The organism is Hydrogenophaga sp. OTU3427, from assembly GCF_038440225.1.
Taxonomy (GTDB): Bacteria; Pseudomonadota; Gammaproteobacteria; order Burkholderiales; family Burkholderiaceae_C; genus Hydrogenophaga.
Genome location: NZ_JASATI010000008.1, coordinates 1 through 55996 on the forward strand (window position 1 = coordinate 1; position 55996 = coordinate 55996).

Genomic DNA, 55996 nt, shown 5'->3' on the forward strand with positions numbered 1-55996 from the left:
CCGGGCTTTTTTCACCTACACCCCCACCCCCGCGGGGGGGCGGGGGCCCCCGCCCCGCCCCGCGGCCGCCGCCTCCCAGCCCACCACCGATTGCGTGACAGCCACTCGCATCAGGTAAACACCGACAGGAAAGCTTCATTGAGCTTGCGGTCGTGGTAGAAAATCGCCGGCCCGAGTTCTTCCTCATGCCAGGTGATGGCCGGCTTGTCGGGGTAGTAGATGTAGCCGCCCGCGAACACCTCGTTGCGGTTGCCCGAGGGATCGAAGAAATAAATGGTTTCGCCGCGCGTGATGCCGTGGCGGGTGGGGCCAATGTCGATCGAGGTCTTGTTGCGCGACAGGATGTCTCCGGCGCGCAACACCTTCTCCCAACTGCCCAGCTCGAACGAGGCGTGGTGGAATTTTCCCTTGACCGGCTGGCGGATGAAGGCCACGTCGTGGGCCTTGTTCGAACAACTCAGAAAGGCACCGATCATGAAATCCTTGTCCGGGCCCGCCATCACCTGCTCGGCCAGACCGAAACCCAGCACCTCGGTGAACAGCCTGACCGTGCCGTCGAGGTCGTCCCCGTAGAGCAGGCAGTGGTCGAAACGGGAGGGCGCGATGCCCTTGAGCCCGTCGGGCCACGGGTTCGGGTTGATGTTGGGGCCGTCGGTGCCGCAGTCGTTGCCCAGTTGCTCCTTCTCGGCAAACAACTCCATCACATGCCCGGTCGGGATCGTGAAGCGGAAGCGTTCGCCCGTCTTGAGCTGTTCGCCTGCCGGCATCCACCGCAGATCGGTGCACAGGCCGGAGGCCTCGATGTCGGCGGCCAATCGCTTGAGCGTTGCCGGTGAATCGACCTTCCAGCCCATGGTCTCCATGCCGGCTTCGTCGGACGGCGTGAGCACCACGCTGTGGTGGTCGTGCTCGTCCCAGCCCTTGAAGAAAACACGGCCACGCGCGTCGCGCGCCGTCTCGACCAGTCCCAGGACCTCGCCGTAGTGCTTGACCGCCGCCGGCATGTCCAGCACCTTGATCACCACATGGCCGGGACGCAGTACGCCTGTCAGTGCCATTCAAGTCTCCTCAGTTGGTTGATTGCCTTTCGGTGCCGAGACACCGAAGTCGAATGAAAAATCGAAGCCAAACGACACGCCGCCGCGCCGAACCGGTGATTCCAGGGCTCGGGCCATCTTTCCGACCACCCGCAACTGCAGCTCACTGCGCGGATAGAGACGGCAGGCCAGCACCTGGTGCCTGGCCTCGTCTTCTTCGCTGACGACCGCGCGATTCATCTTGGCCGTCTCGTAGGCGCCGGCCAGCACCTCCACCTTGCAGACACCGCAGCCTCCGTTGCGGCAGCCCACTGGGATACCGCGGCAACGCAATTGCTCCATCGCGTGCAGGACCGACATGTCGGGCCGGGCGTTAAACCGTTCGCCGGTGTTGACGAGGCACATGACGTAGCGCGGCGCTGGTTCACCTGTCGGCAGCGGCATCGCACCAGACGCCATGTCAGTAGGCACCGGCACGGGCCGGGCTCTGGGTCACGGGATGTTTGCGGCTCAGGTCGGAGCGCCCGTGTTGCACCAGCGCAATGCTGATGGCCGCGACCGCTGCCGGAATGGCGATGGCCATGAAGTTCTGCTGCAGCGGCAGGGCCATGCCCACGATCACCCCGATCACGATGGGTGCGGCCATGGCGCCAGCGCGGCCGACGCCCAGCATCAGGCCCACGCCGCTGGAGCGGCAGGCGATCGGGTAGAACTGGCTGCAGTAGGCGCAGGTGACGATCTGGGTGCCGATGGTGGTGGCGCCGGCCACCCCGACCACCAGGAAGAGCAGGCCGGTGGACATGGGGTAACCCAGCAGGGTGATGGACACCGCGGCCAGGGCGAACATGGCCACCAGCACGTATTTGATGTGGAAACGGTCGGCCAGCCAGCCGCCGCCAATGGCTCCCAGCATGGCGCCGAAATTGAGCACCAGCACGAAGGTCAGGGCCGAACCCAGGCTGTAGCCGGCTCCGGCCATGAGTTTGGTCAGCCACGAGCTGAGTGCGTAGACCATGAACAAGCACATGAAGCAGGTGACCCAGAACATCAGCGTGCTCCAGGCCCGGCCGTGGGCAAACAGCTCGCCGAAGCCAGCGCCTCCGGCGTCACTTCCCTGCCCCGACTGCAGGACGTACTGGTCCGTCGGCTGGGGTCGGTAGCCGGGATCGAGCCGCGTGAGAATGGAGCGCAGCTCCTCTGTCCGCCCCTTCTTGATCAGGAACGCCATGGACTCGGGCATTTGGCGCCACATCAAGGGCAGCAGCACCACCGGCGCGGCGGCAGCGATGAACACCCCTTGCCAACCATAGCTTTCGATCAGCCCCTTGCCCAGCAAGGCCGCCAACATGCCGCCGACGGAATACCCGCTGAACATCAGGGTCACCAGGGTGGCGCGCATGCGCAGCGGCGCGTATTCGGTCATCTGCGCGATGACGTTGGGCATCACGCCGCCGATACCCACGCCGGCCAGGAAACGCATGGCACTGAAGCTCAACGGGTTGTCCGTGAAGCCGGCCGCGGCGGTGAACACGCTGAACATCACCACGCAGACGGCGATCACGGGACGGCGCCCGATCTTGTCGGCCAACGCGCCGAAGATGACGTTGCCGAACATCATGCCGAACAGGGCGGAACTCACCATGAAGCCCGCCTTCGTGGCGTCGACTCCCATCTCCTTCATGATCGACGGCAGGGCGATGCCCGCCACCGCGAGGTCGTAGCCATCAAAGATGATGACCATGGCACACCAGAACAGCACCACGCCATGGAAAGCGTTGAAGCTGGCCTTGTCTGTCATGGCCTGCACGTCTATCTTGGTCGCAGTGGACCGGTCTGCCGTCGTCGGGAGTGGGTTGGCGGGATTCATGTCGACCTGCTGGTGATGAAAATCAAAGAGGCCGCTCGGCAGGCCGGTGGCCGCAAGCGGCCAAGCCTCCCGAACGTGGGCGGGTGATCAGACGTGGTAAAAATCGAGCACCGAATCGATGGTGTCGTTGAGCAGCAGCACGTGCTTGCGCAGGATCACCCAGCTGTTGCCCGCCGGGCGCAGGCGGTAGTGGGCGTCGCCGAAGAACATCCCTGTCACGCCAAAACGGTAGAAGTGCGTCACCCACTTGGCCTTGACTTCGATCTGCGAGTCCGAGGCCTCATGGATGATCACGTTGCTCACCAGGTGCAAGGTGCGCGGCAGCGGAGTCGATGCGGCTGACTTGCCGGTGCGGATGCGGTAGACCCGGTCCTCGATGCCCGCCCGATTGCTGTAGAAGATCATCGACATGCCACGCTTGGGGTCGGTGGTGTAGCTGTGCTCGGACTCCCATTGCGGGATATGGAATTCCGACTGTTCATCAAACAGTTCGAGGTAGTCGTCCCAGGCCTGTCGATCGCAAAGTTCGGCCTTGCGGAAGAGAAACTGTTCGACGCTGTGTTGCAGGTTTTGCATGGGTGGCTCCGTGTCTGCTCAGGCAGCTTTTTTCTCAAGGCCGGCCAGCATCAGGTCGCGCCAGGCACTGTGCTGGTTGGAATACAGGCCTTCGTGGGTGAGTTCGTTGCCGGTCAGCACAGGCTGGATGCCCAGCACCTCGGCGTTGGGGGTGCTGCCAGTGATCCACTTCTCATGGCCACGCGAGATGTCGTTCCATTGCGCCAGACGCCCCTGGAAACCGCGCTGTGCCTCGCGGAACTCGACCAGGTCGTCGGGCGTGCCCATGCCGGACACATTGAAGAAGTCCTCGAACTGTCGGATGCGGTTCTCGCGGTCGGCGTCGGACTCGCCCTTGACACCGATGCACTGGCTGATGATCTCGGTCTTGTTCCAAGCAACCGGGCGGATGATGCGCAGCTGCGAGCTGATCTGATCCATGAAGAAGAGGCTCGGGTACACATTCAGGTTGCGCAGCCGGTTCATCATCCACTCGGCCTTCTTTTGGCCGTATTCCTGGATCAGGCGCGGCATGATGCTGGCGTAGCCCGGGCGAACCTCGGGGTTGGGCATCTCGCTGAACAGCACACTGTGGCCACCTGGAAAGGAGAACCAGCCATCGTCGGTTTCGGAATCACCGGCACCGAGCTTGCGGTAGTCCAGCGTGTTGGTGATGGCCGCGCCCTTCTTGGCGTTGAGCTCGTGGCGGTGCTGCACCGTGGCCACGTAGTTGTAGTGCACCGTGCTGACGTGGTAGCCATCAAGGCCGTTTTCGTTCTGCAGTTTCCAGTTGCCGGCAAAGGTGTAGTGCCCCTTGCCGGGCAGCACCTCCAATTCGCCGGTGGGCGACTGCGCCACCATCAGGTCCAGGAAGACCTTGGCGTCGCCCAGGTGCTCCTCCAGCGAGCGTGTGCCTTCGACATCCAAGCTGACAAAGACAAAGCCCTTGTAGCTCGCGATCCGCGCCTTCTTCAGGTTGCGCTCTGACAGGTCAAAGTTGTCCGGGTACTCGGACGGCGCCTTGACCTTGAGCAGCTTGCCGTCGGAGCGGAAGGTCCAGGCGTGGAACGAACAGGCAAAAGTGGACTGCCGGCCTTTGCTGACACGGGTGAGCGTGGCGCCGCGGTGGGCACAGGAGTTGATCAGCGCGTTGAGCTGGCCGTTGGCGTCGCGGGTGATGATCAGCGGCTGGCGGCCCGCCTGCATCGTGATGAAGTCGTTGGGCTGGGCGATTTCGCTCTCGTGGCAGGCATAGATCCAGGTTTTCTCGAAAATCAATTCCATTTCGAGATCAAACAGCTCGGGTTCAGTGAACATCCGCCGGGACACCCGGTACACACCATCGTCTGGGCGAAAATCAAGTGAAGATTGAACAAATTTCCGCCATTCGTTGACGGATTTTGAAACTGCCATGCTGCCTCCTGAATAATTCAACGCTGTTCGATCGAAAGACCCGCTTCCGAGCGGTTCTGATACATGTCCCGGCGGAACACCAACGGCGTGCCACCCGCATCCTGTTTTGAAATCCAAATCGACAAAGCCGAGTCAAGATAATCGGAATGCCCGGGAAACCAATCGAGCAAGGCCCGCAGCAAATCGCGACCTGAAGTGAATTGCCCCGCCGCCACTTCTGGGCAGATTGCATCGACCGATCGCATCACGGCCGCGTGCTCATCGATATGGCATTGGGCGGGCGGAAATTGGTAACGGACCATCAAGGCCTCTTCCATGGAGAAATGCGCCGCCAAATGCTGAACCAGCTCATCGAATGCCCGTTCGAATGCCGTGTCCGGCGCGTTCAGGGTCGCGGCGATACAAGCCAGAAATTCCCGGTGCATGCCATCGATGGCGGCATGCCCCACCAGATAGGCATCGCTCCAGCCGGCATCCGCGGCACAGGTGTCGGCCATGGTCAAACGGCGCTGGGCGCAAACTTTTCGTACAGAAAGGAGCTGGAAGTCAGCGCGTTGTCCTGCAAGTGTTTGGCCACCGCCTCCACCATGGGCGGGGGGCCACACAGGTAGATGTCCACGTTGCCGCCATGAAGCTGCTCGGGCAGCATGTGCTGCGTCACATAGCCTTTCCTGGGGTATTGGCTGCCTTTGTCGACCACACACACGTCGAAACTGAAGCCCGCCAGGCGCTGTGTGAAGGCCTGCAGGCGCTCGAACTCCACGACGTCGCCGTCGGTGTTGACGCCATAGATCAGATGGATCGGGTGGGACGCACCGCCTTGGGCCACCAGCTTGTCCAGCATGGCCAGGAACGGTGCCAGGCCAGTGCCACCCGCCAGCATCAGCACCGGCCGCTTCACGTCACGCAGGTAGAACCCCCCCAGCGGACCGGTGACACGCAAGGCATCGCCAGGCCGGGCCTCCTTGAGCAGGTAGGTGCTCATGCGGCCACCGGGCACGTTTCGGATCAGGAAAGAGATCTGGTCCGGGCGCCCCATCGAACTGAAGGAATAGGACCGGAACTCGTCGGTGCCCGGGATGTGCAACTTGGCGTATTGGCCGGGAAGAAACACCAACTGGGAAAGCCTGGGGCCGCTCAAGACCAGCGAAAAGGTGCTGTCCGACAGGGCCCGCACTTCCTCCACCACGGTCTCATAGGCCTCTTCCCGCGTATTGCAGGCGACAGATGACGCCGCCACCAACACCACACAATCGCCGGTCGGTCGCATCTGGCAGGCCAGGGCGTAACCCTGCTCGAATTCCGCGCGGCTGAGGGCATCCTCCACATAATCGCCCAATTTGAATTGGCCCGATTCGACGCGGCATTTGCAGGTTCCACAGGCACCCTCACGGCAATCGATGGGAATATTGACACCGCTGCGGTAAGCCGCATCGGCGACGGTTTCCATGCCCCTGCATTGAATGAATCGGGTGGCGCCATCCTCGAAATTCAAAGCCACGCTGTAGCTCATGTTGGTATGTCTCCTGCTGGTCGTCAGTTTAATGAGGGATGCGCCAGCGCGTTATCCAGCATTGGCGAATTGACCCACGCCAGCTGTCCGAGTTCGGCAATACAATGATTCAGGCAAAGATGGAATTGTTATATTCAGTCAAGCCCTCAGGAAAATGCACGGGTTTTCCCGCATGCGTGGTCAATTTCCGTTAAGTACCCTTGCGGGTGCAAAACACCGAATGTGATTCAGGCTGCACTTATCCGAATTTGGCAACTTGCAGCCTCAAATATCCGAATTCGGCATTTCTTGAACACACCCAGGGAGACACAGTGCATGAACCTGTCGCCGAAAGACAGCGCTTTTGGGGCGCTGTACAGCAACTGCCTGTTCCGTTCGGACACGCGCGCCGAGGCCCATGACCTGGTGGCACGGGAACTGGCCGAACACCACCTGCAGTGGAAACGCGGCCTCGCCGACGCGGCCATGTACATGCGGCAGCTGCGGCGCCTGAAGATCTATGTACTGCAGTACGGCGCGGAGGTAGAAGTCACGCCCAGGCCATTCGAAGGCTTTTCACTGGTCCACACCTCGCTCACCGGTGGCACCGAGATCGAGGCCGACGGTGAACGGGTGCACGTGGCGGAGGGACGCACGGCGATTCTGTCGCCCCAGCGCCGGATTGGCCTGCGCTGGCACCCTGGCACGGTGCAGCTGCTGCTGCGGGTGCCACACGACCTCGTGCACGAGGTTTTGGGTCGACCCCGGGACCTAGCCTTGCACCTTGCGCCCGCCGTGCTGGTGCCCACCCGCTGGGACGCCCAGTGGAGCTTGATCGCCCGCTCGATACTCAACGCCCTGACCATGCAGGACAGCACCCATGCCCACCTGGAGTGGGTGGATCACTTTGAGCGCAATGTGGTGTTGTTCCTGCTGGCCCAGCAACCACAGGGACACCACGAACTGCCGCTCACCGCGGCGGATGCGGACGCGGAAAACACCTCGGGACATCAGAACGCCGACCGGCGCATGCGGGCCATGATGGCCTACATGGAACCTCGTCTGTGTGCGCCGCTGTCGCTGGGCGACCTGGCCCGTGCCACCGGCGTCAGCCTGCGCACGCTGAACGACCTGTGCCACCACCACCATGGCATGAGTCCCATGGAGTTGCTGCGAGCCAAGCGGCTGGACGCGGTGCACAAGCACCTGTTGCTGCACCCCGAGGCCCAGGTCAGCGAGACCGCCATGGCTTTCGGGTTTGGCCACCTGGGCCGTTTCGCCAGCTACTACAAGGACCGGTTTGGAGAACTCCCCAGGCAGACGGTGGCCCAGGCGGGCGGGGGCCCACCCACCGAGGACCCCGTCAACCGCCCGTGACGGGCGGGAAAAACGCCACCTCGGCACCGTCCTGCAACAGCACCGACTCGTCGCCCATGGTCTGGTTGACCGCCACACGCACCGCCTTGCCGCGCGCCAACGCCTCGGCGAAAGCACCGCCCCGGGCGATGAGCTCGTCGCGCAAGGCTCCCACGGTGCCGGCTGTCGACTCGAACGACTCGCTGCCCTGCCCCAGGGCCTCGCGGATGGCCGCGAAATACTTGATGTGAAGCCTCATGCCAGCAGGTCCGCAAACGGAATGAAACGCACGGTGTCGCCGTGCGCGATGGATTGACCGGGCGGGTTGTCGACCAGGCCATCGGCCCAGACGGCCGAGGTCAGCACACCCGAGCTCTGGTTGGGAAACAGGTCCAGCCCCCCCTGGGCGTTGCGCCGCGCGCGCAGGAACTCACGGCGCTTGTCGCCCTTGGGCAGGTTGAAATGCGCCGGCAGCGCCAGCGGTGTGGGCAGGGCCGAATCGGGGTCCACAGGCACACCCTGCAGCTTGCGCAGGAAAGGCCGCACCAGCAGCAAAAACGTGACGAAGCTGGACACCGGGTTGCCCGGCAGACCGACAAAATGGGCCTGGCCCACGCGACCGTGGGCAAAGGGCTTGCCGGGCTTCATGCCGATCTGCCAGAGGTCCAGCGACCCGAGCTGCTGGACAGCGGGCTTGATATGGTCTTCCTCGCCCACCGACACACCACCGCTGGTGAGGATGAGGTCGTGCGTGGCGGCGGCGGCTCGCAACGCGGCCAGCGTGGCATCGCGCTGATCGGGCACGATGCCCAGGTCGCTCACCTCGCAGCCCAGGCGTTGCAGCAGGGCGCGCAGGAAGAAGCGGTTGGAGTTGTAGATGGCACCCGGCGGCAGGTCCTGCGGCGCCACGGTGCCGGGCATGACCAGCTCGTCGCCGGTGGACAACAGCGCCACCCGCACGCGGGGCACGACCGGCAGTGCGGCGAACCCTATGCTGGCGGCCAGGCCCAGTTCGGCCGGACCCAGGCGCGTGCCGGCAGCCAGCACCACGGAACCGGACGCCACGTCCTCACCCTGGCGGCGGATCCACTGGCCCGGCGAGGGCACGGTCTTGAAGGACACCGCGCCCTCGCCTGCCGCCTCGGCCTCTTCCTGCATCACGATGGCGTCGGCCCCCGCTGGCACGGGCGCACCGGTGAAGATGCGGGCCACGGTGCCGGCTTGCAGGACCGCCCCCACATGGCCGGCCGGGATGCGCTGCGACACCGGCAAGGCGCCGCCCTGCGCGGCAACCAGGTCGGCCACGCGCACGGCGTAGCCGTCCATGGACGAGTTGTCGTGGCCGGGCACGTCCAGCGCCGAGCGCAGGTCGGCGGCCAGCACGCGGCCGTCGGCGTCGAAGGTGGCCACCACCTCGTGGCCGGCCAGGGGCTGGGTGGCGCCCAGCAGGTCGGCCAGGGCATCGGCCAGTGGGCGCAAACCCGGGCGTGCGAGAGGGGTGGCGTTCATCGGCTCGGAGGGGTCAGGCGCAGTGGGCGGCGATGTAGGCCTTGACCTGCTCGGCATCGGCCGGCATGTCCTTCACGCGCTTGGGCAGGTCTTCGATGCCGACGAACTTGCCCGGGCGTTCGGGCTCGCGGCCCAGGGCCTCGACGATGGTGCCGGCGAACTTGATGGGCAAAGCCGTTTCCAGCACCACCATGGGCACGCCCGGCCGCAGGTGCTCGCGCGCCACCTTGACGCCGTCGGCGGTGTGGGTGTCGATCATCAGACCGTGGCGGCTCCAACAGTCGCGGATGGTGGCCAGGCGGTCGGCGTGGGTGCTCTTGCCACTGACGAAACCGTAGCGCGTCGCGGCCTCCGCAAAGGCCGGGTCGGTGCTGAGGTCGAAACGGCCGTTTTGCGCCAGCTGAGGCCCGAACAGCTCGGCGGTGCGCGCGCCATCGCGGCCCAGCAGGTCGAACACGAAGCGCTCGAAGTTGCTGGCCTTGCTGATGTCCATGGATGGGCTGGACGTCTCGTGGGTGTCGGCGCTGGCACGCACGCGGTAGACCCCGGTGCGGAAGAACTCATCGAGCACGTCGTTCTCGTTGGTGGCCACCACCAACTTGTCGATCGGCAGGCCCATCATGCGGGCCACATGGCCGGCGCAGACGTTGCCGAAGTTGCCCGAGGGCACGGTGAAGGACAGCTTCTGGCTGTCGTCCTGCGTGGCCTGGAAGTAGCCCGCAAAGTAGTACACCACCTGGGCCAGCAGGCGGGCCCAGTTGATGGAGTTGACGGTGCCGATCTTGTACTTGCGCTTGAACTCGAGGTCGTTGCTGACCGCCTTGACGATGTCCTGGCAGTCGTCGAACACGCCTTCGATGGCGATGTTGTGGATGTTCGCGTCCTGCAGACTGAACATCTGTGCCTGCTGGAAGGGGCTCATGCGGCCCTGTGGGCTGGTCATGAAGACGCGCACGCCCTGTTTGCCGCGCATGGCGTACTCGGCCGCGCTGCCGGTGTCGCCACTGGTGGCGCCCAGGATGTTGAGCTGCTCGCCCCGGCGCGCCAGTTCGTACTCGAACAGGTGGCCCAGCAGCTGCATGGCCATGTCCTTGAAGGCCAGGGTCGGGCCGTTGGACAGGGCTTCGAGCCAGAGGCCGTTTTCGACGTGGCGCAGCGGCACGATCTCGCCGGTGCCGAACACCTCGGCGGTGTAGGTCTTGTGGCAGATGGCCCGCAGATCGGCCGCCGGGATGTCGTCGATGTAGAGCGACAGCACCTCGAAGGCCAGGTCGGCGTAGCTCTGCTCGTGGTAGACCCGGCGCCAGCGCGCCAGCGTGGCGGCGTCCACCTGCGGGTAACGCTCGGGCAGGTACAGGCCGCCGTCCGGCGCCAGGCCTTCGAGCAGGATGTCGCAGAAGCGGCGCGGCGTGGTGTCACCGCGGGTGGAGAGGTAGTTCATCAGGCCAGTTCCTCTTTGCGGATGCGGGTGATGGGTGCCAGCACCGTGGGCAGGGCCTGCATGGTCGCCATGGCCTCGTTCATCGTGCCTTCGCGTGTGTCGTGGGTCAGGATGATGAGATCGGTGGAGGTCGCGCCCTCGCCGCCCACCTCGTCGGCCTCCCGCTGCAGCACCGCGTCGATGCTGATGCCGGCGTGGGCCAGGATGCCCGTGACCTGGGCCAGCACGCCGGCTTCGTCGGCCACGCGCAGGCGCAGGTAGTAACTGGTGACCACTTCGCTCATCGGCAGCACGATCTCGTCGCTGATGGCGCTGGGCTGGAAGGCCAGGTGGGGCACGCGGTGTTGCGGGTCGGCGGTGTGCAGGCGGGTGATGTCCACCAGGTCGGCCACCACCGCGCTGGCGGTGGGTTCGCTGCCGGCGCCCTTGCCGTAATAGAGGGTGGTGCCCACGGCGTCCCCGTTGACCACCACCGCGTTCATCGCGCCTTCCACATTGGCGAGCAGGCGCTTGGTCGGCACCAGGCTGGGGTGCACGCGCAGCTCCACACCCTTGGCCGTGCGCTTGGTGATGCCCAGCAGCTTGATGCGGTAGCCCAGTTGCTCGGCATAGCGGATGTCGGCGGCGGCCAGCTGGGTGATGCCCTCCACGTGGGCCTTGTCGAACTGCACCGGGATGCCGAAGGCGATGGCCGACATCAGCGTCACTTTGTGTGCGGCGTCCACGCCTTCGATGTCGAAGGTCGGGTCGGCCTCGGCGTAGCCCAGACGCTGCGCCTCCTTCAGCACGACGTCGAAGTCCAGGCCCTTGTCACGCATCTCGGACAGGATGAAGTTGGTGGTGCCGTTGATGATGCCGGCGATCCACTGGATGCGGTTGGCCGTCAGGCCTTCGCGCAGGGCCTTGATGATGGGGATGCCGCCGGCCACGGCCGCTTCGAAGGCGACGACCACGCCCTTGGCCGACGCAGCGGCAAATATTTCGGTGCCGTGTACGGCCAGCAAGGCCTTGTTGGCGGTGACCACGTGTTTGCCGGCGGCGATCGCGTCCAACACCAGCTTCTTGGCGATGCCGTAGCCACCGATCAGCTCGATGACCACATCGATGTCGGGGTTGGCGATCACGGCCGCCGCGTCGTTGACCACTTGCACGCCCTCGCCCACCACCGCCCTGGCGCGGGCCACATCGAGGTCGGCCACCATGGTGATTTCAATGCCACGGCCGGCACGGCGGGTGATCTCTTCCTGATTGCGCTTGAGCACGTTGAAGGTGCCACTGCCCACGGTGCCAATGCCCAGCAGGCCCACTTGAATCGGTTTCATCTCGGTTTTCCAGTCAACAACAATCAGGAGAAAGGGCCTGTATGACGCTCAGGCCGTGTGGCGTTTTCGGTACTGCTCGAGGAAACGCGCGATGCGTGCGACGGCCTCGCGCAAGTCGTCCTCGTGCGGCAGGAAGACAATGCGGAAATGCTGGTTGTCCGGGTAGTTGAAGCCCGAGCCCTGCACCAGCATCACCCGGGTTTCGCGCAGCACTTCCATGAAGAACTGGCGGTCGTCGGCAATCGGATAGACCTTGGGATCCAGGCGCGGGAACATGTAGAGCGCGGCCTGCGGCTTCACACACGTGACACCCGGAATGGCGGTGATCAGCTCGTAGGCCAGGTCGCGCTGGCGACGCAGGCGACCGCCCTCCTTCACCAGATCCTGGATGCTCTGGTAGCCGCCCAGCGCGGTCTGGATGGCCCACTGGCCCGGCACGTTGGAGCCCAGCTTCAGGTTGGCCAACATGTTGAGACCTTCGATGAAGTCCTGGGCGACGCCCTTGGGGCCGGACAGCACCATCCAGCCGGCCCGGTAACCACACGAGCGGTAGGCCTTGGACAGGGAGTTGAAGGTCAGCGTCAGCACGTCGGTGGACAGGCTGGCGATGGCGGTGTGCTTCACACCGTCGTACAACACCTTGTCGTAGACCTCGTCGGCCAGGACCACCAGGCCAAACTCGCGCGCCAGGTCCACGATGCCCTTGAGCAGCTCGTCGCTGTAGAGCACGCCGGTGGGGTTGTTGGGGTTGATCACCACGATGCCCTTGGTGCGCGGCGTGATCTTGGCGCGCATGTCGGCCAGATCGGGTTGCCAGCCATCCGCCTCGTCGCAGCGGTAATGCACCGGCGTGCCGCCCGACAGGCTGGTGGCGGCGGTCCACAGCGGGTAGTCGGGCGAGGGCACCAGCAGCTCGTCGCCGTTGTCCAGCAGGGCGTTGGCGGCCATCACGATCAGCTCGCTGGCGCCGTTGCCCAGGTAGATGTCGTCCAGGGTGACGCCGTGCACACCCTGCTGCTGGGTGTAGTGCATGACCGCCTTGCGGGCCGCGAAGATGCCCTTGCTGTCCGAGTACCCCGCCGAATTGGGCAGGTTGCGGATCATGTCCTGCTGGATCTCCTCGGGCGCATCAAAGCCGAACGGCGCCAGGTTGCCGATGTTGAGCTTGATGATCTTCTGCCCCTCGTCCTCCATCTGCTTGGCCGCGTCCACGATGGGGCCCCGGACGTCGTAAAGCACGTTGGCCAATTTGGCCGATTTGAGGATGGGGCGCTGGCTCATGGTGGGGCTGGGGATAGGGCGAAACCTATAATTTCACCATACTTTTCCGGCCTCCCCGCCCCACCACCGGCCCATTCACCCCATGAAACTGCAGCCTGATCGTTTTGACACCCTCGCCATCACGGGGCACGGTCCCGGCTGGGTGGCGGTGAATGGTGAGCAGGTGGCGCACAGCCTGGTGGTCAGCGCCCGGGGCGACCGTCTGGACTGGCACTGCGACCGCTTCGAGGCCCTGACGCCCGAACACTTCGAGCAATTGCTTGCTTTGCGCCCGGAACTGGTGGTGTTCGGCAGCGGCGAGCGCCTGCGTTTTCCGGCGCCGGCGCTGCTGCGCTCGCTCGTGGAGCATCACATCGGGGTGGAAACCATGGACACCCGCGCCGCCTGCCGCACCTACAACATCCTGGCGGGCGAAGGACGCCGCGTGGTGGTTGCCCTGCTGATAGAAGCCGAGACCGGCGGCCAAACCGGTTAAAATAGCAGATTGTTCCTGCTGACCGGCCTTGCGCTGGTCCAGGCGAGCGCCGGCGGTAGAGCGCACTGAGCCTGCCGCGAGGGCGCCGCCCAAGGGAATCCGACGAATCAAACCAACCTACCCAGGGGTCCCCACAGTATGGCCGTCGTTGTCAACAAACCCATTCCTGAATTCGAAGCCGTTGCCACTGGCGCCCTCAAGGTCAGCAACCAGAGTCACCTCGGCCAGACCGTGGTGCTGTATTTTTACCCCAAGGACAACACCCCGGGCTGCACCACCGAAGCCATGCAGTTCCGCGACAAGTACAAGGATTTTGTGAAGGCCGGTGCCCAGGTGTTTGGGGTGTCGCGCGACAACATGAAGTCGCACGACGAGTTCAAGACCAAGCTGGAACTGCCGTTTGAACTGATCGCCGACACCGAAGAAAAAATGTGCCACATGTTCGGCGTGGTCAAGAACAAGATCATGTACGGCAAGAAGGTCAAGGGCATTGAGCGCAGCACCTTCCTGATCGGCCCCGATGGCGTGCTGAAGGAAGAGTGGCGCGGCCTCAAGGTGCCTGGCCACGTGGAAGAAGTGCTCAAGGCCGTCAAGGCCCTCAAAAAGGCCGCCTGATGCCACCTGGGTCCCGTTGCACGGGGCCTTGTCGTTTAGAACCGACAGCGTCGCCAGCGCCACGGGCCCGCCACGGCGCTCGTGCATAATGAATTCATGCCCCCGAGATTTGAGCCGTCGGTTCCCCTCTCCCCCACACAAGCCGTCAGGTTGTCCTGACGGCTTTTTGTTTTTCAGGTCCTGACAAAACACCACGCCACATGCCACTGCCCCCCGCTCCCTCACGCAAAGCCGCCCTGCTGGCCTCCGACGCCTACAAGACCCATGCCACGGCCACCCTGGCCGACGAGCGTGACGACGAACTCAGCGACGACAGCTTCGCCGACCGGCAGCCCGCACCGCCCGCCCGCCAAGCCAGCGTCCCCGCGGACCCGGCGGCGCAACAGGCAAACCAGCGGTCGGCCGTGCCCGCCGCCCGTGGCAAACGCGGCGGCACCAAACCGGCACGCACCACCGCGGTGCCAGCAGAACCGGTGACCGGCACGCCCACCCCGGCGGCTCCCGAGCGGGTGGTCAGCCGCGTTGACGCCCCCCCGGTGGCGGCCCCTGCACCGGCCCCTCGGAGCAAGGCCCGCACCACGACCACCACCAAGCGCAACGGCAAGCCGCGCCTGTTCGTCCTCGACACCAACGTGCTGTTGCACGACCCGATGAGCCTGTTCCGCTTCGAGGAACACGACATCTTCTTGCCCATGATCGTGCTGGAAGAACTCGATGGCCACAAGAAGGGCATGACCGAGGTGGCCCGCAACGGCCGCCAGAGCAGCCGCACACTGGACGCCCTGGTGGCCCAGGACGGTGGCGACATGGTCAAGGGCATCTCGCTCTCGGGCACCGGTCACAACGGCGCCAAGGGCCGTCTGTTCTTCCAGACCGAGCCCCTGAACTACGCCCTGCCCGGCAGCCTGCCCCAGGGCAAGGCGGACAACCAGATCCTGGGCGTGGTCGAGGGTCTGCGCCAGCGCCACCCCGACCGCGAAGTCATCCTGGTGTCCAAGGACATCAACATGCGCGTCAAGGCCCGTGCCCTGGGCCTGGCCGCCGAGGACTACGAAAACGACAAGACCCTGGACGACGGCGAGTTGCTGTATTCGGGCGCCTTGGCGCTGCCCGGCGATTTCTGGACACTTCAGAGCAAAACGATCGAGAGCTGGCAGCAGGGCAGCCACACCTTCTACCGCGTCAGCGGCCCGACGGTGACGCAGTTCCACATCAACCAGTTCGTCTATTTCGAGGCCCCGGGCGAGCCACCGCTGTACGCCCGCGTCTGCGAGATCCGCGACAAGACCGCGGTGCTCAAGACGCTGAAAGACTACACCCACCTCAAGAACGCGGTGTGGGGCGTGAGCAGCCGCAACCGCGAGCAGAACTTCGCCCTCAACCTGCTGATGGACCCCGAGGTCGACTTCGTCACCCTGGCCGGCACCGCCGGCACCGGCAAGACGCTGATGGCCCTGGCCTCCGGCCTCACCCAGGTGCTGGACGACCGCCGCTACACCGAGATCATCATGACCCGCGCCACCGTGAGCGTGGGCGAGGACATCGGCTTCCTGCCGGGCACCGAGGAGGAAAAGATGGGCCCCTGGATGGGCGCGCTGGACGACAACCTGGAGTTCCTGGCCAAGGGCGACGGCGGTAACGCCGGCGAATGGGGCCGCGCGGCGACCAACGAGCTGATCCGCAGCCGCATCAAGGTCAAGAGCATGAACTTCATGCGTGGGCGCACCTTCATGAACAAGTACGTCATCATCGACGAGGCACAGAACCTCACGCCCAAGCAGATGAAGACCTTGATCACACGGGCCGGCCCCGGCACCAAGATCATCTGCATGGGCAACCTGGCACAGATCGACACGCCCTACCTCACCGAAGGTTCGTCCGGCCTGACCTACGCGGTCGACCGCTTCAAGGGCTGGCCCCACGGTGGCCACATCACGCTGGCGCGCGGCGAACGCTCGCGCCTGGCCGATTTCGCCAGCGACGTGCTCTGACTGCCACCCACCCCTCCTGAAACCCGGCCTGGCCGGGTTTTTTTGTTTCCAGTCAGCACAATTTCTGACAAATTGGCAATTCACCCTGTGGCACAGTTTTCAGAACCTATTTCACTGAGGAGAAACACATGAAAACATGGATCGCCAATCCACCTCGAACCCGCCATTGGGTGGCAATTGCCTCACTTGCTCTGCTGGCGGCCTGTGGCGGCGGCTCGGACGGTGGCGGTACCGGCACCATGCGCCTGGCACTGACCGATGCACCCGCCTGCGGCTACGACCAGGTCAACGTCACGGTCGACCGTGTGCGCGTCCACCAGAGTGCCACGGCCGGCGACAGCGCAGCCCAGTGGCAGGAAATCGTGTTGTCGCCCGCGCGCCGGGTCAACCTGCTGAACCTGACCAACGGCGTGCTGGAGGAACTGGGCAGCACCCCGCTGCCCGCCGGCACTTATTCCCAGCTGCGCCTGGTGCTCGCCAGCAACAGCGGCGGCGCACCGCTGGCCAATTCGGTCGTGCCCACCGGCGGCAGCGAAACCGCGCTGGACACCCCCAGCGCCCAGCAATCCGGTCTCAAGCTGCAAGTCCACATGACGGTGGCGGCCGGCCAGATCGCCGACTATGTGATCGATTTCGATGCCTGCAAATCGGTCGTGCCACGCGGCAACTCCGGGCGTTTCAACCTCAAACCGGTGGTGGCCGTGCTGCCTCGGGTCACGACCGGCCTGGCCGTGGTCGGGCAGTTGAGCAATGTCAGTGACAGCAGCGCCACCGCGGTGTCGCTGCAGCAGGCGGGGGTGGTGGTGCGCAGCACCGTGCCCACGGCACAAGGCGGTTTTGTGTTGTCGCCCGTGCCCGCGGGGACCTACGACCTGGTGGTCAGCGCGGCCAACCGTGCCACCATGGTGCTGACCGGCGTGCCGGTGAGCACCAGCGGCGTCACCACCGTGAGCACCAGCACCAGCCCCATCGTCCTGCTGTCCAGCGGCATGCGCCAGGTCAGCGGGCTGGTGGGCACCACCGGCAGTCCCGCCATACCCGACGCCATCGTCGCGCCGTGGCAGACCCTGCTGGGCACGACCATCGAATGGGGCGCGCGGCCGGTGGACGCAGACACGGGCGCCTATGCCTTCTCGCTGCCCACCCAGCCCGGGCTCAAGGCCACCTACGCGGCGCCGCCAGCCGCCCTGCTCTGGACACCCGACACCACCACGGCGGCGCGCTACACCGTCAATGCCTTCGTGACGGGCAAACCCACGCAAAGCGCGCCGGTCAACCTCGAAAGTGCCGACGCAGTGGTGAACTTCAGTTTCGCGCCCTGAAGCAGCAAACGGCGGCCCCGGACCGTGGCCGCTGTGGCTCAGAAGTCGCCGCCGCCGTAACCGGCCGCCAAGCTCTCGAAGCGCGTGAGGGCGTTCAGGAAGGCGAGCTTGACCGTGCCGGTGGGGCCGTTACGCTGTTTGCCGATGATGATTTCGGCCACGCCCGGTTCCTTGCAGGCCTCGCGGGTGTAGTACTCGTCCCGGTAGATGAACATGATGATGTCCGCGTCCTGCTCGATGGCACCCGATTCGCGCAGGTCGCTCATCATGGGGCGCTTGTCGGTGCGCTGCTCCACGCTTCGGTTGAGCTGCGACAGCGCGATCACCGGGCACTGCAACTCCTTGGCCAGCATCTTCAGGCCGCGCGAGATTTCACCCAGTTCGGTGGCGCGGTTGTCGCCCCCGGCCGAACTCGAACCGCTCATCAGCTGCAGGTAGTCCACCACGATCAGACCGAGCTTGCCACACTGGCGCGACAGCCGCCGCGCGTTGGCGCGCAGTTCGCTGGGGGTCAGGCCCGGTGTCTCGTCGATGTGCAGCGACACCGTGCGCAGCTTCTCGATCGCTTCGGTCAGTCGCGGCCACTCGTCGTCGGTCAGTTTGCCGGTGCGCAGATGGCCCTGGTTGATGCGGCCGATGGAGCCCACCACACGCACCGCCAGTTGCGAGGCGCCCATTTCCATGGAGAACACCGCCACCGGCAGGCCTTCGTTGAGGGCCACGTGTTCGGCGATGTTGATGGCGAACGCGGTCTTGCCCATGGAGGGCCGCGCCGCCAGCACCACGAGGTCGCCGGCCTGCAGGCCCGAGGTCATGCGGTCGAGGTCGATGAAGCCGGTCGGCACACCTGTCACATCGGCCGGGTTGTCGGCCATCTCCTGCACCCGGTCCAGCAGCTGCACCACCAGGGTGTCCATGCTCTGGAAACCCTGCTTCATGCGCGAGCCTTCCTCGCCGATGTTGAAGATCTTCTGCTCGGCCTCGTCCAGGATCTGGGCCACCGCCCGGCCCTGCGGGTTGAAGGCGTTGGTGGCGATCTCGTCACTGGCCGACAGCAGCTTGCGCAGGATGCCTCGCTCGCGCACGATTTCGGCGTAGCGGCGGATGTTGGCCGCGCTGGGCACGTACTGGGCCAGCGAATTGAGGTAGCCCAGTCCGCCCACCTCGTCGGCGCGGCCCTGGCTTTGCAGGTGCTCGAAGACCGTGATCACGTCCGCCGGTTTGGACGCGTTGACCAGCGCCGCCACGGCCGTGAAGATGAGCCGGTGCTCGTAGCGGTAGAAGTCGCTGTCCTTGATCAGGTCGCCCACGCGGTCCCAGGCGCCGTTGTCCAGCAGCAGGCCACCCAGCACGCTCGACTCCGCCTCGATCGAGTGCGGCGGAATGCGCAGCTGCGCCACCTGGTGGTCGCCGCCGCTGTAGGACGTCTCTTCGAGCGGTTCAAACGAACTGGGAATGGCAGAGGGCATGGATGTTCTCAAGCAAACCGCGATCTTATGCCAGCCACCCCGACCCGCCTGTGGACAAGTCTGTGGGCAAGCCGTGCGCGAGGTGTGTGAAAGTGGTGGATCAGGCGCCCGGGCGACGGTCGGCGGCCCGCGACAGCCACCCACGCGCCCCCAGCCAGGCCAGCGCGCCCACCGCCAGGCCCACGCCATCGGCCATGCCGTCGAGCCAGTCGCCCTCGCGCCAGCCGGTGGCGGCCTGCGCCAACTCGATGACCACGCCGAACAGCATCAGGCCGCCCAGCAGGCGCAGCGGACGCTGCGGGAACGCCAGCAGTCCCACGCCACCCAGGGCGGCAAAGCCCAGCGCATGCTGGGCCTTGTCCCAGAAGTGGATGCTGCTGGGCAATTGCTGGACCGGCACCAAGGAGAGACAGGCCGTGACCAGCGTCAGGCCACCAAACAACAGCGCCCAGCGGCGCTGCCAGACAAGCAGGGATGCAGATCGGAACATGCGCGGATGGTAAACGCCCAGCGCGTGGCCAAGCCGGTGGGACGGCCATCGCTTACAAGCTTTACAGCGGGGCCGTTCAGCGCGTGACAGCACGGGCGCCGAGGTGCAGAATCAGACAGACCATTCACTGGAGCCGCCATGCGCCACGCGCTCAACGATCAACGCTCCACACTGGCCACGATCGCGGCCTGGGCCATGTTCAGCCGCGGGCTGGAACCCGAGTTCCCGCACGCCGTGCAACAACAGGTGGCGGCCTTGCGCGGCCCCGCCACCGACAACAGCAGCGCGGTGCGCGACCTGACCTCGCTGCCCTGGTGCTCGATCGACAACGACGACTCGCGCGACCTCGACCAGCTGACCTTGTGCGAGCCGCTGCCCCACCACGGCGTGCGCATCCTGGTGGCCGTGGCGGACGTTGACGCCCTGGTGCACAAGGGCTCGCCCGTGGACCTGCACGCGCGGCTGAACACCACCTCCGTCTACACCTCGGCACGCATTTTTCCCATGCTGCCCGAGCGCCTGTGCACCGACCTCACCTCGCTCAACCCCGACCAGGACCGGCTGGCCATGGTGACGCAAATGGACTTCTCGCAAGACGGCGTGCTGCTCGGCTCGTCGATCTACCGGGCCCGGGTGCGCAACCACGCGCAGTTGGCCTACGACGCCATATCCGCCTGGATCGAAGGCGAGGCCGACCTGCCCGCGGCCGCCCAGCGCGTGCCCGGCCTGTCGCAACAACTGCGCACCCAGGACGAGGTGGCCCAGAAGCTGCGCGTGTTGCGCCGCGCCCAGGGCTCACTGGATTTCGAAACCTTCCAGCCCCGTGCGCAGTTTGTGGGCCAGCGCATTGCCACCATCCAGCAGCAGCCCCAGAACCGGGCGCGTCAGCTGATCGAGGAACTGATGATCGCCACCAACGGCTGCACCGCGCGCTTCCTGGCCGACCGCGGCGCCGCCGCCCTGCGCCGCGTGGTGCGCTCACCGGAGCGCTGGCAGCGCATCGTCGAGGTGGTGAAGGGCTATGGCGTGGACCTGCCCACCGAGCCCGACGGCAAGGCGCTGGAAGCCTTCCTGGCCCGGCAACACCGGGAAGACCCCTTGCGCTTTCCCGATCTGTCGCTGGTGATCGTCAAGCTCATGGGTTCCGGCGAGTACGTGGTGGAGCGCCCCGGCGGTCCGGCCATCGGGCACTTTGGCCTGGCGGTGTTGGCCTACATGCATTCCACGGCGCCCAACCGCCGCTATCCCGACCTGATCACCCTGCGCCTGCTGAAGGCGGCCCTGTCGGGAGGCAAGCCGCCCTACTCCCACGTGGAACTCGACGAACTGGCTGCCCATTGCACGGCGCAGGAAGACGCGGCACAAAAGGTCGAGCGCCAGATGCGCAAATCCGAAGCGGCCTTGCTGCTGCACGCGCGCATTGGCCAGCTGTTCGACGGCCTGGTGACCGGCAGCGGCGACAAGGGGGTCTGGGTCCGCATCTTCGAACCGCCGGCCGAAGGGCGCCTGACGGGCCCGGTGTCCGGCTTCAAGGTCGGCCAGCCCGTGCGTGTGCGGCTGGTGTCCACCTCGGTGGAGCGTGGCTTCATCGACTTCGTGCCCGCCATCGAGGACCGACATCCGGCCTGAACAGGCATGCCCATCACCACCACCAGGAGGCCCCATGTTGTACCGATTCAAATCGCAAGCCACGGCCGATCTGACCATGCTGCAGGCCGATGGACAGACCGTGCTGCGGCTGCTGGGCAAGGACGCAACCCGACAAGGCATCATCACCGCCGAGCAGCTGCCGCAAGCCATCGCCGCGCTGGAAGCGGCGGCGATGGCCGACCGCGCCCTGACCGTGCCGCCGCAGGACACCGAAGACGAGGACGGCGAACCAATGGAGCCCAGCGTGGGACTCACGCAGCGGCTCGCGCCATTTCTGCAGATGCTGCGCTTGGCACAGGATGCACACAAGCCCGTGGTCTGGGGCGTCTGAGATTGGCGATGCGGTCACGCGCAGGAAGGTCAACCACCCAAGAAAAAAGCACCTACCGCTTGCGCGATAAGTGCTTGATTCGTTCGAGTTTTTGGCTCCCCGACCTGGGCTCGAACCAGGGACCTACGGATTAACAGTCCGGCGCTCTACCGACTGAGCTATCGGGGAACAAGCCTCAAATTATAGCGTGATTTTTGAGGTTTTCGCTAGGGGGTCCAACTTTTTCAAAACTGGGTTTGCAGCGTCAGGCGGACGATGCGCGGCGCCGCAGGGAACAGGTAGACGTGGCTGTACTGGTACGGCGCTTCCTTGAAGTAGCGGCGGTTGAACAGGTTGTCCACGCCCAGCGTCCAGGTGGTGGGCTGGTTGCCCAGACGGGTCTCGTAGCGCAGCGCGGCGTCCACCTGCGTCCACGACGGCAGGCGCACCGAGCCGTCGGGCAGCACATGGCGCGGGCCTTCGTGCGACAGGCTGGCCAGCGCGGTCAGGCCGGGCAGCGCCGCGATGCGGTAGCCGACCGAGGCGCGCAGGATCCACTCGGGCACGTTGGTGGGCGTCTGGCCGTTCAGGCTCGGGTCTATGCCGCTGCCACGGCGGCGCGCCTGCAGGGCCGTGGCGCTGGCGTTGAGGCTCCAGGCGCCCACGCGGGTGCCGGCGCCCAGCTCGATGCCGCGGTGGCGGGCATCGCCGTCGCGCTGGCGGGTGCAGGATGCCTCGATGTCGCAGCTTCCCAGATCGCCAAACAGCGGGCGGGTGATGTCGAAGAAGCTGGCGTTCCAGCGCACGCGGCCGTCGTCGTGTTTGAAGCCGAACTCCCACTGGCGGCTGTTGAGCGCGGGCAGCGGCTGGCCGGCGTTGGTGTAGCGGCTGCGGCCCGGCGCCACTTCCGATTCGAGGCCCTGGCCCCAGCTGGCGTAGAGCATGTCGGCGGGGTTGAGCTGCCAGCTGCCGGCCAGCCAGGGCGTGGTCGCGCTGCGCTGGTAGTCGGTGGCGCGCGAGCCGTCGCTGCGCACGCTGTTGCGCGACAGGCGGGTGTGGCGCAGGCCCAGCCAGGTCTGTACGCCGGGCGCCCATTCGATGGCGTCGTAGGCGAACAGCTCGGTGCTGCGCTCGCGCAGGTTGGTGTAGGGGTCGAAGTAGCTCGGGTCGGCCGGCAGCGTGGGCTGGGTGTAGATGTTGCCCGTGCCCACGGCTGCGTTGTTGTCGGCCTGCGGCTGGCCCAGGTCGGTGTGGCGGTTGGCCTGCAGGCCAAAGCGCAGGCGGTGGGTCAGGCCGGCGGCCTTGAGCTCGCCCTTGATGGCCAGTTGCGCGGCGCTGGTGGTGCGGCGCTCGTTGTCGCTGCGGAAATCGTAGAGGTCGTAATCGCCATTGGGGCAGTAACGGTCGGCGTAGTAGTCGCCGCTGGCGGCGTCGTAGCAGCCGTAGGGATAGGCCAGGCGGTCGTCGGCGCGCAGGCGCTGGGTGGCCAACTGGGCGGTCCAGCTCCAGCCGGTGGCCAGCGCCTGCTCGAAGCGCACGCTGCCGCTGAAGTTGCGCATCACACCGTCCTGGCTCCAGGGCTGGTTGTTGATGTTGATGAAGGGGTTGGCGGCCGGCAGCTGGTTGCCCAGCAGGCTCAGGCCGGGCACGCCCGGCTGGCTGCGGCGGCTGTGTTCGAACTCCACCTCCAGCAGGCTGTCGCGGCTGATGCGCCAGTCCATGGCCAGGGCCAGCAGGTGGCGGCGGCCGTCGGCGTTGTCGGCATGGCTGCCGATGCGCTCACCGGCCAGGTTGAAGCGGTAGCCGAACTCGCGCGACGCGCCAAACCGGCCGCCCAGATCGACATGGGCCAGCACGCCGCCTTCGCTGGTGACTTCGGTGCGCAGGCTGCGCAGGTCTTTTTCGGTCGGGCGCTTGACCACGTAGTTGATCAGCCCGCCCGGCGCGCTGGTGCCGGCCTGTATGCCACTGGTGCCCTTGAACACTTCCACCCGCTCCTTGTTCTCCAGGCCGATCACGGTTTCGGCGCTGATGGGCAGGCCTTCGCGGCGGAAGTTGTACTTGGGGTCGAGCACAAAACCGCGCACGGTGGCGTAGTCCCAGTAGCCAACCGCGTTGTACGAGTCGGACACCGAGGCGTCGAGCTTGTAGAGGTCGCGCACGCTGCGCGCGCCGCTGGACTCGATCTGCGCAGCCTCGATGACGGTGGCGCTGATGGGCGTGCGCGCCAGCGGCGCGTCGCCCAGGCCTGCCACGTCGGCGCTGCGGGCGGCGTTGCCTTCGCTGACGGTGACCGGTGCCAGCGTCTGTGTGGGCTCCGCGGTCTGGGCCTGGGCGGCCGGCGCGAGCAAGGCCGCACACACGGCGGCCACCGGCGTCAGCGCCAGATGACGGGAAGTGATACGGGGGCGGAATCGGATGTGTGCCATGGCGTCTGTGGTCGCGTGATGGCAGGTCGGCTGACGAGGCGCTGGAGCGGTGTCCACGGGCGCGGTGCCCGGCGTCTGCGTTTGCTTCCCTGCGCGAGGATTACCTCAATCAGGTTCAAAGGGACTTTCTCAGTCGCCGGCCTGTCGGCCGACAACACCCCTAGCGAAACACGCTGCAGCAGCGTGTGTCCGGATTGTAAACGGGCGCCGGCCCGCGGTCTTGGTCTGAAACCTCAGTGGGCGGCGGCTGGCTCGCGCATCACCTGGGCAACGATGTCGAGCGAACGCAGGCGCAGCGCCGGATCGAACACGTCGCTGACCAGCATGAACTCGTCGGCCTGGGTCAGTTCGGCCAGGTGACTCAGGCGCGCCCGCACGGTGTCCGGGCCACCGATGGCGGCGGCGGCCAGGAAGTCGTCGATGGCGGCCCGCGCCTGCGGCGGCAGACCGGCATAAAAACCCGCCACCGGCGGCTGCAGGCGCCGGCGGTCGCCGGTGAGGATGCCCAGCACACGCTGGTAGGTGCTGCTGGCCAGGAAGTCGGCCTCGTCATCGCTGGGCGCCGCGATCACGGGCACCCCCACCACCACGTGCGGTTGGGCCAGCGTGGCCGACGGCCGGAAATGGCTGCGGTAGACGTTCAACGCCTGCAGCAGCAGGCGTGGGGCGAAGTGCGACGCAAAGGCATAGGGCAGGCCACGCTCGGCTGCGAGTTGGGCCGAAAACAGGCTGGAACCCAGCAGCCAGATCGGCACGTTGGTGCCGGCGCCGGGCATGGCCACCAGGCGCTGACCTGGCTCGGCCGGGGCCAGCAGGCGCTGCAGTTCGGCCACGTCGCGCGGGAAATCGTCTTCGCTCTCGACGCGGTCGCGCCGCAGCGCGCGCATGGTGGGGCCGTCGGTGCCGGGTGCGCGGCCCAGGCCGAGGTCGATGCGGCCGGGGTGGAGCTCGGCCAGGGTGCCGAAAGCCTCTGCCACCACCAGCGGCGCGTGGTTGGGCAACATGATGCCGCCCGAGCCGACCCGGATTCGTTCGGTGCCGGCGGCGATGTGCCCCACCAGCACGGCGGTGGCCGAACTCGCGATGCCCACCATGTTGTGGTGCTCGGCCAGCCAGTAGCGCGTGAAGCCGAGGCGTTCGGCGTGTTGCGCCGTGCGCAGCGCAATGTCCAGTGCCTGGCGCACGCTGCCGCCCTCGCGCACGGCCACGAGGTCCAGCATGGAAAGCGAGATGTCCTGCAGTGTCTTCATGTGGAGGATTGTCCCGCGCGCGCGCGCGGCCCGCCGCCGCGCGGCACAAAGCCTTGTGGTGTGGCGTGTTTATCATCCAGCCGGACATGCCCCACCCACACCGGAGACACGATGACACGCACACCCCGCCCCCTGCGCCTCGCGCTCGCGGCCTACGCCCTGGCCGCCAGCGGCCTGGCCCAGGCCGCCTTCCCGGAACGCCCCATCAAGATCGTGGTGGGCTTCCCGGCTGGCGGCCCGCTGGACCAGCACGCGCGCCTGCTGTCGGACAAGCTGCAGGCCGTGCTGGGCCAGCCGGTGGTCATCGATTACAAGGCCGGCGCCGGTGGCACCGTGGGCGCGCAGGAGGTCATGAAGGCCACCCCCGACGGCCACACCCTGATGCTGGCCAACACTGGGGTAATGGTGATCAATCCGGCGCTCTACAGCAAGCTGCCCTATGGCACGCTGCGCGACTTCACGCCCATCGCCCGCACGGCCATGCAGCCGCTGGCCCTGCTGGTCAACCCCAAACTGCCGGTCAGCACGCTCCAGGAGTTCATCGCCTACAGCCGCGCCCGGCCGGGCCAGGTCAACTACGGCTCGGCCGGCAACGGCGGTATCAGCCACCTGGTGCCGGAGATGTTCAAGTCGCAGACCGGCCTGTTCATGGTCCACATCCCCTACCGGGGCAGCGCACCCGCCTTCACCGACCTGATGGCCGGCCAGGTGCAGTTCATGGCCGAGTCCATCCCGCAGGCGGCCAACTACCACAAGCAGGGCAAGGTGCGGGCCCTGGCCGTGACCAGCCGCGAGCGCAACCCCGCCTTGCCCGACATCCCCACGGCCATTGAAAGTGGCCTGAAGAACTTCGAGGTCGTGGGCTTCTATGGCTTTCTGGCACCCGCGGGCACACCCAAGGACGTGGTCAACCGCCTCAGCGACGCTTTCAAGGAGGTGATGGGTCAGGCCGAGCTGCGCAACCGCATGATCAGCCAGGGGGCCGACCCGGCCTTCCTGGGCGCGGACGACTTCGCCCGATTCCTGGCCCAGGAAATGCCGCGCTGGGCCACCGCCGTCAAGCAATCGGGCGCCAAGCTGGACTGACGCGAACACCACCATGAACAAGACCGCCATCGAGCGTTTCTTCGCCACCCTGCAGGCGGCCAACCCCATGCCGGTGACCGAGCTGGAGTACACCAGCGTGTTCGAGCTGCTGGCCGCCGTGCTGCTCTCGGCCCAGGCCACCGATGTGGGCGTGAACAAGGCCACGCGCCGCCTGTTCCCGGTCGCCAACACCCCTCAAAAAATCCTGGACCTGGGGCTCGAAGGCCTGGAGGCCCACATCAAGACCATCGGCCTGTACCGCAGCAAGGCCAGGCACCTGATGCAGACCTGCCGCATCCTGGTGGACCGGCATGGCGGTCAGGTACCTCGCACGCGCGAGGCCCTGGAAGCCCTGCCCGGCGTGGGCCGCAAGACCGCCAACGTGGTGCTCAACGTCGCCTTTGGCGAGCCGACCATGGCGGTGGACACCCACATCTTCCGCGTCGGCAACCGCACCGGCCTGGCGCCGGGCAAGACGCCGCTGGCGGTGGAGCAGCAGTTGCTCCAGCGCATCCCCCCCGCCTACCTGGTGGATGCCCACCACTGGCTGATCCTGCATGGGCGCTACGTGTGCCAGGCGCGCAAGCCGCTGTGCCACCGATGTGCGGTGGCCGCGGTGTGCGACTTCAGCCCCAAGACCACCGCGTGAGCCCCACATGACGCGCCGTGCCCCCGCCCTGCCCTGGCTGGAACCCGGCCAGGACTTTCCGCCGGTGGACACCGCCTGGGCCGCCGATGCACCGGCCCCCGGCCTGCTGGCGGCCGGCGGCGCCCTGGATGCGCCCACGCTGCGCCGGGCCTACGCCCACGGCATCTTTCCCTGGTTCAGCGAAGGCCAGCCCATCCTGTGGTGGAGCCCCGACCCGCGCATGGTGCTGCAGGTGGCCGATTTCCGCCTGCACGACTCCTTGCGCAAACAGCTCCGGGCCGGGCTGCGCAGCGGTCGCATCGAACTGCGTTTCGACCACGATTTCACAGCCGTCATCGGGCACTGCGCCGGCGCCGCGCGCCCCGGGCAACACGGCACCTGGATCCTGCCGGAGATGGTGGACGCCTACACCGAGCTGCACCGCCTGGGCGTGGCCCACAGCGTGGAAACCTGGTGGGACGGCGTACTGGCCGGTGGTCTGTACTGCGTGGGCATCGGTCAGGCGGTGTTTGGCGAATCCATGTTCAGCCTGCGCAGCAACGCCTCCAAGATCGCGCTGGCCGCCCTGGTGGCCTTTTGCCGCGCTCACGGCCTGCGCAGCATCGACTGCCAGCAAAACACGGCCCACCTGGGCTCGCTTGGCGCGCGCGAAATGCCACGCGAGCGATTTGTCCAATCGATGCGCATGGCCGTTGCGCTGCCACCACCGGTCTGGCGCTTCGACTCCGTATACTGGGACCATCTCTTTCACGCACACGCCACGTGACGCACCCAAAAGAGCTTCCCCTGCAGGCGCTGCAGTTCTATGCGACGGCGCCCTACCCCTGCAGCTACCTGGAAGGGCGGCAGGCGCGTTCGCAGGTGGCCACCCCCAGCCACCTGATCCACAACGACGCCTACTCCGATCTGGTGGCGCGCGGTTTTCGCCGCAGTGGCATGTTCACCTACCGGCCGTATTGCGACGGCTGCTCGGCCTGCGAGCCGCTGCGCGTGAAGGCGGCGGATTTCGTGCCCAGCCGCAGCCAGCGCCGCGCCCAGGCGCGGCATGGCAACCTGCAGACGCGTGTGCTCAAGCTGTGTTTTGTGCCCGAGCACTACCAGCTCTACCTGCGCTACCAGAACCACCGCCACGCAGGCGGCGGCATGGACCACGACAGCATCGACCAGTACACCCAGTTCCTGCTGCAAAGCCGGGTCAATTCGCGCCTGGTCGAATTCTTCGAGCCGGCCGCCGACGGCCAGCCGGCCCGGCTCAAGATGGTCTCCATCGTGGACGTGCTGGGCGACGGCATCTCGGCCGTCTACACCTTCTTCGAGCCCGAACCCCAGAGCAGCTACGGCACCTACAACGTGTTGTGGCAGATCGCCCAGGCGCGCGCTCTGGGCCTGCCCCACGTCTACCTCGGCTACTGGATCGAGCAAAGCCGCAAGATGCGTTACAAGGCCGGCTTCCAGCCGCACGAAATCCTGCGCAACGGGAAGTGGCAGACGCCGGGCTGATCCGTCCCCCCTCGGCTGGGTGTGCCCCGGTGTTCCCGGAATGAGATTTCATCTCGTAAAATAACGAGACTGCTATCAGCCATGACCAAACGCTCCGACAACCTCCCCAGCCACCCCAGCGTTCAGGTGATTGAGCGCATGTTCAATCTGCTGGAAGTCCTGGCCTCGCGCGAAGAAGCCATCTCCCTCAAGGAGATCAGCGAGAAGACCGGGCTGCACCCGTCCACCGCCCACCGCATCCTCAACGACCTCACCATCGGCCGCTTTGTCGACCGCCCCGAGGCCGGCGCCTACCGCCTGGGCATGCGCCTGCTGGAGCTCGGCAACCTCGTGAAGGCGCGCCTGAGCGTGCGCGACACCGCCCTGGGCCCCATGCGCGAGCTGCACAAGCTGATCCAGCAACCGGTCAACCTGAGCGTGCGCCAGGGCGACGAGATCGTCTACGTGGAGCGCGCCTACAGCGAGCGTTCGGGCATGCAGGTGGTGCGCGCCATCGGTGGCCGCGCACCGCTGCACCTGACCTCGGTAGGCAAGCTGTTCCTGGCCGCCGACGACCCGCAGCGGGTGCGCGCCTACGCGACCCGCACCGGGCTGCAGGGCAACACCCGCAACAGCCTGACGCAGCTGCCAGCGCTGGAGCGCGAACTGTCGCAATGCCGGCAACTGGGCGTGGCCCGCGACAACGAAGAACTGGAACTGGGCGTGCGCTGCATGGCCGCCGGCATCTACGACGACCAGAACAAGCTGGTGGCCGGTCTGTCGATTTCGGCCCCGGCGGACCGGCTGGACGAAGGCTGGCTGCCCAAGCTCAAGGCCACCGTGGCGCAGATCTCCACGGCACTGGGCAACCTCAACCAAAAACTCTGAAGCACAGCACAAAGCGGCCGGCGCGAAACATCGCGCTGCGGCCGCTTTGTCGCCTCGAAAGGTGGCGCTTGCCTGTGCGAATCAGTGTGTGGCCGCGGGCGCAAACTGCGCCAGTGCCTGGGTGCGGTGCTCGACCCAGCGGCGCACACGCTCGGCATCGCCCAGGCGGGCGGCCTTGCCGGCGGCGTCCAGGAACACCATGATGACCTGGCGGCCAGCCACGCTGGCCTGCATCACCAGGCAACGACCGGCCTCAGAGATGTACCCCGTCTTTTGCAGGCCGATGGCCCAATCGGGGTTGTGCACCAGGCGGTTGCTGTTGTTGAACTGCACCGTGCGGTGGCCCAGTTCGACCTGGTGGCTGGGCGAAGTGGAGAGGTCGCGCAGCATCGGGCGCTCGTAGGCGGCGCTCGCCAGGATGGCGAGGTCCTTGGCGCTGGAGCGGTTGTCGCTCGACAGGCCGGTGGGCTCGACGTAGCGGGTGTCGTTCATGCCCAGCTCGCCCGCCTTGGCGTTCATGAGCGTGACGAAGGTGGACAGGCCACCGGGAAAGGTGCGGCCCAGGGCGTGGGCCGCACGGTTTTCGCTGGACATGAGGGCCAGGTGCATCAGTTCACCACGGCTCAGCGTGGTGCCCACCGCCAGGCGCGAACGGCTGCCCTTGAGGGTGTCCACATCGGCTTCGGTGATGGTGATCGGCTCGTCCATGGGCAGCTTGGCGTCCACCACCAGCAGGCCGGTCATGAGTTTGGTCAGGGAGGCGATGGGCAGGACCGCGTTCTCGTTCTTGCGCAGCAGCACTTCGTGCGTCTGCTGGTCCACCACCAGCGCCACGCTGGAGTTCAGGTCGAGAGCCGCATCGCTGCCCCGCAGACCGAGTTTCTCACCCATCGAGGGCCTGCCGCCGTCCACCGCCGACGCCACCTGCTTGCGCGGCTTCTGGGCCGCCACCTTGCGTGTCGCAGGCTTCGGGGCCGCCACCTTCTTGACCGTCGCCGACTTGTGCGACTTTTTCTGGGTCTGCGCATGGGCGCCACCCGCCATCGACAATGCCACCGCCAGGCCCAGTCCGCCCAGAAATTTCATTGCCAATCGTGCGGTTTGCATCATGCGGGACCTCTCAAAAGTGAACTATTCTGTTACGTAGTATACGCATGAAAAAAAACGCAAGCAATATCAATTGCTTGCGTTTACTTTTTAAAAAACAGCCTTAAGACTGCACCGCCAGAGATGTAACATGCACCAAAAAGATGCCATCAGCCTTGTGCGGCCACGCGGTCGGCCTTGCTGTGCAGCTTGTTGAGCGCGCTCAGGTAGGCCTTGGCCGATGCCACCACGATGTCGGGGTCCGCGCCCACCCCATTGACCACCCGGCCGCCATGCTGCAGGCGCACGGTCACCTCGCCCTGGCTCTCGGTCGAGCCGCTGGTGATGGCGTTGACCGAGTACAGCACCAGTTCGGCACCGCTCTGGACGTGGGACTCGATCGCCTTGAGCGAGGCATCCACCGGACCGTTGCCGTCGCACTCGCCCAGCATCTCCTTGCCGTCCACGGTGAACACCACCCGGGCGTGGGGACGCTCGCCGGTTTCGCTGCGCTGCGACAGCGAGACCAGACCGTACTGTTCCTTTTCGGTGGTCACGCTCTCGTCGCTGCACAGCGCCAGGATGTCCTCGTCGAAGATCTCGCTCTTGCGGTCGGCCAGTTCCTTGAAGGCGGCGAAGGCGGTGTTGATCTCGCTCTCCGATTCCATCTCGATGCCCAGCTCCTGCAGGCGCTGCTTGAAGGCGTTGCGCCCGCTGAGCTTGCCCAGCACGATCTTGTTGGCGGCCCAGCCCACGTCCTCGGCACGCATGATTTCGTAGGTGTCGCGGGCCTTGAGCACGCCGTCCTGGTGGATGCCGCTGGCGTGAGCGAAGGCGTTGGCCCCCACCACCGCCTTGTTGGGCTGCACCACGAAGCCGGTGGTCTGGCTGACCATGCGGCTGGCCGGCACGATCTGTGTGGCATCGATGCCCAGGTCCAGGCCGAAGTAGTCGCGGCGCGTCTTGACCGCCATCACGATTTCTTCGAGCGAGCAGTTGCCGGCGCGCTCACCCAGGCCGTTGATGGTGCACTCCACCTGGCGCGCGCCACCGATCTTGACGCCGGCCAGCGAGTTGGCCACCGCCATGCCAAGGTCATTGTGGCAGTGCACGCTCCAGATCGCCTTGTCCGAGTTGGGGATGCGCTCGCGCAGGGACTTGATGAAGTGGCCGTACAGCTCGGGCACCGCGTAGCCCACGGTGTCGGGCACGTTGATGGTGGTGGCGCCCTCCGCGATGACCGCCTCCAGCACGCGGCACAAAAAGTCCTCGTCGCTGCGGTAGCCGTCCTCGGGGCTGAACTCGATGTCGGCGCACAGGTTGCGCGCGAAACGCACCGATTGCTTGGCCTGCTCGAACACCTCGTCGGGTGTCATGCGCAGCTTCTTCTCCATGTGGAGCGGGCTGGTGGCGATGAAGGTGTGGATGCGGGCACGCTGCGCGCCCTTGAGCGCCTCGGCAGCGCGGGCGATGTCGCGGTCGTTGGCGCGGGCCAGCGAACACACGGTGGAGTCCTTGATGGTGTTGGCAATCGCCTGCACACAATCGAAGTCACCGTTGGAACTGGCGGCAAAGCCGGCTTCGATCACGTCGACTTTCAGGCGCTCCAGCTGGCGTGCGATGCGCAGCTTCTCGTCCTTGGTCATCGAAGCGCCAGGCGATTGTTCACCGTCACGCAAGGTCGTGTCGAAAATGATCAGTTTGTCAGACATGGGGTATCTCCTGTGAATGTGTGAATACGGGAATGTGGGTGGCCTCAGGCGCCAACAGGCACCCCATCGAAGGTGACCGGACTGCGCGAACCATCCATTGTCGCGCGTTGCAGGCCGGACAGGATGGCCTTGAGCGACGCGGCCAGGCTGTCGGTGTCGCGCCCGACGCCAAAGACCGTCTGCGCATCGCCGACCCGGAGTTCAAGGTAGGCCATGGCCTGCGCGTCGGCGCCCGCGCCAATGGCATGTTCGTGGAAGTCGAGCACGCGCACCGGCACGCCACAGGCGTCGGCGATCGCGCTGACAAAGGCTTCGATGGGGCCATCACCCTGTCCGGCAAATGCCACCACATCGCCATTCACCACACACTCGCCCGCCAGGCGCACGTGTCTACCCGCATGGCCGTCGGGGGCCTGCAGGTGGTAGCGCGGCGCCGCGGTGCGGGTGACGCCGTATTCGGCGTCGAACAGGCGCCACAGGTCGGCCGCAGTCAGCTCCCGGCCCTCCTCGTCCATGACCCGCTGCACCGCCTGACTGAACTCGATCTGCAGGCGGCGCGGCAGGTCCAGCCCGTATTCGTTCTCCAGCAGGTAGGCGATGCCACCCTTGCCCGACTGGCTGTTGACACGGATCACCGCCTCGTAGCTGCGGCCCAGGTCCTTGGGGTCGATGGGCAGGTAGGGAATGGCCCAGATGTCGCCCTCGCGGCGCTGGGCGAAGGCCTTCTTGATCGCGTCCTGGTGCGAGCCGGAAAACGAGGTGTAGACCAGCTCACCCACGTAGGGGTGCCGCGGATGCACCGGCAGCTGGTTGCAATGCTCGACCGTGCGGCGGACCTCGTCGATGTCCGAGAAATCGAGCCCGGGGTCGACGCCCTGGGTGTAGAGGTTGAGGGCCACGTTGACGAGGTCGAGGTTGCCCGTGCGCTCGCCGTTGCCGAAGAGGCATCCCTCGACCCGCTGGGCACCGGCCTGCAAGGCCAGCTCGGCCGAGGCCACGCCCGTGCCCCGGTCGTTGTGGGGGTGGACCGAGACCACGATCTCAGGGCGATCGCGGAAGCGCCGCACCATCCACTCGACCTGATCGGCGAACACGTTGGGGGTGGCGTTCTCGACCGTGGTGGGCAGGTTCAGGATGATGGGGCGCCCTTCGCCCCAGGCGGCGATGGCGGTTTCGCAGGCCTGCAGGGACACCTCCAGTTCGGCCAGCGAGAAGGTCTCGGGGGAATACTGCAGCACCCATTCGGTTTCCGGATGGGCGTCGGTCAGCCGGCGCACGAGACGGACGTGCTCATCGACCAGCTGCATCACCTGGGGCACGTCCAGGCCGAACACCACGCGCCGCCACACCGGCGCCACCGCGTTGTAGACATGGACGATGGCGCGGCGCGCCCCCGCCAGCGATTCGATGGTGCGCTCGATCAGCTCGGCGCGTGCCGGGGTCATGACCTGTATGGTCACGTCCTGCGGAATCCGCTCTTCGTCGATCAGCTTGCGCACGAAATCGAAGTCGGTCTGCGAAGCGGCCGGGAATCCGACCTCGATCTCCTTGAAACCGATGCGCAGCAGCAGGTCGAACATGCGCAGCTTGCGATCGGCGTCCATGGGCTCGATCAGGGCCTGGTTGCCGTCGCGCAGATCGGTGCTCAACCAGATCGGCGCCTGGCGCAGGACGGTGTCCGGCCAGGTACGGTCGGTGAGCCCCACGGGACGGAAGGCTTGGTATTTGCTGGCAGCTTGCTTCAACATGGTGGTCTCTCGAAGATAGACCAGCAACACCAAAGAAAAACGGCCCGTTGCTGGTGCAGACGGGCCGTGGATTCTGAAATGCGTGCGCGCTCGAAATCACCTGCCCGTGGGGGACAGTAGCAGTAGAGCGCGTGCGACAAAATTCATGCAATCAATATAACACAAAGCAATGGCCTGGCGGCCTGGCGGCCCGGCGCACGCGATCAGTCGTGCAGACCGCGCTCATCGGGCTCGTCGGTCGAGGTGCTCACCACACTGGCTGGACGGCCCTTGGCCTTGCGCCAGCCATAGACCGCATACCCCGACAGGCCATACAGCACGAACAGGCCGAACAGCACGGTGGGCGGGTGGATGTTGATGACGGCGATGCCCAGCGCCACCAGCACGATGGCGGCGAAGGGCACGCTCTTCTTCAGGCTCAGGTCCTTGAAGCTGTAGAAGGGCACGTTGGTCACCATGGTCAGGCCGGCGTAGAGCGTGATCGCGAACATCGGCCACTGCAGTTCATACCCCTTGAAGCCCGCCTCGGTGGTCAGCCAGATGAAACCCGCCACCAGCGCCGCTGCCGCGGGCGACGGCAGGCCCTGGAAATAACGTTTGTCGACCACGGCCGTGTTGACGTTGAAGCGCGCCAGGCGCAAGGCAGCACAGGCGCAGTAGACAAAGGCGGCGATCCAGCCCCAGCGGCCCAGGCCCTTGAGCGACCACTCGTAGGCGATCAACGCGGGGGCCGCGCCGAAGGACACCATGTCCGAGAGCGAGTCCATCTGCTCGCCGAAGGCGCTCTGCGTGTGGGTCATGCGTGCCACGCGGCCGTCCAGGCTGTCCAGCACCATGGCGGCAAAGATGCCCACGGTGGCCAGGTCGTAGCGGCCGTTCATCGACATCACCACCGCATAGAAACCACCAAACAAGGCGGCCAGCGTGATCATGTTGGGCAGCATGTAGATGCCCTTGGGGCGGCGCGCCGGCACCGAGGGTTCGGTGGCGTCGGCCTGATTGTCCAGTTCGTCTTGCATTCGCAGAAGTGTAAGCCAGCGTCCAGTGAACCGGCGCTCCACCTAGACTGGCCGCGGTCACTGCGTCAGGCGTTGCTGTTGGCCCGCACTTCCGACAGGCTGGTGTGCCCCAACAACACCTTTTCGATGCCGTCCTGGCGCAGCGTGCGCATGCCGTCGGTCAAGGCACGGTTGAGCACGTCCTCGGAGCGGGCGCGGATCTGGATCAGGTGGCGCAACTCCGGCGTGACCACCAGAAGCTCATGGATGCCCAGGCGGCCACGGAAACCGGTCTGACCACATTTTTCGCAGCCGGGCGCGTGGCAGCTGTGCAGCACCCCCCCCTGGCCGAAGGCCTGCCGCCATTGGGCGTGCAGGGCCGCCGGGTCGCGCAGCGTGTCATCGGGCGGCAAGGCGATCTGGTAGTCCAGCGTGAGCTGCTCCAGTTCGTCCTTGCCCATGGGCACCCGCTTCACGCAATGGGGGCACAGCCGGCGCACCAGGCGCTGGGCCATCACGGCCAGCACCGAGTCCGAGAAGGAGAAGGGGTCGAGCCCGAGGTCGATCAGGCGGGTGATGGTCTCGGCGGCCGAATTGGTGTGCAGTGTGGACATCACCAAGTGTCCGGTCAACGAGGCCTCGACCGCGATCTCGGCGGTTTCCTGGTCACGGATCTCGCCCACCATGATCACGTCCGGATCGGCGCGCAGCAGGGAACGCAGCGCAGTGGCGAAGGTCCAGCCGATCTTGGAATTGACCTGGATCTGGCGCAGGCCGTGCTGGGTGATCTCCACCGGGTCCTCGGCGGTCCAGATCTTGCGGTCGGGCTGGTTCAGGTGGTGCAGCGCCGAGTGCAGGGTGGTGGTCTTGCCCGAACCGGTCGGCCCGACACACAACACCATGCCGTAGGGCCGGTCGATGGCCTGGGTGAACAGGGCCAGGTTGCGCGCGCTCAGGCCGATGTCGGCCAGCGCCATGGAACGCGAGGAGGCCAGGATGCGCATCACCACGTCTTCCAGCCCCTGGGTGGTGGGGATGGTGGCCACGCGCAGTTCGAGCTTGAGGCCGCCAAACTTGGAAAAGTTGATCTTGCCGTCCTGGGCCTTGCGCTTTTCCGAGATGTCCAGGTCGCACATGATCTTGATGCGCGCGATCAGGGCGTTGCGGTAGCTGGCGGGCAGCTCAAGGTAAGGCCGCATCCGGCCATCGATGCGAAAGCGGATCTTGAGTTTCTGGCGCCCCGGGTAGGGCTCGATGTGGATGTCGGACGCGCCCTGCTGGAAGGCCTCGAAGATCATGGAGTTGATCAGGCGGACCAGTGTGTTGTCCGATTGCTCGATCTGGCGTTCTTCCTCGGTGTCCTTGCTGTCCACCACCAGTTCCGACGCCAGCTGGTAGACATCGTTCTGGGCCAGGTTGCTCACGTCCGGCTGGGGCGTCTGGGCATCGCGCGGCTCCTGCATCTGCTCGGCCAGCCCGACCTCGCGGTAGATGCGGCTGATCTTGGAGGCGATTTCGTCCCCCGAGCACAAGACGGGCATGACCTTGAGCTGGGTGGTGAACTCCATCTCTTCGAGGATCTTGAACTGCAGCGGGTCGGCCATGGCCACCACCAGCAGGCCCTTGTTGAGCATCAGCGGCTGCACCTTCAGGCGCAGGGCCATGGCCAGCGGCACCAGGCGCAAAGCATCAACGTCGTACTCGAAGGACTTGAGCTCCACCAGCGGGTAGCCCATCTTGCGGGCAAAGGCCATCTGCAGATCCGCGGTGGACACCATGCCCAGCTCGACCAGGATCTGCCCCAGCGGCACGTTTTTGGTTTCCTTCTGCTTCTTGAGCGCCACGCCCAGTTGCACCGCCGTGATCTTGCCCAGACCGATCAGGGCCTCGCCGATGGGTACCGGCTTGATGCGGGCTTGGCGCTCCAGCGCGGTCAACAGGTCGGCACGGGTTTCGATGACCCCGTTGGCCATGCCGGAGTGGAAGTCCAGCGTGGTCTCGGCAAACACCGGCATCAGGGTGCTGGCGAAATCGGTTGAGGAAAACGAATCGGCGTCGACCCCGTTGGTCGCCACGTCGGCTGCTTCGTAGCTTTCCAGCGCTGAGCGTGGCACGAACAGGCGCGCCACGCCGCTGCCGGTCGGGTCCTTCACGAACATCCACAAGCCGGAAGGCAGGTCCTGCACGCCAGCGCTCTGGCCGGTCAGCCGCGAACCGTCGATCAAGCGGATCATGTAGGGCTGGAAATTCAGCACCGCGTCCAGCGCGTCCTCGGGTGACGGCGCGGCACCCAACATGCGCAAGCCGCCATCGACGCGCATGCATTTGAACTGGTTGAAACGGATGGCGGTGGCCGATTTGGCCGCCGTCGCCTGCACCTTGATGAGTTGCTGCGCGACGTCAAAGGTCAGCAACCGCCCCTGGATGCTGTTGGCCCCCCAGCCCAGCACCTCACACGGCCAGCGCTTGGCGCTCGGCGCGTCGGTGACCAGCAGGCCCGAAGGCGGAAGGGGAAATTCGAAGTTCTTCATGTGGGAAAGGACTTGGCACACCGTGTGCACCGCGGGGTGCGGCGCAACGGCGCTGGGTCGAAGCGTAGCGCGGCTGGCGAAGGCAAATGTAACATCTCGAAACAAACGCAGCCGCCACCCTGCACGGGCCTGGTCACGCGGCCTCCAGCAACTGCCGGGTGTAGGGGTGTTCGGGTTGGCCGAGCACCCGCTCGCAAGCCCCCCGCTCCACCACCTGCCCGTGCTGCATGACCAGCAGTTCGTGCGCCATCGCGCGCACCACCGCCACGTCGTGGGTGATCAGCAGGTAGCTCAGGCCCTCGTCGCGCTGCAGGCCCTGCAACAGCTGGACCACCTGCTTCTGCACAGTCACGTCGAGCGCACTGGTGGGCTCGTCCAGCACCAGCACGCGGGGTCGCACGATCAGCGCCCGCGCGATGGCGATGCGCTGACGCTGGCCACCTGAAAATTCGTGCGGGAAGCGGCTGAGAAGGCCCGACGCCTCCTCATCCGGCATCGCCGCGTCCACCAGATCAACCGCCCGCAAGACCTGCAGCACCCGGGCACGTCGTTGCTCGGCCCCCAGGCCAGGCTCGTGCACGCGCAGGCCTTCACCCACCACCTGCTCGATGCTCATGCGCGGTGACAGTGACGAAAACGGGTCCTGGAACACCACCTGCACCTGCTGGCGCAACGCCACCTCGGCGCCCTGGCGCCGGGCGGCGGCCCAGCCCTGCCCCGCCACTTCCAGCCGGCCGCCATGGTCCAGCAGGCCCAGCGCGGCCAGTGCCAGGGTCGACTTGCCCGAGCCCGACTCGCCGATCACACCCACGGTCTGGCCGGCGCGCAACTCGAAATCCGCCGCCTGCACGGCGCAAAAACGCCCCTTGCCGAACCAACCGCGCCAGCCAGGCAGCGCTGTGGGGTAGTCCACCGACATCGCCTGGGCGGACATGAGCACGCCGGCATCGGCCCGCACCGGAGATAGTTCACGCGGCGGCGTGCTGTCGATCAGCAGCCGGGTGTAGGGGTGCTGGGGCGAGGCCATCACCTGCGCCACCGGGCCCTGCTCCACCAAATGGCCCTGCTCCATCACGGCCACGCGGTCCGCCACCCGGCGCACCAGGTTGAGGTCGTGCGTGATCAGCAGCAAGGCCATGCCGTGCTCGCGTTGCAGGCGGTCCAGCAGCGACAGCATCTGGCCCCGCAGACTGGCGTCCAGCGCGGTGGTGGGCTCGTCGGCCAGCAGCAGCTTCGGGCTGCTCGCCAGGGCCATGGCGATCATGGCGCGCTGGCGCTGGCCACCGCTGAGCTGGTGGGCGTAGCTGCCGGCGCGCCGGGTCGGCTCGGGGATGCCGGTCGAGGCCAGCAGTTCCACCGCCGCATCGGCCGCCTGGCGGCGCGTGAGGCCCTTCTTGAGCTGCAGGATCTCAGCGATCTGGTCACCCACGGTGTAGACCGGGTTGAGCGCGGTCATGGGTTCCTGGAAGATCATGGCCACGTCGTCGCCGCGCACGCCGCGCAGCTCGCGTTCGCTCAGGGCCAGCAGATCACGCCCCTGCAGCAGGGCCTGGCCCGAGATGTCGGCGTTCTGCACCAGGCGCAGCAGCGCCAGGGCCGACACCGTCTTGCCCGAGCCCGACTCGCCCACCAGGGCCAGCTTTTCGCCAGCGCGGATGTGGAAATCGATGCCGTGCACCACCTCGCGCCCGGCAAACGCGACACGCAGGTTCTTGACGTCAAGCAAAGGCGCGGTCATCAACGGTCCTGTTTGCGGGGGTCCAGCGCATCGCGCAGGGCGTCGCCCATGAAGGTCAGCAGCAAGAGGGTGAGCACCAGGACACCAAAGGTGGACAGCGAGATCCACCAGGCGTCGATGCTGGCCTTGCCCTGGCTCAGCAGCTCGCCCAGGCTGGGCGTGCCGGCCGGCACCCCCAAGCCCAGGAAATCCAGCGAGGTCAGGGCCAGGATGGCGGCGCTCATGCGAAAAGGCAGGAAGGTCACCACCGGCGTCATGCTGTTGGGCAGGATGTGGCGCCACATGATCTGCCGGCTGCCCACACCCAGGGCACGCGCCGCGCGCACGTAGTCCATCTGCCGGTTGCGCAGGAACTCGGCGCGCACGTAATCGGACAGGCCCATCCAGCCGAACAGGCTGAGCAGCACCAGCAGCAGCGCGATGCTGGGCGCGAACACGGCGCTGAAGATGATCAGCAGGTAGAGCTCCGGCATGGAGCCCCAGACCTCGATGAAGCGCTGGAAGGCCAGGTCGGTCTTGCCGCCAAAGTAACCCTGCACGGCGCCGGCCAGCACGCCCAGCAACACACCGATGGCGGTGAGCGCCAGCGCGAACAGCACGCTGACCCGGAAGCCGTACACCAGCTGGGCCAGCAGGTCGCGGCCCCGGTCGTCGGTGCCCAGCCAGTTGGTGCCGGTGGGGGGCGACGGATTGGGCGACGGCGCGAAGTAGTTGATGGTGCGCGGACCGTAGGGGTTGAGCGGGTAGATGGCCCAGTTGCCGCCCTTGCCGAGCTGGGCCTGGATGAAGGGGTCCAGGTAGTCGGTGGCCGTCTCGAAATCGCCGCCGAAGGTGGTCTCGGGGTATTCCTTGAGCAGCGGCGCGTAGAACTGGCCCTCGTAGCGCACGAGCAGCGGCTTGTCGTTGCACCACAGCTCGGCGCCCAGGCTCAGCAGCACCAGCACCACAAACGCCACCAGGCTGGTGAAGCCCAGGCGGTTGCGCCGGAAACGCGCCCAGGCGCGGCGCGAGGGGCTGGCCGGAGGAGCAGGACGGGCTTCAATCGAATTTGACACGGGGGTCGACCCAGACGTAGCACAGATCGCTGACCAGCTTGGTGACCAGCCCGATCAGCGTGAAGAAGTACAGCGTGCCCAGCACCACCGGGTAGTCGCGCCGGATCACGCTCTCGTAGCTCAGCAGGCCCAGCCCGTCGAGCGAGAACAGGGTTTCGATCAACAGCGAGCCGGTGAAGAAGGCGCCGATGAAGGCGGCCGGAAAGCCGGTGACGATGGGAATCAGCGCGTTGCGGAACACGTGTTTCCACAGCACCTGGCGCTCGCTCAGGCCCTTGGCCCTTGCGGTCAGCACGTACTGCTTGCGGATTTCCTCCAGGAAGGCGTTCTTGGTCAGCATGGTGGTGACGGCAAAACTGCCCAGCACCATGGCCACGACCGGCAAGGTGATGTGCCACAGGTAGTCGACCGCGCGCGCGACCCAACTCAACTCATCCCAGTTGCTGGACGTGAGCCCGCGCAGCGGAAACCACTGCAGCTGCCCGCCAAAAACCACCAGCAGCGCCACCCCCAGCACGAAGCCCGGGATGGCATAACCCACCAGCACCAGCAGCGTGGTCACCAGATCGAAGCGGGAGCCTGCCCGCACCGCCTTGGCCACGCCCAGCGGCACGGCAATGCCGTAGCTGATGAAAAACGTCCACAGGCCCAGGCTGATGGACACCGGCAGTTTCTCGACGATCAGCGCCCAGACGTCCTTGTTCTGGAAAAAGCTCTTGCCCAGGTCGAAGCGGGCGAACTGGCCCAGCATGTCGACAAAACGCTCATGCGCCGGCTTGTCGAAGCCGTACAGCGCCTTGATCTGCGCTATGCGCTTGGGATCCACGCCCTGCGCGCCGCGGTAGACGCTGCCCCCCCCCTCGGCACCGCCGCCGCCGGCTGTGCGCGCCTCGGCCAGGTACTGCTCCACCGGGCCACCGGGCACGAACTGCACCACCACGAAGGTCAGCAGCAGCACGCCCAGCAGCGTGGGGATCATCAGCAAGAGGCGTTTGAGGATGTACAGCCACATGGTCTTTTCTACCGTGCCCACCAGGTATCGATGGCCCAGGCTTCGCCCTGGAAATAAGGCGGAACCACATCGGGCTTGGCCAGGCGCTGCTGGTTGTAGGCCATGCGGTGCGTGCCGGCGGTCCATTGTGGGATCAGGTAGTGGCTGTGCGCGATCACGCGCTCCAGCGCGCGGCAGGCGGGCAGCAGTTCGTCCTGGGACGTGGCGCTGGTCATGCGCGCGATCAGGGCGTCCACGGCGGGAGAGCTGACACCAGCATAGTTGCCCGAGTCGGGCGTGCGGGCGGCCTCGCTGCCGAACATGTCGGCGTATTCCTGGCCCGGGTTGTGGGTGCCCTGGAAGGCGATGCTCATGAGGTCGAAATCGAAGGTCTGTATGCGCTGCTGGAACAAGGCGAAATCCACCGCGCGGTAGCGCAGCACCACACCGAGCTTTTCCAGGTTGCGTATCCAGGGCGTGACCACCCGCGAGCCGGCCTCGTTGCTGTCCAGGTACTCCAGTTCCATGGCCTCGCCGCGGGCGTTCTTGAGCACACCACCCTGTATGGTCCAGCCGGCGTCCTGCAGCAGGGCCTTGGCGCGGCGAAGGTTGGCGCGCAAGGACGAGTCGCCATCGGTGCGCGGCGGCTGGGTCATGGGGCCGAAGACGGCGGCCGGCACCTGCTGGCGCCAGGGCTGCAGCAGAGCGAGTTCTGCGGCGCCGGGCTCGCCGGTGGCCGCGCAGGCGGTGTTGCCGAACAGGCCGTTGACGCGCTGGTAGGCGTTGTAGAACAGCTGCCGGTTCATCCACTCGTAGTCCATGGCCAGGCCCAGCGCCTCGCGCACGAGGGGGTCCTTGAGGCGGTCTCGTCGGGTGTTGAGCACGTAGCTCTGGAAACCCGAGGGCAGGCGGTGCTTGAACTCGCCCTTGACCAGTTCGCCCGAATCAAAGCGCCGGCCATTGACCCGGCGCGCCCAGTCGCCGGCCGAGAAAAAGCGCATGAGGTCGAACTCGCCCGCCTTGAGGGCTTCGAGCCGCGCGGTGTTGTCCTTGTAGATCTTGACCGTGATGCGGTCGAAGTTGGAGCTGCCTCGCTTGACGTTCAAATCGCGTGCCCAGTGCTGCGGGTCGCGCACGTAGGTGATGTCCTTGCCGAACCGCACCGGACCGATCCTGTAGGGGCCGCTGCCGATGGGGACGTCGGTCACCACCTGATCAAAAGGCTTGCCCTCGCCCCATGCGCGGCTGAACACCGGCAGGCCGCCCACGGTGAGGGGCAACTCGCGGTTGGGCTTCTTGAAGCGGTAGCGCACGGTGCGCTCATCGAGCACGTCCAGGCCCGCCACATCGGCCAGCAAGGTTTTGTAGGCGGGCGAGGTGTGGGGGCCCATCAGGGTGTCGAAACTGTGCTTCACATCCTGGGCCAGCACCGGCACGCCGTTGTGAAAACGTGCCTGCGGGCGCAGGCGGAAGGTGGCGCTCAGGCCATCGGGCGCCACCACCACATCCTCGGCGAGCAGGCCATAGCCGCTGGCGGTCTCGTCCAGCGAGCCGATCAGCAACGACTCGAACAGCAGCCCCGACAGGTAGGCCGGCGCGTTGCCTTTGATGGTGAAGGGGTTGTACTTGTCGAAAGTGGAGGTGCGCAGGTTGCTCACCAGCCGCATCTCGCCGCCCTTGGGCGCTTGCGGGTTGACGTAGTCGAAGTGGGCGAAGCCGGGCGGATACTTGAGATCCCCCCACAGCGCGTAGCCATGTGCAGCCCACGCTGGCCCGCACACGCCGATCAGCACACAAAGCAGCAAACGTCGCATGCGACAATTCTGCAAGATTTTTTCTGGAGAGCGATCCATGGGTTTTTTGGCTGGCAAGAAATTGCTCATCACCGGCGTGTTGTCCAACCGTTCCATCGCCTACGGCATCGCCAAGGCGTGCCACGAGCAGGGTGCCGAGCTGGCGTTCAGCTACGTGGGTGAACGTTTCAAGGACCGGATCACCGAATTCGCGGCCGATTTCAACTCGACGCTGGTGTTCGACTGCGACGTCGGCGATGACGCGCAGATCGCCAAGCTGTTCAAGGACCTGTCGGCCCACTGGCCGACGTTCGACGGTTTCGTGCACAGCATCGGCTACGCGCCGCGCGAAGCCATTGCCGGCGATTTCCTCGAAGGCCTGTCGCGCGAGGGCTTCAAGATCGCCCACGACATCAGCGCCTACAGTTTCCCGGCCATGGCCAAGGCCGCCCTGCCCTACCTCAACCCCAAGTCGGCCCTGCTGACCCTGACCTACCTGGGTGCCATCCGCGTGGTGCCCAACTACAACACCATGGGCCTGGCGAAGGCCAGCCTGGAAGCCAGCGTGCGCTACCTGGCCGACTCGATGGGTCCCAAGGACATCCGCGTCAACGGCATCAGCGCCGGCCCCATCAAGACCCTGGCCGCCAGCGGCATCAAGGGCTTCGGCAAGATCCTGTCGGTGGTGGCCGAAACCTCGCCCATCCGCCGCAACGTGACCATCAGCGATGTCGGCAACGTGGCCGCCTTCCTGCTCAGCGACCTGGCCGGCGGCGTCAGCGCCGAAATCACCTACGTGGACGGCGGCTTCAGCAACGTGGTGGGCGGCATCGCAGAGCCGGCCGAATCCTGATCCAGCCCGGCCCATGAGACTCGCGGCGCGCCTCCCCTGTCTGGTGGCGTGCCTCGTGTGGCTGTTCCAGCTGGGTGGCTGGTCGCCGGCTTGGGGCCAGACGGCCTCGGCGCCCCCACCTCTGATGCTGGCCCGCGGCTATGCCCCCGGCATCCACCTGCCGGACTACTGGGTCAGCGAAAAACTGGACGGGGTGCGCGGCCACTGGACCGGCAGCCAGTTGCTCAGTCGGGGCGGCATCGCCATCGCTGCGCCGGCCTGGTTCACGGCCGGCTGGCCGGCGGTACCCATGGACGGCGAGTTGTGGGGCGGCCGTGGGCAGTTCGCCGCGACCGTCTCCACCGTTCGCCGCGAGGTGCCGGACGACGCGGCCTGGCGGCAGATCCGCTTCATGCTTTTTGACCTGCCCGCCCACGGCGGCCCGTTCGACGAGCGCGTGGCCGCCATGCTGGCCCTGGTGGAAACCACCGGCCAAGCCTGGCTGCAGGCCGTTCCCCAGCGCCGCGTGCCCAACGACAAGGCCTTGCAGGTCCTGCTGAAACAGACCGAGAAACTGGGTGGCGAGGGGCTGATGCTGCACCGGGGCGCGGCGCTTTACCAGGCGGGGCGCAGCAACGACATCCTCAAGCTCAAGCGCCACGAAGACGCCGAAGCCGAGGTGCTGGCGCACCTGCCTGGTCGGGGCAAACACACGGGTGGCGTGGGCGCGCTGCAGGTGCAGACGCCCGATGGCCGGCGTTTCAGGCTGGGCAGCGGCCTGAGCGACGCCGAGCGGCGAGAGCCACCGCCCGTGGGCACTTGGGTCACCTACCGCTACCGTGGTCTCAACCAGAGCGGCCTGCCCCGCTTCGCCACCTACCTGCGGGTGCGCGGCGACATGGGTCTCAATGGCCCACCCGCGCCACGCTGACGCCCGCCATCACGGGTGGCCGTTGGCACCGACCTTCTTGAGGTGGGCGTACAGCTGGTCCTTGAGCTGCAGCTTTTCCTTCTTGAGGTTCTCGATCTCCACATCGGTCGCTTTCACCAGATTCGACGCCATGTTCTGGATCAGATGATCGAGCTCGTTGTGTCGGTCAAACAGGCGCGTGAAATGGGCGTCACGGCCCTTGAGACTGGACATCAGGTCGCGGTACTCAGGAAACATCGGCAGCTCCTTCGGGGGTGCCCCGCAGGGGCATCAGGACTTTTTAACACAGTCGGCGAAGTAGCTCTTGCTGCCGCTGGGCCCGTCCTGCACCACCAGGCCGTGGATGTCGTTCTCGAAGCCCGGGCATTCGCTGGCGAATTCGCGGTTGAACTTGAGGTAGTCGACGATCTTCTTGTTGAACACCTCGCCCGGGATCAGCAGCGGGATGCCCGGCGGGTACGGCGTCACCAGACTGGTGGTGATGCGGCCTTCCAGGTCGTCGATGGCCACACGCTCGGTGCTGCGGTGGGCGATGTGGGCGAACGCGTCGCTGGGCTTCATGGCCGGCGTGTGGTCACTCAGGTACATGTCGGTGGTCAGGCGCGCGATGTCGTACTTGGCGTAGAGCGTGTGCACGTGCTGGCAGAGGTCGCGCAGCCCCATCTGTTCGTAGCGCGGCTGCTTGGCGCAGAACTCCGGCATGATGCGCCACATCGGCTGGTTCTTGGCGTAGTCGTCCTTGAACTGCTGCAGCGCGGTCAGCAGCGTGTTCCAGCGGCCCTTGGTGATGCCGATGGTGAACATGATGAAGAACGAATACAGACCGGTCTTCTCGACCACCACGCCGTGTTCGGCCAGGAACTTGGTGACGATGGACGCCGGAATGCCCGACGCCTCGAAACGGCCGTCCAGGTTGAGACCGGGCGTGACAATGGTGGCCTTGATCGGGTCCAGCATGTTGAAGCCCGGTGCCATGTCGCCAAAACCGTGCCAGTCCTTGGCGGTGGCGGTCTCGTCGGTGCCACGGTTGAGCACCCAGTCGCCCGCCTCGCCAACACCCTCGTCGGCCAGTTCGTCCGGGCCCCAGACCTGGAACCACCACTCGTCGGCGCCGAAGTCGTCGTCGATCTTGCGCATGGCACGGCGGAAGTCCAGCGCCTCCAGGATGCTCTCCTCCACCAGCGCGGTGCCGCCGGGCGGCTCCATCATGGCGGCGGCCACGTCGCAGCTGGCGATGATGCTGTACTGCGGGCTGGTGCTGGTGTGCATCAGGTAGGCCTCGTTGAAGAGGTGGCGGTCCAGCTTGGTGGTCTGCGAGTCCTGCACCAGCACATGGCTGGCCTGGCTGATGCCGGCCAGCAGCTTGTGGATGGACTGGGTGGCGTAAACCACCGAACTCTTGGGGCGCGCGCGCTTCTTGCCCATCGCGTGGTAGGGACCGTAGAAGGGATGGAAGGCGGCATGGGGCAGCCAGGCCTCGTCGAAGTGCAGGTTGTCGACGTAGCCGTCCAGCATGCCCTTGATGGTCTCGGTGTTGTAGAGCACGCCGTCGTAGGTCGACTGGGTCAGGGTCAGCACGCGCGGCTGCACTGCATCGGCATCCACCCCGGCCAGCAGCGGGTTGGCGCGAATCTTGGCCTTGATGGCCTCGGGCTCGAACTCACTCTGCGGAATCGGGCCGATGATGCCGTAGTGGTTGCGCGTGGGCTTGAGGAAGACCGGCACCGCGCCGGTCATGATGATGCTGTGCAGGATGGACTTGTGGCAGTTGCGGTCCACCACCACCACGTCGCCCGGCGCCACCGTGTGGTGCCAGACCATCTTGTTGCTGGTGCTGGTGCCGTTGGTGACGAAGAAGCAGTGGTCGGCGTTGAAGATGCGCGCGGCGTTGCGCTCGCTGGCCCCGATGGCGCCGTTGTGGTCCAGCAGTTGGCCCAGCTCCTCCACCGCGTTGCAGACGTCGGCGCGCAGCATGTTCTCTCCGTAGAACTGGTGGTACATCTGGCCCACCGGGCTCTTCAGAAACGCCACGCCGCCCGAGTGGCCCGGGCAGTGCCAGGAGTAGGAGCCGTCCTCGGCGTAGTCGAGCAAGGCCTTGAAGAACGGCGGCTGTATGCCTTCGAGGTAGCTCTTGGCCTCGCGGATGATGTGGCGCGCCACGAATTCGGGCGTGTCCTCGAACATGTGGATGAAGCCGTGCAACTCGCGCAGCACGTCGTTGGGCAGGTGGCGGCTGGTCTTGGTCTCGCCGTACACATAAATGGGCACGTCGGCGTTCTTGCGGCGCACCTCTTCGATGAAGCTGCGCAGGCTCAGCACGATGGGGTCGAGGTCAGGGCCTGGGGTGAATTCCTCGTCGTCGATGGACAGGATGAAGGCGCTGGCCCGCGACTGCTGCTGCGCGAACTGGGACAGGTCGCCGTAGCTCGTCACACCCAGGACCTCGAAACCCTCGGCCTCGATGGCCTGCGCCAGCGCGCGGATGCCCAGACCCGAGGTGTTTTCAGAGCGGTAGTCTTCGTCGATGATGACGATGGGGAAACGGAATTTCATGAGCGTGGCCTGAATCGGAAAGAAAGTGCGCCGCGCCACCAGGGGCGGCGGCCTTTTTGCAGTGCGCGAAGTGTACGGAAATAATGCGGTGCTCCCATGAAGGGGCATCGCTTTTGGCCCCAAAATCAGACCGCCGGCCCGTGAAGCCGGCCCATTTGTCTCAAGGAGCGCAGGCATGGCGGAATCGACCATCTGGTGGCTGTTGGCCGGCACGGCCGTCGGCGTCGAGCTGGTGACCGGGACTTTTTACCTGCTGATGGTGGCCCTGGGCCTGGCCGGCGGGGCGGTGGCCGCCCACCTTGGGCTGTCCGTGCCCCTGCAGTTGCTGTGCGCGGCCCTGCTCAGCGGCGGCGCCGTGGTGCTGTGGCACCGCCAGCGCAAGCGCGCGCCCGACCGCCTGCCGGCCCGCGCCAACCCCGACGTCAACCTGGACATCGGCCAGACCCTGCACATCGACGCCTGGGACGCCAACGGCACCGCCCAGGTGAAATACCGGGGTGCCCTGTGGACCGCCGAGCCCATGCCCGGCGTATCGCATACCGGCCAGGGCATGTACCGCATCGAACAGGTGGTGGGCAGCCGCCTGCTGGTGGTGCCCGCCGCCTGACATCAACCACAAGAGAGGAAACCCATGGAAATCGCCCTGCTGGCCTTCATCGTCGCCATCATCTTCATCGTCCGCTCGATCAAGGTCGTGCCCCAGCAGAACGCCTGGGTCAAGGAGCGCCTGGGCAAATTCGCCGGCACCCTCACGCCCGGCCTGAACTTCCTCGTGCCATTCATCGACCGCGTGGCCTACAAACACAGCCTGAAGGAAATCCCGCTGGACGTGCCCAGCCAGATCTGCATCACGCGCGACAACACCCAGTTGCAGGTCGACGGCATCCTGTACTTCCAGGTCACCGACCCCATGCGCGCCAGCTACGGCTCGTCCAACTACATCATGGCCGTGACCCAGCTCGCCCAGACCTCGCTGCGCTCCGTCATCGGCAAGCTGGAACTGGACAAGACCTTCGAGGAACGCGACATCATCAACGCCCAGGTCGTCCAGGCCATCGACGAGGCGGCGCTGAACTGGGGCGTCAAGGTGCTGCGCTACGAGATCAAGGACCTGACGCCGCCCAAGGAAATCCTGCACGCCATGCAGCAGCAGATCACCGCCGAACGCGAGAAGCGCGCCCTGATCGCCGCCTCCGAAGGCCGTCGCCAGGAGCAGATCAACATCGCCACCGGCGAGCGCGAGGCCTTCATCGCGCGCTCCGAGGGTGAAAAACAGGCCGCCATCAACAACGCCCAGGGCGAGGCCGCCGCCCTGATGGCGGTGGCCGAGGCCACGGCCCAGGCCATCGAACGCATCGCCGCCGCCATCCGCCAGCCCGGCGGCGAGCAGGCGGTGCAGCTCAAGGTGGCCGAGAAGGCGGTCGATGCCTACTCCCGCGTCGCCGCCGACGCCACCACCACGCTGGTGGTGCCCGGCAACATGACCGAGGTGTCCGGCCTCATCACGTCGGCCATGAAGATGGTGCAAGTTGGCCAGGCCACGGGTACCGCCACCCGCTGAAGGAAATGCCCATGACGACGCCTGCCCGCAACGTGCTTGGTGGCGAACTGCTGTCCTGCTCCTTCGATCCCCTGACCGGCTTTTTCCGCGACGGCTGCTGCCGCACCGATGACAGCGACCAGGGGCGCCACCTCATGTGCACCCGCGTCACGGCCGACTTCCTGGCCTTCTCCATGCAGTCTGGCAACGACCTCAGCACGCCGCGCCCGGAATGGCGCTTTCGTGGCCTGCAGCCCGGGGACCGCTGGTGCCTGTGCGTGGATCGCTGGCTCGAGGCACTGGCGGCTGGCGTTGCGCCACCCGTGGTGCTGGAGGCCACCCACGAGGGCACGCTTCGCAGCGTTTCACTGGAGACTTTGCAGGCACATGCATGGAAACATCCCAGCGCCCGGGGAACCGCCTGAACTCTGCGCTACAATGCAAGGCTTCGCGGAGAGGTGGATGAGCGGTTTAAGTCGCACGCCTGGAAAGCGTGTGTGGGCTAATCCCCACCGCGGGTTCGAATCCCGCCCTCTCCGCCAGTATGCAAACCCAAGTGATTGATTTCACTTGGGTTTTTTGCTTTGTGCGCGATGAAAGTCACACTGCAGGGCACACTCTGTGGATCGCTACACCATCCATAGCTCAATCACCGACTGCGACGGTAACGCATAGCCCCGAGTAGATGCAGACACCCTATCGGGTCTTTCGCCTGAACTCCCACGGTGGCACAGGGGCCACATCGACCCAAAGGCCGTTTCGATTTTGTCGAGCCACTCGTTCTGCTCTTGAATATTCAGTGCGCTCCGCAACTGGTTGCTCACGCTCATACTCTTTGTAGTGCCATGCCATCCCGGCATGCAACTGTTGCAGGTTGGCATCAATTCCGTCCAGTACCACCCTTCCAACGATGCGACCATACCGGTCTCGCTTGTTGTATTCAACAAACACATTGCGCGCGAAAACAAGCTTCGACAAGTGCTCCTTAGAACGTTGACCAAAAGGCTGCCTTTTCTCAGGAGCATCAATGCCCTGAAGTCTCACCTTGTATCGATTTTGGTCGCGATCGAGAACAGTCACAGTGTCTCCATCGCTGACCGCCACCACCTTGCCCGTCACCGAATCAGACAAGACGATGCTGGGCATCACCAGACCAAGCACTGCCAAAAGTCGAACTAGAGTCAAGAACACGCTAAAACTTTCAATCACGGGAAGACAAGGGCCCATGGTAGTGCAAACATCCCTCAATCTTTCCAATATGATGACACTGATCCCCCTGTGAAACTCTAGTCAAGGACAGGCCCCCCTAAGTGAGTGCTGGGAGATGAAATCTCATCAAGTTGATGCCCTTTTACGAATCGCAGCAGCTGTCAGAATCCACTTGCAACATCACCAAAAGACAACTAGTCAATTAGGATTTACGATGGCATATTATGGGAACTACCGCAAACGTAGCTATCGAAGCTGGCGCAGCAGAGGCTATGTCAGCAGCAGCAGTTGGTCATCAAAATCCACTGAATTGTTTAGAACCTTTGGATCGGCCATCTATGAAATTCGAACAGCATTTCTCAATCTAACAGACGACGCGTTAGATGAACTGCTGAAAGACTATGGGGCAATATATGGATCATCTGCGGAACGATATGCCAGAAAGACTTACACCTTATGGAAGAGCGGGAAGACAAACCTCTCTGGACAAACGCTAGAGCGTCTCGTTGAATTCGTGCCCCCATATTTGGAACCGGAGCAAAAAATTCACCTAGTCCGAATGATTGCTGTAAAGCACGAACAAAAGCCTGCGCATTACAAAACAGTATCAATCAATCTCAAAGAACCCGGGAATGCATATTTAGAGATTGATACTTTATTGCATCAAATGGATACCGAAGATGTTCTGGCCCACTTACCAGAACACGTAATGAAAGCAGCAACATGGCTTTACGACGATGATGTAACAGCAGCTAGAGCGATCCTTGCCGAGTCCAAACGTACACAGAATGAAATTATGAAAACATCAGCGCGACGTGAGATTGACTTGCTAAAGAGAACAATATCATCCGGCCAGATCAAATCCGCAAACTACAGAATAGAACTACCATCTGGAATACTGCAAATTCAAGCCTACTCTCCAAAAAAAGGGTTGCTCTCAACCATAATTGAGTGGCTCATATAGAAATTGATCTCACCTACCTTTGCAAAAAAAATATCATGAGCAACAATCAATCCAACGAACCAACCCCAATCACCAACGATCCAAATAAAGCGATAATTCTGCACGACAATGGACTAAGAGCAGGGAACATAATTGATCAAGCAATATCTAGACTCAACGAAAAACAGATTCAAGCGCTAAGCGAAGAGGCGAGCAAAGAAGCAATTCGTTTGCAAGCACGACAAACTCAACAAAACATTGATTATGTAACAGGCAAGAAGGTTGCTGAAGACCATATTGATGTTTGGAATACACTCAACAAAGATGGCAAGACAACAAGGCAAAGCATTACAACAGACATTGAAACTGGTGCCGGACGGATGCGCATCGAGAGCAAATCAGGCGCAACATGTTTTGTAGCTACTGTTGCCTACGGAGACTGCGATCATCCAGATGTAAAGTTCTTGCGGTGGTATCGAGACAAAATCCTTGCAACTTCGTTTCTAGGTCGAAGCTTTATCCATACCTATTGGGCCATTGGGCCCAAAATTGCGAAAGCTATCAGCCCACACGCTAGTCTTCGCAGCAAGGCCAAAACAGTCATCTCATACATTGTCAAAAAGTTGCAAATTCGCCATCAATCAGATGAAGTCAACACGATGATCAACGACAATGAAAAACAAAAATTCACAAAATGATCAGCACACCTTAAATTTCATTTTTTACAATCAACACCGTTATCGCCACCCATGAAAAGCGTCAATCTATTCTGCAAAATGGTGTTTAACTGCCCCGTACGCTGGGAAGAACTTAAGCACATTGAAAATGAATCCAAGAAAAGGTTCTGCAGCAACTGCGATAACATCGTTTATCTAACCACCAGTTATCAAGAATTACAAGAGAATGCATCCAAGGGTCGATGCATTGCAACTTTCTCCCAGAGCAACGAAGAGGAATATCCGGACATCGTAGGCTACTCGATGCCAGATTCATCTGCTCAAGGCAACAATACAGACCCAATCCTTTTCTCCCCCATCAACACACTCGACCTTCCAAAGCCAATGATAGATAGACTTCGTGCAAGTCGAATAAGCTTCCTAGGGGATTTAGCCAGACTTAGCACCAACGAGTTATTGAGCATATTTTCCTTCGAAAAAGAAGAGCAAAATTCAATTCTTCAACAACTAGCTGAGAGAGGCTTAACGCAAGGAATGATTATCCCCAACTGGGAATTTGATCGGAAAAATCTCGAAGACTAAAATAGACAACCTCAACCATATCCAAACGCATTCAAACTGTTCATTTATTCTGAAGTTTGAAAGTCCAGCGTCTATTACTCCTTTTTTACCCGCACTCACCATCGTGAATCAGATTTCTTAATAGAAGGGCTATTCTCTTGCGAGAACAAAGAGGCCCTTCATAGCATTGCTATACCATCAAAGTTGAGCGAGAATCGATTTCCTCTTTTCATCATATTCATCTTGAGTGATCAATTTCTTCTCAAGCATATCCTTGAGATCGTTCAGTCTCTTTTCGGCTGAAGCCGGCTGAACAGCCACAGCTCGCTCTGCAGTAGCTTTATCGGCAGCGGCCTTTTCCTCAGCAGCCTTTGCTGCAATAAGTTCATCGCACCTCTTGCTCTTATACAGGCTCATAAGATGCACTTTTCTGGTGTCGGCTGCAGCTATAGCCTCATTCGCATTTGAATAGGTGCCAATCATCGCAGGCCAAAAGAACAAAACAGCAGCGACGTTTGTTCCTGTCATTCCTTTCTCTTTCTGGGCATCAGTTCTGAAACGATCAGCGTCCTTCATTTCGGAATCTATCTGTGCACAGGTCAGCGAAGTATCAGTAGTTTTAACGGACTCAACTACATGAGGCGTAGCGCACCCGCCCAAGAGAGTTGCACTGACTGCGAGCAAGAGACTCGCTTGGACCTTGATGATGTTGTTCTGGCTACGCATGTTGTCCTAAATAGTGGTCTAACAAGTGGCATCAGGGCGTTGATGCATTTGGGATCGGCCCTATTACAACACGTCGCAAAATTGACACTTTGCAACGTTTCGACACTATAAAGGACTGTCTGCGATGAAGCATCGCATGACCGAGTGAAAGCTACCTCCGAGGGTCAGAAGCAGCTCTTTTTACGCCGAGCAGTAGCACTTGACGCTCGCCGTGCTGATCCCAAATTGCTCAGCCGTTTGAGCGATGCTGGCACTGTACTCTTGACGCCACTGACGAACTGAAACAGCATCTCCGACCTTCGGACGGCCAAGACTTGTCTTGCCGCGCTGGGTAACACCTGTCTCAGACAACAACCGTTTTGCAGTCTCACGACCAGCCGCTCCGCACGTCATCTGCCTGATAGAGCCGGGTTGCTTCACTGACACCCCTGCCGCCTAGCTACGTCAGTAGTTACCGCGACCAGGAATGACGTTCCGGACACCACCACGAGGTTCTGCTACGTCACCTCGCCTGCGTGGAATCAGATGCACGTGGCAGTGAAAAACTGACTGTCCGGCCACCTCGCCACAGTTCATGCCGATGTTGAATCCTTCGATACTCGGATCGGTCGCAGTCAGCAACAGCCTTTGTTCGAGCAGCAGCTCATTGATCGCCAGTACCTCGTTTTCGAACAGATCAAAGTAGTCAACCGCATGTCGCTTTGGTATCACGAGTGTGTGTCCATCACGCACCGGATACCCGTCACGAACCAGATATGCAAGTTCGTTTTCTGCGATGATCCTCACCCTGTCGTTCAGTTGTAGATCGCAAAACAAGCACTCATACACCATCAGCTTCTCGCGTGAGTTGATGACTCAATTTGGGCCTTGAGAGCCTCAAACGGCAACCATGGCTTGCGTCTGTGAACCATTCGATGACAGTTCGAGCACAACATCACAAGGTCTGAGAGCTTTGTTTTCTCACCAACTTCCAGCTGTGAAACCGGTTTGGTGTGATGGCACTCAATGAATTCTTTGCCACGCTCACCATAGACCTTCTCGAAATCGAAACCACAAGCTTCGCAGAAAAGACGGTCATGGTTCGCCAGAAATTTCTTCTTCTTCCTGTCGATCAATCCTCTGTTGCGTTCCCGGTAACGGTGCACACGGCTTAGCAGTTCGCCTTCGTCAGCTTCATCTTCGGCTGCGACCAACTGTGGAAGACTGGCCAGTTCATCGGTTCTCTCTGCCCCAGCAAAGCAGGCGATGTGGCTGGCAAGACGTGAGAGTTCTATGGGATTCGAGCTAAAGAGCGTCCAAACCACTTCCTCGTCCTTGTTGCCATGGGCCAACCCAGCCCCCTTGTAGGCTGGATCGAAGCGTCTGAAGTTCATCAACTTCATATAGACGCCAGCAGGGTTCCTGTAGTTGTCCCCCTTCGTGCCACCAATTAGTTCCTGCATTCGATTCAGCAGGTTGCTTAGCTGGATCACCTCAAGCGAATTCTTGCCGGGGATCGACGGCGCATGCCGTAAGTAGAAATCCAGAGCAAGAATGTGCTCGTCGCGGGTCCAGTCTTGATTTTTCATGGCTTCACTACTATTACGAGGCCCCACACATCGCAATGCCTTCGTAAATCCAGCCTCGACTTAGCAGTTCTGCTTTATAAAAATCACCGTAAATTGTAAATCTATGATTGCTATCCAATTGCGCAAAACGATTATTGTAAAATCGGTGAACAGCAGTAGTGTTCTCGGGGCACTTGCCATTAACAGGGGCTTTTGCGTAAAATGCAATTCCTTCATATTGCCAGCCACCATAGGTTTTTACCGCCTCGCACTCATCCTTTTTAAGTGTGTAGAAATGACTGCTCGATGTGGGCGTGTAAAATCTGCAAACTGGTAATGCACCCGAGCGACCATCTTTCCATCCAAGAAAATAGTCCTCAGTATTGACCCAGCGACCTACAGCTCCGCTTTCAACAAATGAAAATTCATTTCTAAAGCCCGTTCTAAAAAAATGTTGATTATCGACGTTGTAGTATTCTGCCACCGTTACATAATCTAGCAGATATTTGGCAGCCGTAACCATCCGCGCCATGTTTACGATTCCAGCCCCGCAAATCGGAAAATATTCTCGACAGTCATCGGGCTTTGTAAAGCGTGTTGCAGTTGTTTCCAATAAGGCAGTTAGTTCTGGAGGCGTTAATTCAGGATTTACAGATAATGCTAAAGACGCAGCACCGCTTACAAATGGCGCAGCCATACTTGTGCCTTCATAAAACCAGTAGTCAGAAACGAGTGGACTCTGTTTGCCCGTATTCCATGTCGAGGCAATTCCCGCTTCAATTTGTCGATACCAAGAAATGTCGCCACCGGGCGCAGAAAGGTTGACCTTATTTGAAAAGCTGTAATTGCTGAAAGATGATCTTAATCCGTCAAAGTCAACGGCCCCTACAGTTACGACACCCGAGCATGAGGAAGGAACTTCGATTGTGATATCTACATCAGAGTTTCCGGCAGCAACAACAATAAGCGTATTTCTTGCCTTGACAGCTTGGATATACCTTTGCATTGTCCAATCACAGCCGCCTGCGACTTTTCCACCTAAGCTCATATTGATAACCCGAGCTGGATAAGGATTGTTTGGGATTCCTACGATCGGAATACCTGCTGCCCATGCCATAGCATCCAGAATATCCGACCACGAACCGCCACATTTCCCCAATGCCCTTACGGGCAGTATGCGTGCCCTCCAGTCAACCCCCGCAATTCCCTGACTGTTATTGCTCGCAGCACCAATGATGCCTGCTACGTGAGTTCCATGCCAGCTTGAATCTTTTATTGCGCAGCCATATCTTTGAGACTCTGCGGCATCTATCCAGTCGCCCGGATCATTCGCATCAGCATCGCGACCATTTCCATCATTGGATTGAAACGGATTGCTCACGAAATCATATCCCGGCAAAAGCCTACCAGCAAAATCTGGATGATCATATCGGACGCCTGAATCAATTA

At 63.9% G+C, this 55996-nt stretch carries 52 protein-coding genes, 2 tRNA genes and 1 riboswitch (1 of these 55 cut by a window edge); of the genes, 21 read left to right on the forward strand and 33 right to left on the reverse strand.

Features of this window, described 5'->3' with window-relative positions; genetic code table 11:
• Window positions 1-110 precede the first annotated feature (110 nt).
• The 7 genes from AAHB17_RS06760 to benC form a co-directional block, all read right to left on the reverse strand.
• Window positions 111-1058: a catechol 2,3-dioxygenase gene (locus AAHB17_RS06760; RefSeq protein ID WP_342129749.1), complete on the reverse strand. Its 948-nt coding sequence runs from the start codon at window positions 1056-1058 to the stop codon at window positions 111-113.
• Window positions 1059-1481 carry a 2Fe-2S iron-sulfur cluster binding domain-containing protein gene (locus AAHB17_RS06765; RefSeq protein WP_342129750.1) on the reverse strand — a complete coding sequence of 141 codons (423 nt, stop codon included), beginning with the start codon at window positions 1479-1481 and terminating at the stop codon, window positions 1059-1061.
• Window positions 1482-1497: 16 nt separating this feature from the next.
• On the reverse strand, window positions 1498-2835 hold the full coding sequence (locus AAHB17_RS06770) for an MFS transporter (RefSeq protein ID WP_342129751.1): 1338 nt from the start codon (window positions 2833-2835) through the stop codon (window positions 1498-1500).
• Window positions 2836-2991: 156 nt separating this feature from the next.
• Window positions 2992-3480 (reverse strand): anthranilate 1,2-dioxygenase small subunit, encoded by a 489-nt coding sequence (gene antB, locus AAHB17_RS06775; RefSeq protein ID WP_342129752.1) that lies wholly within the window; start codon window positions 3478-3480, stop codon window positions 2992-2994.
• A gap of 18 nt (window positions 3481-3498) precedes the next feature.
• Window positions 3499-4872 (reverse strand): anthranilate 1,2-dioxygenase large subunit, encoded by a 1374-nt coding sequence (gene antA, locus AAHB17_RS06780; RefSeq protein ID WP_342129753.1) that lies wholly within the window; start codon window positions 4870-4872, stop codon window positions 3499-3501.
• Between the two features lie 17 nt (window positions 4873-4889).
• The gene (locus AAHB17_RS06785) at window positions 4890-5369 is read right to left on the reverse strand and encodes a bacteriohemerythrin (RefSeq protein WP_342129754.1); all 480 of its coding nucleotides are present in this window, start codon (window positions 5367-5369) and stop codon (window positions 4890-4892) included.
• A gap of 2 nt (window positions 5370-5371) precedes the next feature.
• Window positions 5372-6385, reverse strand: a complete 1014-nt coding sequence (gene benC, locus AAHB17_RS06790) for a benzoate 1,2-dioxygenase electron transfer component BenC (protein WP_342129755.1) — start codon at window positions 6383-6385, stop codon at window positions 5372-5374.
• Between the two features lie 315 nt (window positions 6386-6700).
• Here benC and AAHB17_RS06795 point away from each other — a divergent pair, with 315 nt between their 5' ends.
• Window positions 6701-7741: an AraC family transcriptional regulator gene (locus tag AAHB17_RS06795; RefSeq protein WP_342129756.1), complete on the forward strand. Its 1041-nt coding sequence runs from the start codon at window positions 6701-6703 to the stop codon at window positions 7739-7741.
• Here AAHB17_RS06795 and moaD read toward each other — a convergent pair.
• The 5 genes from moaD to AAHB17_RS06820 are packed head-to-tail and all read right to left on the reverse strand — an operon-like array spanning window position 7728 to window position 13273.
• Window positions 7728-7979, reverse strand: coding sequence for a molybdopterin converting factor subunit 1 (gene moaD, locus AAHB17_RS06800; RefSeq protein WP_342129757.1), 252 nt, complete (start codon window positions 7977-7979; stop codon window positions 7728-7730). The genes AAHB17_RS06795 and moaD overlap by 14 nt on opposite strands.
• Window positions 7976-9229 (reverse strand): molybdopterin molybdotransferase MoeA, encoded by a 1254-nt coding sequence (locus AAHB17_RS06805; protein ID WP_342129758.1) that lies wholly within the window; start codon window positions 9227-9229, stop codon window positions 7976-7978. The genes moaD and AAHB17_RS06805 overlap by 4 nt, the downstream gene beginning before the upstream one ends.
• 13 nt (window positions 9230-9242) lie before the next feature.
• Complete coding sequence (gene thrC, locus AAHB17_RS06810) at window positions 9243-10670, reverse strand: threonine synthase (RefSeq protein ID WP_342129759.1); 1428 nt, start codon at window positions 10668-10670, stop codon at window positions 9243-9245.
• The gene (locus AAHB17_RS06815; protein ID WP_342129760.1) at window positions 10670-11992 is read right to left on the reverse strand and encodes a homoserine dehydrogenase; all 1323 of its coding nucleotides are present in this window, start codon (window positions 11990-11992) and stop codon (window positions 10670-10672) included. The genes thrC and AAHB17_RS06815 overlap by 1 nt, the downstream gene beginning before the upstream one ends.
• A gap of 48 nt (window positions 11993-12040) precedes the next feature.
• Window positions 12041-13273, reverse strand: coding sequence for a pyridoxal phosphate-dependent aminotransferase (locus AAHB17_RS06820; protein WP_342129761.1), 1233 nt, complete (start codon window positions 13271-13273; stop codon window positions 12041-12043).
• A gap of 82 nt (window positions 13274-13355) precedes the next feature.
• On the opposite strand from AAHB17_RS06820, the gene AAHB17_RS06825 reads away from it, so the two are divergent.
• From AAHB17_RS06825 to AAHB17_RS06840, 4 genes are all read left to right on the forward strand, one after another.
• Window positions 13356-13748: an Mth938-like domain-containing protein gene (locus AAHB17_RS06825; protein WP_342129762.1), complete on the forward strand. Its 393-nt coding sequence runs from the start codon at window positions 13356-13358 to the stop codon at window positions 13746-13748.
• A gap of 138 nt (window positions 13749-13886) precedes the next feature.
• Window positions 13887-14363, forward strand: coding sequence for a peroxiredoxin (locus AAHB17_RS06830; RefSeq protein ID WP_342129763.1), 477 nt, complete (start codon window positions 13887-13889; stop codon window positions 14361-14363).
• Between the two features lie 200 nt (window positions 14364-14563).
• On the forward strand, window positions 14564-16354 hold the full coding sequence (locus AAHB17_RS06835; RefSeq protein ID WP_342129764.1) for a PhoH family protein: 1791 nt from the start codon (window positions 14564-14566) through the stop codon (window positions 16352-16354).
• Between the two features lie 128 nt (window positions 16355-16482).
• On the forward strand, window positions 16483-17676 hold the full coding sequence (locus AAHB17_RS06840; protein ID WP_342129765.1) for a DUF4382 domain-containing protein: 1194 nt from the start codon (window positions 16483-16485) through the stop codon (window positions 17674-17676).
• Between the two features lie 38 nt (window positions 17677-17714).
• Here the strand turns inward: AAHB17_RS06840 and dnaB are convergent, their stop codons facing one another.
• Both dnaB and AAHB17_RS06850 read right to left on the reverse strand, forming a co-directional pair.
• A complete protein-coding gene (dnaB, locus tag AAHB17_RS06845) occupies window positions 17715-19145 on the reverse strand; it encodes a replicative DNA helicase (protein ID WP_342129766.1) in 1431 nt (476 codons plus the stop codon).
• Window positions 19146-19245: 100 nt separating this feature from the next.
• On the reverse strand, window positions 19246-19635 hold the full coding sequence (locus AAHB17_RS06850) for a VanZ family protein (RefSeq protein ID WP_342129768.1): 390 nt from the start codon (window positions 19633-19635) through the stop codon (window positions 19246-19248).
• A 138-nt stretch (window positions 19636-19773) separates the two neighbouring features.
• Here AAHB17_RS06850 and AAHB17_RS06855 point away from each other — a divergent pair, with 138 nt between their 5' ends.
• Window positions 19774-21264: an RNB domain-containing ribonuclease gene (locus tag AAHB17_RS06855; RefSeq protein ID WP_342129769.1), complete on the forward strand. Its 1491-nt coding sequence runs from the start codon at window positions 19774-19776 to the stop codon at window positions 21262-21264.
• A gap of 34 nt (window positions 21265-21298) precedes the next feature.
• Window positions 21299-21616 (forward strand): DUF1840 domain-containing protein, encoded by a 318-nt coding sequence (locus AAHB17_RS06860; protein WP_342129770.1) that lies wholly within the window; start codon window positions 21299-21301, stop codon window positions 21614-21616.
• 92 nt (window positions 21617-21708) lie between these two features.
• Here the strand turns inward: AAHB17_RS06860 and AAHB17_RS06865 are convergent.
• The 3 genes from AAHB17_RS06865 to AAHB17_RS06875 all read right to left on the reverse strand — a co-directional run bounded on the left by AAHB17_RS06865 (window position 21709) and on the right by AAHB17_RS06875 (window position 25274).
• Window positions 21709-21784, reverse strand: a tRNA-Asn gene (locus tag AAHB17_RS06865).
• A 56-nt stretch (window positions 21785-21840) separates the two neighbouring features.
• Entirely contained in the window at window positions 21841-24024 is a 2184-nt protein-coding gene (locus AAHB17_RS06870; protein WP_342129771.1) for a TonB-dependent siderophore receptor, read from the reverse strand.
• A gap of 69 nt (window positions 24025-24093) precedes the next feature.
• Window positions 24094-24196, reverse strand: a riboswitch (TPP riboswitch).
• Between the two features lie 61 nt (window positions 24197-24257).
• Complete coding sequence (locus tag AAHB17_RS06875) at window positions 24258-25274, reverse strand: LLM class flavin-dependent oxidoreductase (protein WP_342129772.1); 1017 nt, start codon at window positions 25272-25274, stop codon at window positions 24258-24260.
• Window positions 25275-25385: 111 nt separating this feature from the next.
• Here AAHB17_RS06875 and AAHB17_RS06880 point away from each other — a divergent pair, with 111 nt between their 5' ends.
• From AAHB17_RS06880 to AAHB17_RS06900, 5 genes are all read left to right on the forward strand, one after another.
• Window positions 25386-26360, forward strand: coding sequence for a Bug family tripartite tricarboxylate transporter substrate binding protein (locus AAHB17_RS06880; protein ID WP_342129773.1), 975 nt, complete (start codon window positions 25386-25388; stop codon window positions 26358-26360).
• A gap of 13 nt (window positions 26361-26373) precedes the next feature.
• Window positions 26374-27009: an endonuclease III gene (gene nth, locus AAHB17_RS06885; protein ID WP_342129774.1), complete on the forward strand. Its 636-nt coding sequence runs from the start codon at window positions 26374-26376 to the stop codon at window positions 27007-27009.
• Between the two features lie 7 nt (window positions 27010-27016).
• Window positions 27017-27775 (forward strand): leucyl/phenylalanyl-tRNA--protein transferase, encoded by a 759-nt coding sequence (gene aat, locus AAHB17_RS06890; protein WP_342129775.1) that lies wholly within the window; start codon window positions 27017-27019, stop codon window positions 27773-27775.
• Window positions 27772-28509, forward strand: coding sequence for an arginyltransferase (locus AAHB17_RS06895; protein WP_342129776.1), 738 nt, complete (start codon window positions 27772-27774; stop codon window positions 28507-28509). The genes aat and AAHB17_RS06895 overlap by 4 nt, the downstream gene beginning before the upstream one ends.
• Window positions 28510-28590: 81 nt before the next feature.
• Window positions 28591-29376 carry an IclR family transcriptional regulator gene (locus tag AAHB17_RS06900; protein WP_342129777.1) on the forward strand — a complete coding sequence of 262 codons (786 nt, stop codon included), beginning with the start codon at window positions 28591-28593 and terminating at the stop codon, window positions 29374-29376.
• Window positions 29377-29457: 81 nt separating this feature from the next.
• Here AAHB17_RS06900 and AAHB17_RS06905 read toward each other — a convergent pair whose 3' ends face one another.
• The 9 genes from AAHB17_RS06905 to AAHB17_RS06945 all read right to left on the reverse strand — a co-directional run bounded on the left by AAHB17_RS06905 (window position 29458) and on the right by AAHB17_RS06945 (window position 43049).
• Window positions 29458-30462, reverse strand: a complete 1005-nt coding sequence (locus tag AAHB17_RS06905; RefSeq protein ID WP_342129778.1) for a serine hydrolase — start codon at window positions 30460-30462, stop codon at window positions 29458-29460.
• 170 nt (window positions 30463-30632) lie between these two features.
• A complete protein-coding gene (locus AAHB17_RS06910) occupies window positions 30633-32174 on the reverse strand; it encodes a 2-isopropylmalate synthase (protein ID WP_342129779.1) in 1542 nt (513 codons plus the stop codon).
• 44 nt (window positions 32175-32218) lie between these two features.
• A complete protein-coding gene (gene leuA, locus AAHB17_RS06915; protein WP_342129780.1) occupies window positions 32219-33922 on the reverse strand; it encodes a 2-isopropylmalate synthase in 1704 nt (567 codons plus the stop codon).
• 203 nt (window positions 33923-34125) lie between these two features.
• Complete coding sequence (pssA, locus tag AAHB17_RS06920) at window positions 34126-34941, reverse strand: CDP-diacylglycerol--serine O-phosphatidyltransferase (protein ID WP_446719565.1); 816 nt, start codon at window positions 34939-34941, stop codon at window positions 34126-34128.
• A 65-nt stretch (window positions 34942-35006) separates the two neighbouring features.
• A complete protein-coding gene (locus AAHB17_RS06925) occupies window positions 35007-37451 on the reverse strand; it encodes a GspE/PulE family protein (protein WP_342129781.1) in 2445 nt (814 codons plus the stop codon).
• A 133-nt stretch (window positions 37452-37584) separates the two neighbouring features.
• Entirely contained in the window at window positions 37585-39189 is a 1605-nt protein-coding gene (locus AAHB17_RS06930) for an ABC transporter ATP-binding protein (protein WP_342129782.1), read from the reverse strand.
• The gene (locus tag AAHB17_RS06935; protein ID WP_342129783.1) at window positions 39189-40244 is read right to left on the reverse strand and encodes an ABC transporter permease; all 1056 of its coding nucleotides are present in this window, start codon (window positions 40242-40244) and stop codon (window positions 39189-39191) included. Before AAHB17_RS06935 ends, AAHB17_RS06930 begins: the two co-directional genes overlap by 1 nt.
• The gene (locus AAHB17_RS06940) at window positions 40228-41256 is read right to left on the reverse strand and encodes a microcin C ABC transporter permease YejB (protein WP_342129784.1); all 1029 of its coding nucleotides are present in this window, start codon (window positions 41254-41256) and stop codon (window positions 40228-40230) included. The genes AAHB17_RS06935 and AAHB17_RS06940 overlap by 17 nt, the downstream gene beginning before the upstream one ends.
• Window positions 41257-41264: 8 nt before the next feature.
• Window positions 41265-43049, reverse strand: coding sequence for an extracellular solute-binding protein (locus AAHB17_RS06945; protein WP_342129785.1), 1785 nt, complete (start codon window positions 43047-43049; stop codon window positions 41265-41267).
• A gap of 37 nt (window positions 43050-43086) precedes the next feature.
• Here AAHB17_RS06945 and fabI point away from each other — a divergent pair, with 37 nt between their 5' ends.
• Window positions 43087-43881, forward strand: coding sequence for an enoyl-ACP reductase FabI (gene fabI, locus AAHB17_RS06950; RefSeq protein WP_342129786.1), 795 nt, complete (start codon window positions 43087-43089; stop codon window positions 43879-43881).
• 55 nt (window positions 43882-43936) lie between these two features.
• Window positions 43937-44791 (forward strand): DNA ligase, encoded by an 855-nt coding sequence (locus AAHB17_RS06955; protein WP_342129787.1) that lies wholly within the window; start codon window positions 43937-43939, stop codon window positions 44789-44791.
• 9 nt (window positions 44792-44800) lie between these two features.
• Here AAHB17_RS06955 and AAHB17_RS06960 read toward each other — a convergent pair whose 3' ends face one another.
• Together AAHB17_RS06960 and AAHB17_RS06965 are read right to left on the reverse strand one after the other, a co-directional pair.
• A complete protein-coding gene (locus AAHB17_RS06960) occupies window positions 44801-45028 on the reverse strand; it encodes a YdcH family protein (protein ID WP_342129788.1) in 228 nt (75 codons plus the stop codon).
• Between the two features lie 33 nt (window positions 45029-45061).
• A complete protein-coding gene (locus AAHB17_RS06965) occupies window positions 45062-47344 on the reverse strand; it encodes an arginine/lysine/ornithine decarboxylase (RefSeq protein ID WP_342129789.1) in 2283 nt (760 codons plus the stop codon).
• Window positions 47345-47519: 175 nt separating this feature from the next.
• Between AAHB17_RS06965 and AAHB17_RS06970 the strand changes: the two genes are divergently transcribed.
• The 4 genes from AAHB17_RS06970 (at window position 47520) to AAHB17_RS06985 (ending at window position 49426) form a co-directional block, all read left to right on the forward strand.
• The gene (locus AAHB17_RS06970) at window positions 47520-47951 is read left to right on the forward strand and encodes an NfeD family protein (RefSeq protein WP_342129790.1); all 432 of its coding nucleotides are present in this window, start codon (window positions 47520-47522) and stop codon (window positions 47949-47951) included.
• A gap of 24 nt (window positions 47952-47975) precedes the next feature.
• On the forward strand, window positions 47976-48905 hold the full coding sequence (locus tag AAHB17_RS06975) for an SPFH domain-containing protein (protein WP_342129791.1): 930 nt from the start codon (window positions 47976-47978) through the stop codon (window positions 48903-48905).
• 5 nt (window positions 48906-48910) lie between these two features.
• Complete coding sequence (locus AAHB17_RS06980) at window positions 48911-49309, forward strand: DUF2237 family protein (protein WP_446719566.1); 399 nt, start codon at window positions 48911-48913, stop codon at window positions 49307-49309.
• Window positions 49310-49336: 27 nt separating this feature from the next.
• Window positions 49337-49426: transfer RNA gene (locus AAHB17_RS06985), tRNA-Ser, on the forward strand.
• 154 nt (window positions 49427-49580) lie between these two features.
• Here the strand turns inward: AAHB17_RS06985 and AAHB17_RS06990 are convergent.
• Window positions 49581-50093, reverse strand: a complete 513-nt coding sequence (locus AAHB17_RS06990) for a thermonuclease family protein (protein ID WP_342129794.1) — start codon at window positions 50091-50093, stop codon at window positions 49581-49583.
• Window positions 50094-50208: 115 nt separating this feature from the next.
• On the opposite strand from AAHB17_RS06990, the gene AAHB17_RS06995 reads away from it, so the two are divergent.
• Genes AAHB17_RS06995 through AAHB17_RS07005 form a run of 3 tightly spaced genes read left to right on the forward strand, consistent with a single transcriptional unit; the run spans window position 50209 to window position 52295 of the window.
• Complete coding sequence (locus AAHB17_RS06995) at window positions 50209-51057, forward strand: hypothetical protein (RefSeq protein ID WP_342129795.1); 849 nt, start codon at window positions 50209-50211, stop codon at window positions 51055-51057.
• A gap of 35 nt (window positions 51058-51092) precedes the next feature.
• Window positions 51093-51734, forward strand: coding sequence for a CFI-box-CTERM domain-containing protein (locus AAHB17_RS07000; RefSeq protein ID WP_342129796.1), 642 nt, complete (start codon window positions 51093-51095; stop codon window positions 51732-51734).
• A gap of 51 nt (window positions 51735-51785) precedes the next feature.
• Window positions 51786-52295: a hypothetical protein gene (locus AAHB17_RS07005; RefSeq protein WP_342129797.1), complete on the forward strand. Its 510-nt coding sequence runs from the start codon at window positions 51786-51788 to the stop codon at window positions 52293-52295.
• A 177-nt stretch (window positions 52296-52472) separates the two neighbouring features.
• On the opposite strand, the gene AAHB17_RS07010 is transcribed toward AAHB17_RS07005, so the two are convergent.
• The 4 genes from AAHB17_RS07010 to AAHB17_RS07025 all read right to left on the reverse strand — a co-directional run.
• Window positions 52473-52850, reverse strand: coding sequence for a hypothetical protein (locus AAHB17_RS07010; protein ID WP_342129798.1), 378 nt, complete (start codon window positions 52848-52850; stop codon window positions 52473-52475).
• Window positions 52851-53444: 594 nt separating this feature from the next.
• Complete coding sequence (locus tag AAHB17_RS07015) at window positions 53445-53831, reverse strand: HIT family protein (RefSeq protein WP_342129799.1); 387 nt, start codon at window positions 53829-53831, stop codon at window positions 53445-53447.
• Entirely contained in the window at window positions 53831-54568 is a 738-nt protein-coding gene (locus tag AAHB17_RS07020; RefSeq protein ID WP_342129800.1) for an HNH endonuclease, read from the reverse strand. The genes AAHB17_RS07015 and AAHB17_RS07020 overlap by 1 nt, the downstream gene beginning before the upstream one ends.
• A gap of 13 nt (window positions 54569-54581) precedes the next feature.
• Window positions 54582-55996, reverse strand: the 3' portion of a protein-coding gene (locus AAHB17_RS07025; RefSeq protein ID WP_342129801.1) for a S8 family peptidase. The gene runs 667 nt beyond the window's last position; the window shows 1415 of its 2082 coding nt (coding positions 668-2082); its start codon lies beyond the right edge, outside the window; it ends in the stop codon at window positions 54582-54584.

What these genes read in the sequence shown, in the direction of transcription:
- AAHB17_RS06760 (WP_342129749.1), bottom strand. Translation starts at nt 1,058, where the DNA reads ATGGCACTGACAGGCGTACTGCGTCCCGGCCATGTGGTGATCAAGGTG.
- AAHB17_RS06765 (WP_342129750.1), bottom strand. Translation starts at nt 1,481, where the DNA reads ATGCCGCTGCCGACAGGTGAACCAGCGCCGCGCTACGTCATGTGCCTC.
- AAHB17_RS06770 (WP_342129751.1), bottom strand. Translation starts at nt 2,835, where the DNA reads ATGACAGACAAGGCCAGCTTCAACGCTTTCCATGGCGTGGTGCTGTTC.
- antB (WP_342129752.1), bottom strand. Translation starts at nt 3,480, where the DNA reads ATGCAAAACCTGCAACACAGCGTCGAACAGTTTCTCTTCCGCAAGGCC.
- antA (WP_342129753.1), bottom strand. Translation starts at nt 4,872, where the DNA reads ATGGCAGTTTCAAAATCCGTCAACGAATGGCGGAAATTTGTTCAATCT.
- AAHB17_RS06785 (WP_342129754.1), bottom strand. Translation starts at nt 5,369, where the DNA reads ATGGCCGACACCTGTGCCGCGGATGCCGGCTGGAGCGATGCCTATCTG.
- benC (WP_342129755.1), bottom strand. Translation starts at nt 6,385, where the DNA reads ATGAGCTACAGCGTGGCTTTGAATTTCGAGGATGGCGCCACCCGATTC.
- AAHB17_RS06795 (WP_342129756.1), top strand. Translation starts at nt 6,701, where the DNA reads ATGAACCTGTCGCCGAAAGACAGCGCTTTTGGGGCGCTGTACAGCAAC.
- moaD (WP_342129757.1), bottom strand. Translation starts at nt 7,979, where the DNA reads ATGAGGCTTCACATCAAGTATTTCGCGGCCATCCGCGAGGCCCTGGGG.
- AAHB17_RS06805 (WP_342129758.1), bottom strand. Translation starts at nt 9,229, where the DNA reads ATGAACGCCACCCCTCTCGCACGCCCGGGTTTGCGCCCACTGGCCGAT.
- thrC (WP_342129759.1), bottom strand. Translation starts at nt 10,670, where the DNA reads ATGAACTACCTCTCCACCCGCGGTGACACCACGCCGCGCCGCTTCTGC.
- AAHB17_RS06815 (WP_342129760.1), bottom strand. Translation starts at nt 11,992, where the DNA reads ATGAAACCGATTCAAGTGGGCCTGCTGGGCATTGGCACCGTGGGCAGT.
- AAHB17_RS06820 (WP_342129761.1), bottom strand. Translation starts at nt 13,273, where the DNA reads ATGAGCCAGCGCCCCATCCTCAAATCGGCCAAATTGGCCAACGTGCTT.
- AAHB17_RS06825 (WP_342129762.1), top strand. Translation starts at nt 13,356, where the DNA reads ATGAAACTGCAGCCTGATCGTTTTGACACCCTCGCCATCACGGGGCAC.
- AAHB17_RS06830 (WP_342129763.1), top strand. Translation starts at nt 13,887, where the DNA reads ATGGCCGTCGTTGTCAACAAACCCATTCCTGAATTCGAAGCCGTTGCC.
- AAHB17_RS06835 (WP_342129764.1), top strand. Translation starts at nt 14,564, where the DNA reads ATGCCACTGCCCCCCGCTCCCTCACGCAAAGCCGCCCTGCTGGCCTCC.
- AAHB17_RS06840 (WP_342129765.1), top strand. Translation starts at nt 16,483, where the DNA reads ATGAAAACATGGATCGCCAATCCACCTCGAACCCGCCATTGGGTGGCA.
- dnaB (WP_342129766.1), bottom strand. Translation starts at nt 19,145, where the DNA reads ATGCCCTCTGCCATTCCCAGTTCGTTTGAACCGCTCGAAGAGACGTCC.
- AAHB17_RS06850 (WP_342129768.1), bottom strand. Translation starts at nt 19,635, where the DNA reads ATGTTCCGATCTGCATCCCTGCTTGTCTGGCAGCGCCGCTGGGCGCTG.
- AAHB17_RS06855 (WP_342129769.1), top strand. Translation starts at nt 19,774, where the DNA reads ATGCGCCACGCGCTCAACGATCAACGCTCCACACTGGCCACGATCGCG.
- AAHB17_RS06860 (WP_342129770.1), top strand. Translation starts at nt 21,299, where the DNA reads ATGTTGTACCGATTCAAATCGCAAGCCACGGCCGATCTGACCATGCTG.
- AAHB17_RS06870 (WP_342129771.1), bottom strand. Translation starts at nt 24,024, where the DNA reads ATGGCACACATCCGATTCCGCCCCCGTATCACTTCCCGTCATCTGGCG.
- AAHB17_RS06875 (WP_342129772.1), bottom strand. Translation starts at nt 25,274, where the DNA reads ATGAAGACACTGCAGGACATCTCGCTTTCCATGCTGGACCTCGTGGCC.
- AAHB17_RS06880 (WP_342129773.1), top strand. Translation starts at nt 25,386, where the DNA reads ATGACACGCACACCCCGCCCCCTGCGCCTCGCGCTCGCGGCCTACGCC.
- nth (WP_342129774.1), top strand. Translation starts at nt 26,374, where the DNA reads ATGAACAAGACCGCCATCGAGCGTTTCTTCGCCACCCTGCAGGCGGCC.
- aat (WP_342129775.1), top strand. Translation starts at nt 27,017, where the DNA reads ATGACGCGCCGTGCCCCCGCCCTGCCCTGGCTGGAACCCGGCCAGGAC.
- AAHB17_RS06900 (WP_342129777.1), top strand. Translation starts at nt 28,591, where the DNA reads ATGACCAAACGCTCCGACAACCTCCCCAGCCACCCCAGCGTTCAGGTG.
- AAHB17_RS06905 (WP_342129778.1), bottom strand. Translation starts at nt 30,462, where the DNA reads ATGAAATTTCTGGGCGGACTGGGCCTGGCGGTGGCATTGTCGATGGCG.
- AAHB17_RS06910 (WP_342129779.1), bottom strand. Translation starts at nt 32,174, where the DNA reads ATGTCTGACAAACTGATCATTTTCGACACGACCTTGCGTGACGGTGAA.
- leuA (WP_342129780.1), bottom strand. Translation starts at nt 33,922, where the DNA reads ATGTTGAAGCAAGCTGCCAGCAAATACCAAGCCTTCCGTCCCGTGGGG.
- pssA (WP_446719565.1), bottom strand. Translation starts at nt 34,941, where the DNA reads ATGCAAGACGAACTGGACAATCAGGCCGACGCCACCGAACCCTCGGTG.
- AAHB17_RS06925 (WP_342129781.1), bottom strand. Translation starts at nt 37,451, where the DNA reads ATGAAGAACTTCGAATTTCCCCTTCCGCCTTCGGGCCTGCTGGTCACC.
- AAHB17_RS06930 (WP_342129782.1), bottom strand. Translation starts at nt 39,189, where the DNA reads ATGACCGCGCCTTTGCTTGACGTCAAGAACCTGCGTGTCGCGTTTGCC.
- AAHB17_RS06940 (WP_342129784.1), bottom strand. Translation starts at nt 41,256, where the DNA reads ATGTGGCTGTACATCCTCAAACGCCTCTTGCTGATGATCCCCACGCTG.
- AAHB17_RS06945 (WP_342129785.1), bottom strand. Translation starts at nt 43,049, where the DNA reads ATGCGACGTTTGCTGCTTTGTGTGCTGATCGGCGTGTGCGGGCCAGCG.
- fabI (WP_342129786.1), top strand. Translation starts at nt 43,087, where the DNA reads ATGGGTTTTTTGGCTGGCAAGAAATTGCTCATCACCGGCGTGTTGTCC.
- AAHB17_RS06960 (WP_342129788.1), bottom strand. Translation starts at nt 45,028, where the DNA reads ATGTTTCCTGAGTACCGCGACCTGATGTCCAGTCTCAAGGGCCGTGAC.
- AAHB17_RS06965 (WP_342129789.1), bottom strand. Translation starts at nt 47,344, where the DNA reads ATGAAATTCCGTTTCCCCATCGTCATCATCGACGAAGACTACCGCTCT.
- AAHB17_RS06970 (WP_342129790.1), top strand. Translation starts at nt 47,520, where the DNA reads ATGGCGGAATCGACCATCTGGTGGCTGTTGGCCGGCACGGCCGTCGGC.
- AAHB17_RS06975 (WP_342129791.1), top strand. Translation starts at nt 47,976, where the DNA reads ATGGAAATCGCCCTGCTGGCCTTCATCGTCGCCATCATCTTCATCGTC.
- AAHB17_RS06980 (WP_446719566.1), top strand. Translation starts at nt 48,911, where the DNA reads ATGCCCATGACGACGCCTGCCCGCAACGTGCTTGGTGGCGAACTGCTG.
- AAHB17_RS06995 (WP_342129795.1), top strand. Translation starts at nt 50,209, where the DNA reads ATGAAATCTCATCAAGTTGATGCCCTTTTACGAATCGCAGCAGCTGTC.
- AAHB17_RS07000 (WP_342129796.1), top strand. Translation starts at nt 51,093, where the DNA reads ATGAGCAACAATCAATCCAACGAACCAACCCCAATCACCAACGATCCA.
- AAHB17_RS07005 (WP_342129797.1), top strand. Translation starts at nt 51,786, where the DNA reads ATGAAAAGCGTCAATCTATTCTGCAAAATGGTGTTTAACTGCCCCGTA.
- AAHB17_RS07010 (WP_342129798.1), bottom strand. Translation starts at nt 52,850, where the DNA reads ATGAAGGACGCTGATCGTTTCAGAACTGATGCCCAGAAAGAGAAAGGA.
- AAHB17_RS07015 (WP_342129799.1), bottom strand. Translation starts at nt 53,831, where the DNA reads ATGGTGTATGAGTGCTTGTTTTGCGATCTACAACTGAACGACAGGGTG.
- AAHB17_RS07020 (WP_342129800.1), bottom strand. Translation starts at nt 54,568, where the DNA reads ATGAAAAATCAAGACTGGACCCGCGACGAGCACATTCTTGCTCTGGAT.